We start from the raw sequence: 57671 nt of genomic DNA on the forward strand, positions 1-57671 counted from the left end.
CAACACGAGGCAGCTCCCCGTCACTGGCAGCAGCGCATAGGCGGAGGGGAAGGGGGTGGACGTGTCGAAGACCAGGACCGAGGCGACGATTGCCCCGAGCCCCAGTGCGGCAAGCGGGCCGTTGCCGCGCTGCCCGTTGCGGAGGTGCCAGAGCGCGCAGAGCGTGCCGGCGAGCAGCTCCCAGGCGCGGAACGGCAGGAGGTAGAAGGCGGCGGCGGGGCTGCCGCGCACCATGGCCATGCAGAGCGCAAGGCTGCCGAGCGCGACCAGCGCGATCACCGCCATCCTGCGCCGCATCGGCCAGCGCCAGAGTAGCAGCAGCGCGGGGGGAAGGAGGAGGTAGAACTGCTCCTCGACCCCGAGGCTCCAGCTGTGCAGCAGCGGCTTAAGCTCGGCGGCACTGTCGAAATAGTCTGCCTCGAGCCAGAACAGTAGGTTCGAGACCGAGAGCGCGGCGGCGGCGACGCTTTGCGCGAAATCCTTCATCTCGAGCGGCAGCATCCAGGCCCAGGCGAAGGGAATGCAGCAAAGCATCACCAGCGCGAGGGCCGGGAGTATCCGGCGCGCGCGCCGTTCGTAGAAGCCGATGATCGAAAACCGTCCCTCTTGCAGCTCGCGGATCAGGATGCCACCGATCAGGTAGCCGGAAATGACGAAGAAGACATCGACACCGGTGAAACCACCCGGGAATATCCCGAGACCGGCGTGGAACAAGATCACCGGGAGCACCGCGAAGGCGCGCAACCCGTCGATTTCACGTCTGTAGCCTGTACTCATGACCCAAGACCAATGGAACTGCGGCACCGTCAGGGGGGCGGAGGTGCCCCGGTGCTATCTCCTGCCGGGCGCGCCCGACTCCTATGCGTGCGAAGGCTCTTTCCAATGAGGAGGGCTCCGGCGGTCCCAAGCCCATCCTCTTGTCAAAGAGATAACTGGGTGTTGGTGAATATTCGGTAAACTGCAGAAGGCGCAAAGGTGGCGGTGCCAGGCCGCCATCAGGTGACCCGCCCCGCGGGACCGAGACGCCTCACCGCGACGCGGCGCGAATTGCCGGTGTCCGGGGTCATCGGGGTGGCTGCCGTCTTCGCAGCAGGGCTCACTCCGATAGTCATCGCGATGAAATATTTGGGTGTTTTGGTAGGCCCGGCAGGACTTGAACCCGCAACCAAGGCGTTATGAGCGCCCTGCTCTAACCAATTGAGCTACAGGCCCACCGTGGCGCCTGAGTAGCATTCCCTCCACGCCGGTCAAGTGGCCTTGTGCCCATGCGCGTCATGCCGTCGCGCCGGGTCCGAGCGAGGACATGGCAGAACTTTCTGGAGACCGGCGCCTTTACCTCACGCAATCGTGCCCTAGGTCCACCCCTGTCAGCGGAATGCCGCTGTCTTGAGGGTTGCGCTTGGCGCGGCCCGGCGATGCCGGCGCGGGGGAGCCCCCGCGAGAGGGGTCGCGTTTCTTGGAAACTGCCGGGCCGAGGTCCGAGGCGGCTTCCGAGGCTACAATCTCGCAGGTCCGGAAGATCCGGGCCGCCCAAGACGGAGGGACCCATGTTCACCAGGATCATGGTGCCGGTCGATCTCACGCATGTGGATCGTCTCGCAAAAGCGCTGAACGTGGCCGGAGACCTTGCCGCGCACTACGGGGCGCAGCTCGTCTACGTCGGAGTCACCGCGGCGACGCCATCGGCGATCGCGCATACGCCGGAGGAATACGGCGAGAGGCTTGCCGATTTTGCCAAGGCGCAGGGGCTGGCTGCCGGGGTAACGGCAGGGGCGCATCCGGTCATCACCCATGACCCGGCGGTGGATCTCGATCCAGCGCTGGTCAAGGCCGTCGCCGAGACCGGCGCCGACCTCGTTGTCATGGCAAGCCACATCCCGGGCATCGCCGATCATTTCTGGCCCTCGAACGGCGGCACCATCGCCGCCCGGGCCAAGGTCTCGGTCATGGTGGTGCGCTGAGTGCCTTAAGGCCGGAGCGTGCCGCCAGCGGCAGCCCGTAACAAGTTGAATGAAAATCAAGAATAGGAGGGTCCACGCGTGAGTGACGCAGCAGAGAATGACACTGCGGACCAGGGGATCCCGGCGCCCGAAGGCGCATCGGAGATCATCGAGACCGATTACGAGATCGGTCAGGACAATTTCGAGGCACAGATCGGGCCATTCGGGCTCGACGTGCACAATCCCGTATTCGGGATCTCGGGCGTGGTCGTTGTCGCCTTCGTCTTCTACACGCTGGCATTGCCGGAGCAGGCGGGCAGCATCTTCAGCTGGCTGTTCTCCTTCGCCACGAAGACCTTCGACTGGTTCTTCCTCGGTGCAGCGAACATCTTCGTGATCTTCTGCCTGGTGCTGATCGTCTCGCCGCTCGGCTCGGTCAGGCTCGGTGGCGCCGAGGCCTCGCCCGACTACGGCTACGCGGGCTGGTTCGCCATGCTCTTTGCCGCCGGCATGGGGATTGGCCTGATGTTCTTCGGCGTGCTCGAGCCGGTGTACCACATGGCGGTCAGCGCACCTCTCGGCGTGCCGTCGCCCTTCGACGCCGATGGCAACCTGATCCCCGAAAACGTCGAGGCGGCCAAGGCCATGGGCCTGGCCGCGACGATCTTCCACTGGGGGCTGCACCCCTGGGCGATCTACGCCGTCATGGCTCTGGCTCTGGCGCTGTTTTCCTACAACAAGGGGCTGCCGCTGACCGTGCGCTCGGCCTTCTACCCGCTGCTTGGCGAGCGCGTCTGGGGCTGGTGGGGCCACATCATCGACATCCTCGCAGTCTTTGCCACGCTCTTTGGCCTTGCCACCTCGCTCGGCTTCGGCGCGCAGCAGGTGAACGCCGGTCTCAACCATGTCTTCGGCATGCCGATCAACTCGACCATGCAGGTGGTGATCATCACCTTCATCACCGCGATCGCTCTGGTTTCCGTGGTGCGCGGCCTCGACGGCGGCGTGAAGGTGCTCTCGGAGATCAACATGGTGCTCGCCGCGGCGCTGCTGGTCTTCGTGCTGCTGGTCGGCCCGACGCTGCTGATCTTCCAGGACTTCCTTGGAGGTCTCTGGGCCTACATCGTCGATCTCGTGCCGCTGTCGAACCCGATCGGGCGCGAGGATACCGATTTCGTGCAGGGCTGGACGTCGTTCTACTGGGCCTGGTGGATCAGCTGGTCGCCGTTTGTCGGCATGTTCATCGCCCGCGTCAGCCGCGGCCGCACCGTGCGCGAGTTCATCACCTGCGTGCTGATCATCCCGAGCCTCGTCTGCGTGCTGTGGATGGCGGTCTTCGGCGGCGTCGCCATCGACCAGGTGCTGAGCGATCCGGCGGGCAGCTTGGTGAAGGCCAATGTCATCGACAGCTACAACCCGCCGCTCTCGCTCTTTGCCATGCTCGAGGCGCTGCCGATGTCCTCGATCACCTCGGTGCTCGCGGTGGTTCTTGTGATCGTCTTCTTCGTGACCTCCTCGGACTCGGGCTCGCTGGTCATCGACACGATCACCGCTGGCGGCAAGGTCGATGCCCCGGTACCGCAGCGCGTGTTCTGGGCCTGTTTCGAGGGCGCGGTGGCCATCGTGCTGCTGCTCTCGGCGGGCGGCCTGTCGTCGCTGCAGTCGATGGTGATCTCGACCGGCCTGCCGTTCACGCTGGTGCTGTTGGTGATGTGCGTCGCCATCTGGCGTGGCCTTCAGGCCGAGCGGCGGCTCTGATCTCAAGCGTTGGAAGTACAAAGCGCGGGCCCCTCGGGGCCCGCGTTTCGTTTTGCACGGGCCGCTAGTCCAGCCCGAAGGCGGGATGGAACTCAAGCACGCCCTGAGGCAGCTCGGGGCCGAAGGGCAGCGCGAGGAGCACCTCTGGCGGGATGCCATCGAGCTGCAGCCCCGGCGCCTGACGAAAGCCGAAATGTCCGTAGAAGGCCGGGTTGCCCACCAGCACCACGCCCGGTGCATGCGAAGCCCGCACCTCGGCCAGCGCCGCGCGCATGAGGGCCGTGCCGACACCGCTGCGCTGGCGCTCCGGCGCGACCGAGATCGGCCCCAGCCCCTGCCAGCCGTGATGGCCACCGATTTCCACCGGCGAGACCGCCACATGGCCGATCAGCGCCCCATCCTCTTCGGCGACCAGCGAGACGGTCAGGGCCCCGGCGGCGCGCAATTTCTCGACGATCAGCGCCTCGCTGCCATCCGCATGTTCGGCCGCTTCGAACGCCCGGGTGGTGAGCGCCGAAATCGCCGCGGCCTCCTCCGGTCCCTCGGTTCTGATGTGCATGGCGCTCCTCCTCGTGCGGTTCGGCGCCCTTTCCCGAGGGCGGGTCGGGGGCGAATCTGCGCGCTTCCGATCTTGGCGCTGATCCAGTCTGGCGCAATAGGCGTATTCGCAAAGTGAAGATGACGGCATGCCCGTGCCAAGATCCTTGACGGGAGCGGCGGACGGGCCAGTTTCCCCGCGAGACCGGAGGTCCCAGGAGGTTCCATGAGTGATGTTTCCCCCACGCTAGTCTGGTTCCGGCGTGACCTGCGCCTGTCGGATCATGCCGCGCTGAGCGCGGCGGTGGCGCGCGGCGGGCCGGTGATCCCGGTCTTCCTGCGCGACCACACGGTCGATGCGCTGGGGGCGGCCCCGAAATGGCGGCTAGAGCGGGGGCTCGAGGTCTTTATGGCGGCGCTCGAAGAGGCGGGGTCGCGGCTGATCCTGCGGGCCGGGCCGGCGCGCGAGGTGATCCCCGAGCTGGCACGCGAAACCGGGGCGGGGGCGGTCTACTGGCAGCGCGCCTATGATCCGGCCTCGGTCGAGCGTGACACCGACGTGAAGGCCCGGATCAGGGAGGAGGGGCTCGAGGCAAAAAGCTTCGCCGGGCACCTGCTGTTCGAGCCCTGGACGGTGGAGACCAAGCAGGGCGCCTTCTACAAGGTCTACAGCCCCTATTGGCGCGCGGTGAAGGATCGCGAGGTGCCCGAGCCGGTCTCTGCGCCCTCCGGCATTGCCGCGCCCGGCCGCTGGCCGGAGAGCGCGTCGCTGGCGAATTGGGGGCTTGGCGCGGCGATGAACCGCGGGGCGGCGGTGCTGGCCAAGCATGTCACGGCGGGCGAGCAGGCGGCCCAGGTGCGGCTCGGCACCTTCATGCGCGATGGGGTGGCGGACTATGGCGAGACCCGCGACCGGCTCGACGTGGACGGCACCTCGCGCCTGTCCGAGTATCTCAGCCTCGGCGAGATCAGCCCGGCGCGCTGCTGGCACGCGGGGCTGCGGGCGCAGGCCGAGGGCAAGGCAGGGGCGAGCAAGTTCCTGGCGGAGCTGGCCTGGCGCGACTTTGCCTACCACCTGATGTGGCACACGCCGCATATCCTCGAGGAGAACTGGCGCGAGGAGTGGCGCGCTTTCCCGTGGAAGGAGGACCGCCGCCTGCGCGAGGTGCGGCTCTGGGAGCAGGCGCGCACGGGCATCGAGGTGGTCGATGCGGCGCTGCGCGAGATGTATGTGACCGGCTACATGCACAACCGTGCCCGGATGATCGTCGCCAGCTACCTGACCAAGCACCTCATGGTGCATTGGCGGGTCGGGCAGGCCTGGTTCGATGACTGCCTGATTGACTGGGATCCGGCGTCGAATGCGATGGGCTGGCAATGGGTGGCGGGCTGCGGGCCGGATGCGGCGCCCTACTTCCGCGTCTTCAACCCTGAGACCCAGGCCGAGAAGTTCGACCCCAAGGGCGCGTACCGCCGCAAGTGGATCGCCGAGGGACAGGCGCATCCGCCGCAGAGCGCACTCGCGTATTTCTGCGCGGTGCCGCGAAGCTGGGGGCTGGCGGGCTCGGACGCCTATCCCGAGCCGGTGGTCTCGGCCCGCGAGGGCCGAGAGGCGGCGCTGGCGGCTTATGAAAACCGGGACTTCTGACGCCGCAGGGCATCAGAATTTCATAAAAATGGCGCATTCCGGGTCATTCTACTGTTACAGGATGATGTGGCCTCCCTCCGGAGTGTCGCCATCTTGCGCCCGGGGGACACGCGGCGTTTATTGACCACAAACAATTAATTAGTGTTGGGGGAAAAACAGATGACCACTGCTGCGCGTCTCGTGGCGGCGCTCTGCCTCGCGTTTCTTGCCTTCATCGGGTCACGCTACATCATGACCCGGCTCATGCCAGAGACCACGGCCTTTGGCATTTTCCTCTGGCTCAACGTACTGCTCGGGCTGACCGCGGGCTGGCGTGTGCTGGGCACGCGGGTCGGGCGCGGCATGGCAAATGGCATCTCGGCCGGGATCACTGCCACTGCCATGCTGGTACTCTGGGGGGTCCTGGCGCAGGCGATCTACGAGATGTTCCGGCTCGCCATGCGGCACCGCTACGAAGGCCCGGCCGAGGCCTTCGTCGCGATCTTCAAACTCGGCCTTGATTTCGCGGCCCATCTGCTGGACGGAGGGTTCATCGGGCTGATGGTCCTGGGCGCGGTCCTGTCCGGTGCCCTGGCGGAGTTGGCCTCGCGAAACTGGAGATAAACAGCATGAAGGTCTTCCTGTCCGGCGCGTTGGCGGATCCGGCCCTGCTCGAAATCGTGCTGGACCGTCCGGTGGAGACCTCTGCGGCGCTTTTGCCCGGCCACGCGGTGCTGGAACCGCAGGGCGGCGCCGACCGGCTGACGTTGCTTTGCGTGGCGCCCGGTGGCGAGGCTTCGGGGGTGCTGCTCGAGCTGAACGAGGCCGATCTCGCGCGCCTGTGCTATTTCACCGGCTGGCAGGCTGGCGATTTTGTTGAGGTCACCTCTCCGGGCGAGCCCGGGCCGGTGTTCGCCCGGATCGACGCGGCGGCGGACGGCAGCCCCTGGGACGCGGCGCGTTGGAGCGCGCGGAATGGCACGCTGGGCTGCGAGATCGCGCGTGAGATCATGCTCGGTTACGACAGGCGCCCCGCCGAGGTCGTGCGCCGGATCCGGCCCTATCTTGCGGCCCGCGCCTGGTCGCGGGCGCTGGCGGCGCGCGAGACTCCCTGCACGCTGCGCTCGGACCGCACCCGCGAGGGCGCCGTGCGCATCCTCTCAGACCGGCGCGCCCATGACGGCTTCTTCGGGATGCGCGATTTCACCCTGCAACATGAGCGCTTCGACGGGTCCATGTCCGAGGTGATCCACCGCGAGGGCTTTGTCGCCTATGATGCGGCGTTGGTGCTGCCCTATGACCCGAAGCGCGACCTCGTGCTGCTGATCGAGCAAATGCGCTACGGGCCGCTCCTGCGCGAGGACCGCCACCCCTGGGTGCTCGAGCCGGTCGCGGGGCTGGTCGATGCCGGCGAAAGCCCCGAGGACTGCGCCCGCCGCGAGGCGGTGGAGGAGGCCGGGCTGCACCTCAGCACCCTCGAGCCGATGCTGCGGGTCTATGCCTCGCCGGGCTACACCAGCGAGTTCTTCCATTGCTTCCTCGGGCTGTGCGATCTTGGCGATCATGGCGGCGGGATCAACGGGCTCGACAGCGAGAACGAGGACATCCGCAGCCATGTGCTCCCTTTCGAGGCCGCCATGGATCTCGTCGAGAGCGGCGAGGTCAACGCCGGGCCGTTGGCGATGATGCTCCTGTGGCTGGCACGTGCGCGTGACCGGCTCCGTTCGGCGGCTTGAGTTCACCCGGCGTCCGCCCTACACCTGACCTCCAAAGAACGAACGAAGTGGAGATACCCATGCGCGTGGCACAGGATCTGGCGCAGGCCGTCGGACATACCCCGATGATCCGCCTGAAGAAGGCCAGCGAGATGACGGGCTGCGAGATCCTCGCCAAGGCCGAGTTCATGAACCCCGGCCAGTCGGTAAAGGACCGCGCGGCGCTCTACATCATCAAGGACGCGGTGGAGAAGGGGTTGCTCGAGCCCGGTGGCACCATCGTCGAGGGCACCGCGGGCAACACCGGCATCGGCCTCGCGCTGGTCGGCGCCTCGATGGGCTTCCGCACGGTGATCGTGATTCCCGAGACCCAGTCGCAGGAAAAGAAGGACATGATCCGTCTGGCCGGTGCCGAGCTGGTGCAGGTCCCGGCGGCGCCCTACCGCAATCCCAACAACTACGTGCGCTACTCGGGCCGTCTGGCCGAGCAGCTTGCCAAGACCGAGAAGCACGGCGCGATCTGGGCCAACCAGTTCGACAATGTCGCCAACCGGCTCGCCCACGTGGAGACCACCGGCCCAGAGATCTGGGAACAGACCGGCGGCAAGGTGGACGGATTCATCTGCGCCGTGGGCTCGGGCGGCACGCTGGCGGGGGTTGCGGGTGCGCTGCAGCCCAAGGGCGTGAAGATCGGCCTTGCCGACCCGATGGGCGCGGCGCTCTACAGCTATTACACCAGCGGCGAGCTGAAGTCCGAGGGCGACTCGATCACCGAGGGCATCGGCCAGGGCCGGATCACCGCCAACCTCGAGGGCTTCAACCCCGATTTCGCCTACCAGGTGCCTGATGCCGAGGCGCTGCCGGTGGTCTTTGACCTGCTCTCGGAAGAAGGTCTCTGCGTCGGCGGCTCGTCGGGCATCAACGTGGCCGGCGCGATCCGCATGGCCCGCGAGATGGGCCCGGGGCACACGATTGTCACCGTGCTTTGCGACTATGGCACGCGCTACCAGTCCAAGCTGTTCAACCCGAGCTTCCTGCGCTCGCGCGATCTGCCGGTGCCGGGCTGGCTTGACCGCTCGCCCGCCTCGATCCCCGGCGTCTTCGAGGACGTATGAGTGCGCTGATCCGGCGTCTCCTTGCCGCCGTCGCGGTGACCTTGCTCTGCGCGACCCTCTCTGTCGCGCAGTCGCAGGAGCTCGACTACGGCAACTGGGAGACGCTTGCGCAGCAGGCCGAAGGACTGCTCGACGGCGAGGACGTCACCGTCAAGCAATACGAGGACCTGCGCAGTCAGGTCGCGGGCTGGCGGGACAGCTTCCTGCGCGCCGAGAGCACCAATGCCTCGCGCATCGAGACTCTGCAGCAGCAGCTCGATACGCTCGGCCCGGCGCCAGCCGAGGGAGAGAGCGAGACCGAGGACATTGCCCAGCGGCGGGCCGACCTGAACAAGCAGCTCACGGACGCACAGGCGCCGGTGCGCCGCGCGCAGGAAGCCTATACGCAGGCCAACGGGCTGATCGGTGAGATCGATACCAAGATCCGCGAGATGCAGACCAGCCGCCTGCTGACCCTCGGACCGTCGCCGCTGAACTTCCAGCTCTGGGCTCCGGCGGCAAACGACGTGGTCGCGGCGGGCGCCTCGCTGGTGCAGGAGGTGCGCGACAACATCTCCTCCGAGAGCCAGCGTGCTGCGGCGCGCGAGAACCTTCCGGTGATCATCCTGCTGGTCGGCCTGTCGGGCCTTCTGGTGATCCGCGGCCCGGCCTGGGTACGGCGGATCGAGGAATGGCTGCGCCGCCGCACGCGGCGGGGCACCGGCGTCTGGCGCTTTGTCGCCTCGCTGGGGTCGATCGTGGTGCCGCTCGGCGGGCTGATCCTGCTGGTGGTGGCGGCGATGATCTCGGGGCTTCCGGGCAAGAACCTCACCGTCTTGTTGTACAGCGTGCCGATCTGGGGGCTCGTGCTGCTCTACATCCGCTGGCTGGCGGGCGAGAGCTTCAACAGCGACGACGAGATCGCCACCATGCCGCTGCCCAACTGGCAGCGCACCGAGGCCTGGCTCTACTCGTCGATCCTCGCGCTGCTTTTCGTGCTGCGCGGCATGGGCCAGACGCTGTCCGAGATCTTCGACTTCTCCGACGCGACGAATGCGGTGCTCGACTTCCCGCTGATCGTGCTCACCGCGCTGATGCTGTTCCGGCTCGGGCACATCCTGTCGGGACTGAGCCGGGCGGAGCCCGAGGAGGGCGACGGCACGCTGCTGGAAGGCTCGACCTTCCGCATGCAACTGGCACGTCTGATCGGTCGGCTGTCGATGCTGCTGGCGCTTTTCGGGCCGATCATGGCGGCGGTCGGCTATCACCGGGTCGGGCAGGGCATGGTCTTCCCTGCGGTGCAGTCGCTGTCGCTGCTGGCGCTGGTGCTGGTGCTGCAGCGCTTCGTCAAGGATCTCTACGCGCTGATCACCCGCAAGAACCCGGACGACAGCCTGATCACCGTGCTCGCGGGCGTGGTGCTGATCGTTCTGGCGCTGCCGATGCTGGCGTTGATCTGGGGCGCGCGGGTCGCGGATCTGACCGAACTCTGGGCCCGCTTCCAGGAGGGCTTCCTGCTGGGCGACGCGCGGATCTCTCCGACCAGCTTCCTGACCATGCTCGCGGTCTTCGCCGTCGGCTACGGCATCACCCGACTGCTGCAGAGCGGGCTGCGCAGCTCGATCTTGCCGAAAACCAAGCTCGACATCGGCGGCCAGAACGCGGTGATCTCGGGCCTCGGCTATGCCGGGGTCATGCTGGCGGCGGTCATGGCGATCACCGCAGCCGGGATCAACCTCACCGCGCTCGGCTACGTGATCTCGGCGCTCTCGGTGGGGATCGGTTTCGGCCTGCAGAACATCGTGCAGAACTTCGTCTCGGGGATCATCCTGCTGATCGAGCGTCCCATAAGTCAGGGCGACTGGATCGAGGTCGGCTCGAACATGGGCATCGTCAAGGATATCTCGGTGCGCGCGACGCGGATCGAAACTTTCGACCGCACCGACGTGATCGTGCCGAACTCGGATTTCATCTCGGGCACGGTGACCAACTTCACCCGCGGCAACGTCATCGGGCGGGTCTTCACCACGGTGGGCGTCGCCTATGGCAGCGACACCCGCAAGGTCGAGGACATCCTGCTGCGCATCGTGCGAGAGCACGACATGGTGCTGCTGAACCCCGAGCCTTCGGTGGTCTTTGCCCGTTTCGGGGCGGACTCGCTGGAGTTCGAGATCCGCGCCATCGTGCGCGACGTGAACCAGAAGGTGAGAATCCTCTCGGACTTCAACCACGAGATCAATGCGCGTTTCGTGGCCGAGGGAATCGAGGTGCCCTTTGCGCAGCGTGACATCTGGCTGCGCAACCCCGAGGCGCTGTATCCCTCGCGCGAGAGGCCGCGGCCGGAAGGCGTCGAAGGGGGCGCCGCGGGTGAGCGACAGGGCGAGACGACCGGCGGCGGGGGGGGAGGACCTCCCGGGCACCGGGACGGAAGACAAGTAGGAGAGCGAGTTGACGGAACGACTGTTCCTTGAGGACGCCTACCGCCGCGAGGCGCCGGGCGAGGTGATCGGGCTGACCGAGGAGGGGGGCATCATTCTCGATGCCTCGCTCTTCTACGCGACCAGTGGTGGCCAGCCCGGCGATAGCGGGCGCCTGCGCTGGCCGGGCGGCGAGATCGAGATCGCCACGGCGGTGAAGGGCGAGGGCGAGACCATCGTGCTGGTTCCCGCCGAGCCCAAGCCGCTGCCCTACGTCGGCGCCCGGGTGACCCAGGTGATCGACTGGGAGCGCCGCCACAAGCACATGCGCGTGCACACGGCACTGCACCTGCTGTCGGTTGCCTTGCCGCTGCCGGTCACCGGCGGGCAGATCAGCGCCGGCAAGGGCCGGCTCGACTTTCTCATGCCCGAGCCCCCCCGAGGACCGCGAGGCGCTGGAGGTGATGCTCAACGAGTTCGTCTCGCGCGACCTGCCGGTCTCGGAGAGCTGGATCACCGAGGCCGAGCTCGACGCCAACCCCGAGCTGGTCAAGACCATGAGCGTGCAGCCGCCGCGCGGCGCCGGGCGGATCCGGCTGGTGCGGATCGGCGAGGGCGAAGGTCAGATCGACCTGCAGCCCTGCGGCGGTACCCATGTGGCGCGCACCGGCGAGATCGGCGAGCTGCGGCTCGGCAAGATCGAGAACAAGGGCAAGCAGAACCGGCGGGTGAACCTGCTGGTCGGCTGAACCGGTTCGGTCGGCGGGACTTTCAGGAAAGAGGGGGCTCTGCCCCCTCGGCGCTGCGCGCCTCACCCCCGGGATACTTGGACCTAGAAGAACCCACCGGAGGCACCATTGCCGGGCGCGGGGCGCGGCGGCGGGTGGTCAGGATGTAGAGCGCGAGGCTGGTGACCACCAGCGCGCCGCCGAGCAGCATGCGCGGGCTCGGCGCTTCGCCGAGGAAGGCCCAGACCCAGACCGGGCCGAGCACCGTCTCGAGCAGCATCAGAAGGCTGACATTGGCGGCGGCGGTGTGGCGCGAGGCGGAGCTGAGGCAGAAGAAGGAGACCGGCAGGATCACCGCGCCGGTGGCAAGGATCGGCAGCACATGGCCCGCGGTCAGCGCGCCCGCCGGCACCAGTGCCAGACCGCAGACCCCCGAGATCAGCGCGCCCGAGCCCATGGCGGGCATCAGCGGCAGCGCCGGGGCGTGGCGCAGGGTGACGAAGCTGAGCCCGAGGGTGAGCGCGACGCCGAAGCCGCAGAGCGCCCCCATGAGCGTGCCGGGGCTGGCCGCAAGATCGCCCTTGCCGCTGACCGCAAGGCCGATGCCGAGCAGGACCGCCCCCATGGTGATCCAGGTGGCGCGGCTGGTGGGCTCGCCGTAGAGCAGCCGCGACAGCAGCGCCGCGCAGACCGGCATCGTCGCCACCGCCAGCAGCACCACCGCCACCGGCGCCACCGCGATGCCGAGCGAGAAGAGCGCGGCATTGGCGCTCTGGCAGGCGATCACCGTCAGCCCGGGGCGGGTCAGCAGCAGATGCAGGTTGCGCGGCCCGCGCGAGGTCAGCAGGAAGATCGCCCAGAAGGTGCACCCGAGCGCGATGCCGCGCCAGGTGAGCATCGACAGCCCCTCCATGCCCGAGAGCCGCATCAGCAGCGTGTCGGGCGTCAGCACGAGCGCGCCGAGGGTGGCGAGCCCCAGGCCGTAGAAGGGGTGTCTTTGCATGTGGGCCTTCGGTCTTGAGGGCCGGAGGACCGGCGACTGTGTCAGGCGTAGAGCGGCTGCAGGCCCATCTGCATGTGAAGCGCGTTCACCGCGGTTTCCGGCAGCCCCATCGCCTTGGCGAGACGATCAAGGTATTCGGCCTCGTTCGGTGTGTCCACCGTGATCGCCATCAGCGAGGCGGCATAGACCTGCGTCTTCTGCGCGTCGGGCGTGTCCTTGGCCAGCGCCTCGGGGTCGAGCTTGGCGGCGAGCTGCGCCTTGAGGAAGGCGATGTCCTCGGGCGAGGCATCGGCGCCCAGCGTATCGGTCAGCTTGGCCTTTTCGGCGGCATCGATCTCGCCGTCGGCCTTGGCGGCCTGGATCATCGCGCGCAGCATCAGGCCGGCGGCGCTTTCGGCCTCTGGCGCGGCCTGGGTGGCGCTCATCTTGTCGAGCATGTCGCCGAGGTTCTTGCCGCCCATGTTCGCCGCCTTGGCCGCCGCCGCGAGCATCCCCGCGAGGCCGGTGCTGGCGGCTTGGCCGGCCTGCTCCATCCCTGGCATGGAGCCGAAGCCGCTCTTTTTCAGCTGCTCCATGAGGGCGCCGAGCGGGTTGCCGCTGCCGCCGAGCATCTTGCCCATCTGCGCCTGCAGCGAGGTGCCGGGCTCGGAGCCGGGGATCTGCGCCTTGCCGCCGATCAGCGTGCCGAGGCCCTGGTCTCCCGAGAGACGGTCGACGCCGCGCGCGGCGGCATATCCGATGGCGATCTTCGCCAGGGTTCCCATGAGACTCATCTTTCCGCTCCCTTCTGCGTGCATGCCGAGGCTGAATTCGCCGCCAGCTTGCCGGATGCGGTGACGTTGGGGAAGGGAAATTCCCGGATGGGCGGATTTGCGCGCTTCTACGAAGGAGTTGCCAGCCGTGCCGGCTCTTGGGTCAGGTGCCGCAGAACGTCGCCTGCACGACCTCCGAGGGCAGGGGCGGCCGGCGCAGCTCTTCGGCCTCGGGCTGGTCCTCGTAGGGCCGGGAGAGCACCGCATTGAGGTGGTGGAAGAGACTCTCGTCACCCTCCATCGCCGCGGCGATCATCTGCTCGACGCGGTGGTTGCGCGGGATGAAGGCGGGGTTGGCCGCGCGCATCCGCGCCTCGGGCGCCTCCTCCGAGGCGATGCGCTCCTGCCAGCGGGCATGCCAGAGCTCGTAGGCCGCGCGGTCGGTGATCTCGTCGCGCGCGGAGCCTGTGACCAGTCCGCGGAAGGTGTTGGTGAAGTCCGATCCGCCCGCCTGCATCATCTGCAGGAGGTCGGCGATCAGCCTTGCGTCCTCGGGCTGAGGCGCGGCGAGGCCGAGCTTGGCGCCGAAGCGGGTCAGCCAGGCGCCGCGGATGAGGTTGGGCATGGCGTTGATGATCTCGGTGAACTCGGCCACCGCTGCGTCCTGGTCCTGGACCAGCGGCACCATGGCGGTGGCGAGCTGTGCCATGTTCCACACGATGATGTCGGCCTGCGCCTGGTAGGCATAGCGCCCGTGCTGGTCGATCGAGGAATAGACCGTGTCGGGGTGGTACTGGTCCATGAAGGCGCAGGGCCCATAGTCGATGGTCTCGCCCGAGAGCGTGCAGTTGTCGGTGTTCATCACCCCGTGGATGAAGCCGAGCGACATCCACTGCGCCACCAGCTCGGCCTGCCGTTGGCAGACGGCGGCAAGCATTTCGCCGGGGGTGGTGGTCTCGGGATAGTGGCGCGCGCGGGTGTATTCGTAGAGCTGCTGAAGGTCGGCGTACTGCTGGCGCGAGGCGAAGAGCTGGAAGGTGCCGACGCGGATGTGGCTGGAGGCGACACGGGTGAAGACGGCGCCTGGCAGGATGGTCTCGCGGTAGACGTCGTCACCGGTGCGCACCGCGGCGAGCGCGCGGGTGCTCGGCACGCCAAGCGCGTGCATGGCCTCCGAGAGCACGTATTCACGCAGCACCGGACCCAGCGCCGCGCGCCCGTCGCCGCGGCGGGAGAAGGGGGTGGGCCCCGAGCCCTTGAGCTGGATGTCGCGGCGGATGCCGGCCTTGTCGAGCACCTCGCCGAGCAGCAGCGCCCGCCCGTCGCCAAGCTGCGGGGAGAAGCCGCCGAACTGGTGGCCGGCGTAGATCTGGGCCAGCGGGTCAGCGCCCTCGGGAAGCGTGTTGCCGGCGAAGATCGCGGCGAGGAGCGGGTCCTCGGCGCCGGTGATGCCGAGCTCCCCGGCCAGCTCGGCGTTGAAGGCGATGAGCTTCGGAGCGGCGACGCGGGCGGGCGTAATCCGGGCGTAGAAGGCCTCGGGCAGGCGGGCGTAGCTGTTGTCGAATGGGATCGAGAGGGTCATGACAGTCCAGATAGGCAGAGGAGGCGCTCCGGGAAAGGGGGGCTTCCCGGAGAGAGTGCGGCGGTCTGGGCGCGCCGCTCAGAGCGCGCAGCGCATCAGCGCGGCACCGCGGTCCTGCAGGCGGGCGCGGCGGCAGAAGCGCTGCAGGTGTTCGTCCTCGCGGTCCACTTCCATCTGCAGGGCGGTGATCCCGCCCTGGCGCAGCGCCTGGGTGAGCTGGAACAGCGCCTCGCTGCCCATGCCGCGGCTTCGCACCGCGGGGCGGATGTAGAGCTGGTCGATCGTGCCGGTCATCCCGCCGCTCTCCACCGACCAGCCGAAGCTGACGACCACGTAGCCGACAGGCGCCTTTCGCGGTCCGATCAGCCAGGCGGCGCCCTGCGGCGCGCCTTCGAGCAGCGGCGTCAGCGCGGCGGTGATCCGGGCCTCGTCGGGCTCTGTGCCGCGCTCTGCCTGGAAGCTGGCGACCATGGGCAGCAGCCGTTCGAGATCGTCGGGGCCGGCGAGGTGAAGGGATTTCATAGCTTGGCCAGCCTTTCGGTGAGCAGGGTGAAGAAGGCGTCGGCATCGAGATCGCCGATGAAGGTGGCGTTGGGCGCGCGGCCCGAGACCCCCCACCAGTCGGCCACCGTCATCCCGAGGGTCAGCTCGGAAGTGGTCTCGATCTCGACGTTGATATGCCGGCCCGAGAAGATCTCAGGGGCCAAGAGATAAGCGGTGACGCAGGGATCGTGCAACGGCGCTCCCTCCGAGCCATATTTTTCCAGGTCGAAGCGCTCGAAGAAATCGGTCATCTCGGCCACCGCCTTGCCCACCGGCGTGCCGAGCGCGCGGATCGCCTCGTTGCGCGGCTTGGTCACAAGGGCCTTGTGGGTGACGTCGAGCGGCATGACCACCAGCGGAATGCCCGCCCCGAAGACCTCGGCCGCGGCCTCGGGATCGACGTAGATGTTGAACTCGGCGGCGGGGGTGTAGTTGCCGACCTCGAAATAGGCGCCGCCCATGAGGACGATCTGCTGCACGCGCTCGACGATATCCGGCGCACGGCGGAAGGCGGTGGCGATATTGGTGAGCGGACCGAGCGGGCAGAGCGTGACCGAGCCCGCGGGCTCGGCGCGCAGCGTCTCGATGAGGAAGTCGACGGCGTGGCGCTCCTGCAGCGGCATGACCGGCTCGGGCAACTCGGGGCCGTCAAGGCCGGTCTTGCCGTGCACATGCTCGGCGGTGACCAACTTGCGCGTCATCGGCGCGTCGCAGCCGGCGAAGACGGGGATGTCGGTGCGGCCAGCCAACTCGCAGACGATGCGGGCATTGCGCGAGGTCAGGGGCAGCGGCACGTTGCCGGCGACGGCGGTGATCCCCAGCACCTCTAGCTCGGGAGAGGCGAGGGCCAGAAGGATGGCGACCGCGTCGTCCTGTCCGGGGTCCGTGTCGATAATGATGCGTCGTGCCATGGCCCGCCCCGAATTTCTCCCGCGCACATACCGCGGTCTTGTTGCTGTCATTTTGTTCTGCCCTTGCGTCGCACGGGCGCCCCGGCGGTTCAAGCGGCCTGTCGGCCTTCGGCAAATGGTTACCGGTGCGGTTTATCTTCCACCCGGCATTGCCGCGCTGCCGCAGGATGTTAGACTCGCGCCCGGCAATGCGGTAGGCAGGGCTCAGTTAGCGCTAACTGACGTAATAAGAGAATCGGAGACAGGCCCGAGATGGTTTCCCGCGTTATTCCCGTCGATCCTTTCGACCTGGTCATTTTCGGAGGCACCGGTGATCTTGCGCGCCGCAAGATCCTGCCCGGCCTCTATCGCCGGTACTGCTCGGGACAGATGCCCGGCGGCTCGCGGGTGATCGGCGCCGCGCGCTCCGAGATCACGGTGGACGAATACCGCGACATGGTGCGCGAAGCGATCCTTGAGTTCGGCAAGGCCAAATGCGATGACACGGCGCTGGACGAATTCCTCGACCTTCTTGGCTATGTCGCCGTGGACGCCCGCGGTGAAAGCGGCTGGTCCGAGCTGAAGGAGGCGCTGCGCGACGACGAGGGCATCGTGCGGGCGTTCTACTTCTCGGTGGGGCCGAGCCTCTTCGGCGATCTCGCCGAGCAGCTGCGCAGCCACGGGCTGACCAATCCCGATGCGCGGATCGTCGTCGAGAAGCCCTTTGGGCACAACCTCGAATCCGCCCGCGCGCTCAACGCAGAACTCGCGCGCCACTTCAACGAGACGCAGATCTACCGGATCGACCACTATCTCGGAAAAGAGACGGTGCAGAACCTCATGGCGGTACGCTTCGGCAACATGCTCTTCGAGCCGCTGTGGAACGCGCAATACGTCGATCACATCCAGATCACCGTGGCCGAGACGGTGGGCGTCGGCGGGCGCGGCAGCTACTACGACAAGTCCGGCGCGATGCGTGACATGGTGCAGAACCACCTGATGCAGCTCTTGTGCCTGATTGCCATGGAGCCGCCCGCGCGCTTCGAGCCCGACGCGGTGCGCGACGAGAAGCTCAAGGTGATCCGCGCGCTCGATCCGGTCGATCCCGACAGCATCGTGCGCGGCCAGTACACTTCGGACGGCGAAGTGAACTCCTATCGTGAGGACGTCGAGAACCCGGCCTCGCGGACCGAGAGCTTCGTGGCGATGAAATGCTACATCTCGAACTGGCGGTGGGCGAATACCCCGTTTTATCTGCGCACGGGTAAAAGGCTCTCAGCCCAGGCCTCCGAGATCGCCGTGGTGTTCAAGGACGCACCGCATTCGATCTTCGGCATGGACGCCGGACGGCATCGCAACATGCTGTCCATCCGGCTTCAGCCGAACGAGGGGATGACGCTGGGCGTAACCATCAAGGAGCCGGGGCCGGGCGGGATGCGGCTTGTCGACGTGCCGCTCGACATGTCCTTTGCCGATGCGCTGGGGCCGGATGCCGAAGATGCACCGGATGCCTACGAGCGGCTGATCATGGACGTTATCCGCGGCAACCAGACGCTCTTCATGCGCGGCGACGAGGTCGAGGCCGCCTGGGCCTGGACCGACCCGCTGATCGAGGGCTGGGAGCGCCGCGGCGATCATCCCAAGCCCTATGACGCGGGCAGCACCGGGCCGGATGACGCCGCCTTCCTGATCAACAAGGACGGCCGCCGTTGGCGGGGGATCAAGACATGAGCTACGAGTTCCGCGACTACCCAGACCGGGAAATGCTGGCGATCGACCTTGCCAACATGATCGCCGGAGAGCTGCGCGCGCAGCTCGACCATTCCAAGCGCGTGTCTCTCGCCGTGCCCGGTGGCACCTCGCCCGGGCCGATCTTCGACAGCCTCAGTGCGACCTCGCTCGACTGGGACCGCGTCGACGTGCTGCTCGGCGACGAGCGCTGGGTGCCTGAGACCTCGGAGCGCTCGAACACCCGGCTGCTGCGCGAGCGGCTGCTGACCGGCAAGGCCGCGGCGGCGCGGCTTCTGCCACTCTACGCCGAAGCCGAGACCCCCGAGGAGAAGCTCGAGGAACTGGCCGAGACGATCCGCCCCACGCTGCCGCTCGGTGTGGTGCTGCTGGGCATGGGCGCTGACCTGCACACCGCCTCGATCTTCCCCGGCGCCGACCGGCTGGCCGAGGCGCTTGCGCCGGATGCGCCGATCCTGCTGCCGATGCGCGCGCCCGGTGCGCCCGAGCCGCGGATCACCCTGACCGCACCGGTTCTGGGCGGGGCGCTGAACAAGCATGTGCTTATTTTCGGAGCGGAAAAGCGGGCTGCGCTGGAAAAGGCCAAGGGCCTTCCGCCCGAGGAGGCGCCGATCAACGCGGTGCTCGATCAGGCGGTGGTGCACTGGGCTGAGTGACGCTATCAGTCGGAACGGATCAACAGGGGACGAACCTCAATGTGGGATGACCTGAAACGCCTCGCGGCTGCACGTGAAGGCCGGCGGATCGATGGGCTCTTCACCGAAGACGCCGGGCGGGCGCAGACCTTCTCGGTCGAGGCCGAGGGGATGCTCTTCGACTACTCCAAGACACAGATTGACACCGAGGTGCTCGACGCGCTGCTCGACGTGGCGCGGGGTGCTGATGTCGAGGCACGGCGCGAGGCGATGTTCGGCGGCGCCAAGATCAACGAGACCGAGGGCAGGGCGGTGCTGCACACCGCGCTGCGCAACCTTGCCGGAACGCCCGTCGAGGTCAATGGCGCCGACGTGATGCCCGAGGTGCTGGACACCCTCTCGCGCATGGAAGCACTGGCTTCCGAGGTCCGCGCTTCCAAGGTCACTGACGTGGTGAACATCGGCATCGGCGGCTCGGACCTCGGGCCGAAGATGGGCACGATCGCGCTGGCACCCTACCACGATGGGCCGCGCTGCCATTTCGTGTCGAACGTCGACGGCGCGGATATCGCCGATGCACTGAAGCTCTGTGACCCCGAGACGACGCTCTTCATCATCGCGTCGAAGACCTTCACCACCATTGAGACCATGACCAACGCCCGCACCGCATGGGACTGGCTTGAGGCGAAAGGCGTTTCGACGGAAGGCAAGTTCGTCGCTCTCTCGTCCAATGCCGAGAAAGCGGGCGAATGGGGCATCCCGGCATCCCGCGTCTTCGGCTTCGAGGACTGGGTCGGCGGGCGCTATTCCATGTGGGGGCCGATCGGCCTGTCCATGATGATCGCCGTGGGGCCGGAAAACTTCCGTGCCTTTCTTGAGGGCGGGCAGGCGATGGACCAGCATTTCCGCTCGGCGCCGCTCGCAGAGAACATGCCGGTGCTGCTCGCCCTCGTAGGCATGTGGCACAACCAGGTGCTCGGCCACGCCACCCGTGCCGTGCTGCCCTACGAAAACCGCCTCTCCCGGCTGCCGGCCTATCTCCAGCAGCTCGAGATGGAGAGCAACGGCAAGTCGGTGGCCATGGATGGCGAGACACTGGTGTTTGACAGCGGCCCGGTGGTCTGGGGCGAGCCCGGCACCAATGGCCAGCACGCCTTCTACCAGCTCATCCACCAGGGCACGCGGGTGATCCCCTGCGAGTTCATGGTCGGTGCCCGCAGCCACGAGCCGAACCTGCGCCACCATCACAACCTGCTGCTGGCCAATTGCTTCGCCCAGTCCGAGGCGCTGATGCGCGGCCGCGATCTGGATGAGGCCCGCGGCAAGGTTGCGGGCAAGTTCCAGGGCGCCGAGTTGGAGCGCCAGGCCAAGCATCGGGTCTTCCCGGGCAACCGCCCCTCGACCACGCTGGTCTACCCGCTGCTCGATCCGCGTACGCTGGGGCTGATCGTGGCGCTCTACGAACACCGGGTCTTCGTCGAGGGGGTGATCCTCGACATCAACTCCTACGACCAGTGGGGCGTGGAGCTCGGCAAGGAGCTTGCGACGGCGCTTGGGCCGATCGTGTCGGGCCGGCAAAGCGCCGAGGGCAAGGACGGCTCGACCCGCCAACTTGTCGCATTCGCACAGCGCAATACGTAAAAAAAGTTCCACGTTATCAATGTAATTAAAATCGGGGCGCGGTCGGAACACGACCGCGCCCCGCGTGTTGAGAGGGCAGACAAGACGACGACTTCCCAAGGAGGAGCCACCATGAAACGTCTCACCACCACTGCCGCCATCATCGCCCTGACCGCCGGTACCGCCGTGTACGCTCAGGAGACCAACATGGACGCGGCAAAGGAAAATGCCGACGCCGCCGTGCAGAACGCCGAGCAGGCAATGGAGAACACCGGCGACGCCATCGAGAAGAAGACCGACGAGGCCGTGGCCGAAGGCGAGCAGGCGCTGGATGCCGCCGGCGACAAGATGGCCGAGGCCGGCGCCGAGATGAAGCAGGAAGCCGGCGAGATGGCTGCTTCGGCTGACAACATGTTCAACGGCGCGTCCGATGGCCTGATCCGCACCCGCGACATCACCGGCGGTGCTGTCTACGCGATCGACGCCGATGGCGACATGACCGACTGGGAAGATGGCATGGCCTACGACACGGTCTCGGAAGACTGGGATAACGTTGGCGAAATCGAGGACATCGTGCTGAACGCTGACGGCTCGTTCCGCGGCATCGTGGCCGAGGTCGGCGGTTTCCTCGACATCGGTGACAAGCACGTGCTGCTTGAGATCGACAACGCCAAGTTCGTTCCGATCGACGACGGCGAGTACTCGGTCGTGACCAACATGACCAAGGACCAGCTGATGGAGCTGGAAGACATCGACGAAGGCCCGATGAACTAAGGTATCTTCGTCGCAGCGAACCGGCCGGGGCCCATGCCCCGGCCGTTTTGCGTTCAGGCGATGTCGAACCCCGGAGAGGCCAGCTCGAAGCCCTCGAAGCGAAAACCGGGCGAGACGGTGCAGCCGACCAGCGTCCAGTCGCCGAGGCTGCGCGCCGCCTGCCAATGACCCTCCGGCACGATGCGCTGCGGCCGAGCCCCTGTACCGAGCTCCGGACCCAGCAGGTGGTCCATTTTCGGGCCAGCTTCCGTCTCGGCGATCGACAGCTCCAGCGGCGCCCCGGCATAGAAATGCCAGATCTCTACCGCGTCGACCCTGTGCCAATGGCTGCGCTCGTCACCCTTGAGCAGGAAATAGATACAGGTACCCGCCGGGCGCGCTCCAGCGTCCGCCCCGGCGATCCAGGTCTGCCGGTAGTGCCCGCCCTCGGGATGGGGCGCGAGCCCGAGCAGCCCGATGATCTCTTCCGCCGACATGTTGTCCTGCATCACACCCTCCGAACGCCGCGATGAAACTCCGTTTACGCCTTGTGGCAGACCATGGGGCCTCGGGGAACCCAGCGGTGACACAGGAGGCCGAAGATGACCGAAACCCCAGAGCTGCGGCGCATGGCGCAGGAGATCGTCGCGCGCGAGGGCGGCTATGTCGATGATCCGGACGATCCGGGCGGGGCAACCAACCACGGCGTCACCCTCGGCACCCTGCGGCGGCTCGGGCGGGATCTCGACGGCGATGGCGACGTCGACCGGGCGGACCTGCGGCGCCTTGGCGAAAGCGACGCGGCCGAGATTTTCCTGCGCGACTATTTTCACGCCCCGCGCCTCGGCGAACTGCCGCAGCTGCTGCAGCCCTCGGTCTTCGACATGTACGTCAACGCCGGTGCGGGCGCCGTGAGGCTGCTGCAGCGCCTGCTGAACGACATGGGCGAGTCGCTGGCAGAAGACGGGGTGATCGGCCCGCAGACCGTGGCCGCGGCACGCCGTGCCGCCGCGGCCGCGCCGGACCATATCGCCGACGCCTACGGCATCGCGCGCCGGAACCACTATTTCGCTCTGGCCGACCGCCGCCCCGCCAGCCGCAAGTTCGCCCGCAGCCGATCAGGCGGAAAGGGGGGCTGGATCCGCCGTGCCGAGAGTTTCATCTCGCCGCGGTTCCGGCTGACCGACGCGCAGTTCCGCGCCCGGGTGGCGGCATGGGCATGATAGACCGCATTCTCGCCGCGCTGGCCGGCCCCGGCAGCAGCGTGATCCGCGAGACCGCCGAAGTCTTCCGCGAGAACGCCGAGGCAGCCTCGGCGCGGGACACGGCGCTGCGCGCCGCCGCGCTTGACCAGTTTGCCCGCGAATTCGGCCGCACCGGGATCTCCCGCTTCGACCGGCTGGTCGACGCGCTCAATCGGTTGCCGCGCCCGGCCATGGCCTTCGGCACGCTGGGGCTTCTCGGCAGCGCCATGACCAGCCCCGAGTGGTTCGCCGCGCGGATGGCGGGGCTGGCGCTGGTGCCCGAACCGCTGTGGTGGCTGCTCGGCGCGGTGGTCAGCTTCTACTTCGGCGCCCGCCACCAGACGAAGGGGCAGGCGTTCCAGCGCGAGATCGCGGCCAGCCTCGCGCGCGCCGCGCACCAGGTGCCCGAGCCGGCGGACCCGGCAATCCCAGAGGGGAACGCCGCCCTCGCCGAATGGCGCGCCCTCCGCTCCGGCGCCGCGTGAGACCATTCACCTAGGTGAAAATATCCCGAGGGGCAGCCGCCGGCGGCGGCGGGGGCGGAGCCCCTCTGCACCCCCAAAAAAAGACAAAGGGCGCCCCGCGGGCGCCCCTGTCACACAAAAGAACCGAAAGGCCAGGTCAGCTGCCCCAGCTGCGCACCGGACCGCAATCCATATGCACGAAGTTCGAGCTGCTGTAGCGTCCGACGCCGCCCGCGTTGCACGATGCCGCGGCGCGCGCCATCTGGTTCACCGAGCGAGAGTTGAGCCGCAGGTCGGCTGCTTCGCCCTTGAGGTGACGCGAGTTCTTGGCAACCCCCGAGGACCGGGCCCGGAGCATCGCGTTGGTTTTCGGGCAGCGGTAGCCCGAGATCAGCATGTAGGGCTCGCTCACGTCCATGAGGTTGTGGGCTGCCGTCATGATGTCGATGGTGCGCGCGTCGATGTTTTTCACATCATTGGTGCGCCAGTCGCGCATGAAGTAGGAAATCTCCTTCAGCGCATCCGGGATGTATTCCCCTTCGATCCAGTAGATCATGTTGAGCGTCTCGCCGGTGCGGGCGGAATACATCCGCAGGCGGCGCACGTCGCCCGCGCCGCGCAGGAAACCTGCCGCGCTTGCGTAAGTGGGTGCTGCCGTGACGAGAGTTGCCGCGAACGCGCCAAGAAGGCCACGCCGCGAGATGCCGCTAGCTGTTTTGTCTGTCATGTGAAGCGCCTGTCCCGTTTAGTCGCTGTGCCTGTTTGTTCCGCCTCGTTGGGCGGACCTACCATCTTTCCCCCAGATGTGCGGCTTTTATGGCACAGGAAAATTTATCGATGAAGGATATTCTCCTACCCCTAGTGGGTTCCCCGGCGAAATCGGCGAAATTTTGCGCACTGGCCGAGAAGCAGCGTTGCAGCCAGCGGGAACCTCAGTGCCGCCTGTGCATTGGCGTATCAGCTGCGGAAAACTCGCCGATCACGCGAGATTGTGTGTGGACAAGCCCCACCGCCGCACCGGAAAATCGCCGATAGGCAAGAATGCAGAATATTACGGGTCGACATGGGTAAAATGCGGAATCTCCGGCGTGGAAGTGGTCTTGTGGGGCTTGTTCTGGCAGGGGCGCTGATCGCGCTTCCGGCAGGGCGTGTCGGCGCCCAGGAGCTGTCGCAAGGGCTCTCCCAGGAGGTGAACCAGGCGCAGGAGGTCATCCAGGGTCTTTCCATGACCGCCTACCGCCAGGCGGTGGCCGAGAATCTCTCGGGCAACGAGGGGCTCGCCGCCTTTTACCGGATGCGCGATTTTGCCCCGATATGGACCGGCCCGGACGAGACCGCGGCGTTGCGCCGGGCGGCGCTGATCGAGGCGCTCGGGACGGCCTCGGTGCACGGGTTGCCGACGCAGCGCTACGATCTCGACGGGCTGATCCGCAAGATGCGCCACGTCGAGGGGGAGCGCGCCCGCGGCGAACTCGAAGTCGAGATCAGCCGCACCTTCCTGCAATACGCCCGCGATCTGCAGAGCGGCATCCTCACCCCGCATGACGCCGACGCCGGCATCAAGCGCGAGGCGCCCCGGCGCGACCCGAAGATCCTGCTCGAGGTTCTGGCGGCGAGCGACCCGCACCAGGTTCTTCAGCACCTTGCGCCCGCGTCGGATGAATACGCCCGCCTGCTGCGCGCCAAACTGAAGCTTGAAAGAATTGTCGCCCGCGGCGGATGGGGACCGACCGTACGCGCTGCCAAGCTCGAGCGGGGCCAGCGTGGCGGCGACGTGATTGCGCTGCGCGACCGGCTGATCGCCATGGGCTATCTCGCACCGACGCTCTCGGCCGAGTATGACGACACGCTGCGCAGCGCGGTGATGCGTTTCCAGGAGAGCCACGGTCTGGCGGTGGACGGCGTTGCCGGATCCGGCACGCTCAGCCAGCTCAACATTTCCGCCGAGGACCGGCTGAAGTCGGTTCTGGTCGCGATGGAGCGCGAGCGCTGGCTGAACCTGCCCGAGGGGCTCGGGAAGCGGCACATCATGGTCAACCTCACCGATTTCCACGCCGAGATCGTCGACGATGGCAAGGTCACCTTCGAGACCCGCTCGGTCGTCGGCTCGCCCGAGGATGACCGGCGCACGCCGGAATTCTCGGACCAGATGGAATTCATGGTGATCAACCCGACCTGGTACGTGCCGCGCTCGATCGTGGTGAACGAGTACCTGCCGCTCCTGCGCAGCAATCCGGGCGCCGCCGGCCATCTCGAGATCACCGACCGACAGGGACGGGTGGTGAACCGCGCCAACGGCTTTGCGCAATATACCGCGTCGAGCTTCCCCTTTGCCATGCGCCAGCCGCCGGGGCCGCGCAATGCGCTGGGGACGGTAAAATTCATGTTCCCGAACAAGTACAATATCTATCTGCACGACACGCCGTCGAAATCGCTCTTCGACCGCACCCAGCGCACCTTCTCGCACGGCTGCGTTCGCCTGAGCGACCCGCATGACTTTGCCTATGCGCTGCTGGCGCGGCAGAGCTCAGACCCGGTGGGGCTCTTCCAGTCCAAGCTCAACACCGGGCGCGAGACGCGGGTGAACCTCGACCAGCCGGTGCCTGTGCACCTGATCTACCGGACCGCCTTCACCACGGTGAAGGGCGAGATGGAGTATCGCGCCGATGTCTACGGCCGGGATGCGCGAATCTGGGACGCGCTGAGTGCCGCAGGGGTGGTGCTGGCGGGCGGGCCGAGTTAAATCCTCGGGGGAGAGCATCCCGGAGGATCCCATGTCCCTAGACAGCACCGTACACACCCACAGCATTGCCCAGATCGCCGCCGCGCTTGGTCTGCAGGCCGAGGGCGACGTCGAGATCCGCATCGCCTCGGTTGCCGAACCGGCGCAGGCCGGCGAGGATCAGTTGGCGCTGGCAATGAAACCCGAGTTCGCCGCGCAGATCGGCGAGGGCAGGGCCCGCGCCGCCATGCTCTGGGAGGGCGCCGACTGGCAAGCCATGGGGCTGCAGGCCGCGATCCTCGCACCGCGCCCGCGCCACGCGCTCTCGGGCCTGTCGGCCATGCTCGACCGCGGCAACGGCTACGGTGAGGGCATCCACCCCACGGCCCTCGTGGATCCCAGCGCGGAGCTGGGCGAGGGTGTCTCGGTCGGCCCCTACGCGGTGATCGGCGCGCGGGTGAAGATCGGCGCGCGCTCGGTGATAGGGCCGCAGGTCTTCATCGGTGAAGATTCGACCCTCGGTGACGATGCGGTGATCCACTCCGGCGTGCGCATCGGCGCCCGGTGCACCATCGGCAAGCGCTTCTTTGGGCAGTTCAACTGCGCCATCGGCGGCGACGGCTTCAGCTACGTGACCCCCGAGGTCTCGGGCGTCGAGAAGGCCCGCGCCAGCCTCGGCGAGGAGGGCACCCAGAATGCGCAGCAATGGGCCCGCATCCACTCGCTCGGAGCGGTCACAATCGGCGATGACTGCGAGGTCGGCGCCAATGCCACCATCGACCGCGGCTCGGTGCGCGACACCCGGATCGGCAATGGCACCAAGATCGACAACCTCGTGATGATCGGCCACAACGTCGTGGTCGGGGACAACACGCTGATCTGCGGCTGCTGCGGCATCGCCGGCTCGACGAAGATCGGCAGCAACGTGGTTCTCGCCGGCCAGACGGGCGTGTCTGACAATATCTTCATCGGCGACAACGTGATCACCGGCGGCGGCACCAAGGTGCTCTCGAACGTCCCCGCGGGCCGCGTCATGCTCGGTTACCCGGCGATGAAAATGGAAAGCCACGTCGAGACTTACAAGGGCTTGCGCAGATTGCCACGGCTCTTCAAAGAAGTCGCCGAGCTCAAGAAATCTGTTTCCAAGCTCATGGGGAATGAGTAAGCCGACGCTGACACTGACGCTGCGACGACAAGGGGAGCGCCGCACATGACTGTGAAAGACAAGGTCATCGAGATCATCGCCGAACAGGCCGTTCTCGAACCCTCGGACGTGACGATGGACAGCACGCTCGAGGACCTGGGGATCGACAGCCTTGGCCTCGTCGAGAGCATCTTCGCCATCGAGGAAGCCTTCGATATCTCAGTTCCGTTCAATGCCAACGAGCCGGAACAGAGCGATTTCGACATCTCCTCGGTGTCGACCATCGTCGCCGGGATCGAGAAGCTGGTGGCCGAGCAGACCGCGTGAAACGGGTCGTCATTACGGGCGCAGGCACGATCAACGCGCTGGGGCGCGGCGTGCCTGCGACATTCGAGGCCATGCGCGAAGGGCGCTGTGGCATCGGGGAACTGGAATTCCGGGACGTCGAGCGCCTGGCCATCCGCATCGGCGGGCAGGTCAAGGGCTACGAGCCGGAAGAGACCTTCAACCGCCAGCAACTCGCGCTCTACGACCGCTTCACGCAATTCGCGTTGATCGCGGCACGCGAGGCCATCGCGCAGGCCGGGCTGGAGTTCCACGGCGATCTGGCCGACCGCTCCGGCGTGGTCCTGGGGACCTCGGGCGGCGGGCTCACCACGCAGGACGAGAATTACCGCTCGGTCTACGAAGAGGGCAAGAACCGCGTTCACCCCTTCGTCGTGCCGAAGCTGATGAACAATGCCGCCGCCAGCCATGTCAGCATGGAGTTCAACCTGCGGGGCCCGACCTTCACCGTCGCCACCGCCTGCGCCAGTTCCAACCACGCCATGGGGCTCGCCTTCCAGATGGTCCGCTCGGGCGCCTGCCCGGCGATGATCACCGGCGGTTCGGAATCGATGCTCTGCTTCGGCGGTGTGAAGGCCTGGGAAGGGCTGCGGGTCATGTCCAAGGACGCCTGCCGGCCGTTCTCGGCCAACCGCAACGGCATGGTGCAGGGCGAGGGCGCGGGGGTCTACGTCTTCGAGGAGTATGAGCACGCCCGGGCACGCGGCGCCGACATCCTTGCCGAGGTGGTTGGTTTTGCCATGACCTCGGATGCCGCTGATATCGTCATGCCCAGCAAGCAGGGCGCGGCGCGGGCGATTTCGGGCGCGCTGCGCGACGGGGGCATCGACCGCGACGAGGTGGGCTACATCAACGCCCATGGCACCGGCACCGCCGCCAACGACAAGACCGAATGCGCCGCCGTGGCCGATGCCATGGGGCCGCAGGCCGACCGGCTGATGATCTCCTCGACCAAGTCCATGCACGGCCATTGCATCGGCGGTACCGGCGCGGTCGAGCTTCTGGCCTGCATCATGGCGCTCCGCGACGGGGTGATCGCCCCGACCATCAACCACGAGGAATTCGACGCGGAATGCGCGCTCGACGTGGTGCCCAACGAGGCGCGCGAGGCGGATGTGTCGGTGGTGCTGTCGAATGCCTTCGCCTTCGGCGGGCTGAACGCGGTGCTGGCGCTGCGCAAGGTATAGCGGCGCTGTGCGAAGCCACGGATGGACATGCAAAAAGGGCGGCCGAATCGGCCGCCCTTCGCTATTTCGGCTGACCCCGAAAGATCAGTGCCTCGGGATCAGTGCAGGGTGCGCCCCAGGACCGCGGCGACATCCGCCATGCGGGCCGAGAAGCCCCACTCGTTGTCGTACCAGGCCAGCACGCGCACGGTGCGGCCGATGACCTTGGTCTGGTCCGGCGCGAAGATCGAGCTGTGCGTGGTGTGGTTGAAATCGATCGAGACCTTGGGCTCGGGATCATAGGCCAGAACCGAGCCCATGCGGCCGGCAGCGGCCTCGCGGATGATCTCGTTGACGTCGGCGACGGTCACGTCCTTGCCGGCCTGGAAGGTCAGGTCCACGGCGGAAACGTTCGGCGTCGGCACGCGGATCGACGAGCCGTCGAGCTTGCCCTTGAGGTTCGGCAGCACCTCGCCGAGCGCCTTGGCGGCGCCGGTGGAGGTGGGGATCATCGCCATGGCGGCGGCGCGGGCGCGGTAGAGGTCCTTGTGGCGGCGGTCCAGCGTCGGCTGGTCGCCGGTGTAGGAGTGGATCGTGGTCATGATCCCGCTCTCGATGCCGATCGCCTCGTCGAGCACCTTGGCCAGCGGCGCGAGCGCATTGGTGGTGCACGAGCCATTGGAGATCATCGTGTGACCCTTCTCCAGGTCGCGGTGGTTCACGCCGTAGACGACGGTCTTCTGCACGTTCTTGGCCGGGGCCGAGATCAGCACCGACTTCGCACCCTGGTGGATGTGCTGCACGGCCTTCTCGCCGTCGTTGAAGTTGCCGGTGCACTCCAGCACGACGTCGCAGCCGGTCCAGTCCAGTTCCTTCATGTCGTAGGTCGACATGACCTCCATCGGGCCGCGGCCGATGTCCATGGTGGTGCCATTGACCCGCACCTCGCCGCCGAAGCGGCCGTGCACGCTGTCGTAGCGCAGCAGGTGGGCGGCGGTGTCGAGCGGGCCGGTGGCGTTGATCTTCACCACCTGCACGTCGTTGCGCGCGCTCTCGGCGATATGGGCGAGGGTGCAGCGGCCAATGCGGCCGAATCCATTGATGCCGACGGTCACGGTCATGGAGCGGTCTCCTGGTCAGGATAGGGGAGGAAGAAGGATAACTTTCTTACTCGTATACAGAGGTGTGCCGCCGCAGCAACGCGAAAAGTGAAGGAATTGCAGTATGTTAGCGATAAACCGCGCTGCGGGCGCTAACATGGCGTGCTGATAGCGCATAAGCTTGGGCAGTGCCGTGACGGCAGGTTCGCGCCTTGCACAATGGCCGCGCCGAATTACCTTGGGTCGCAAACAGCACGGAGCAGAACATGAGCGGACTTCTCGCGCTTCTCGACGACGTGGCGGGAATCGCCAAGATCGCGGCCGCCTCGGTCGATGACATCTCGGCCAGCGCCGCCAAGGCCGGCTCCAAGGCCGCGGGCGTGGTGATCGACGACGCGGCGGTGACGCCGAAATACGTGGACGGCTTCGAGGCCAAGCGCGAGCTGCCGATCATCTGGCGCATCGCCCGTGGCTCGGTGTTCAACAAGATCGTCATCCTTCTGCCTCTGGCCATGCTGCTGTCGAGCTTCGCGCCGTGGATGATCCCGCCGCTGCTGATCGCCGGCGGCTCGTTCCTCTGCTTCGAGGGCGCGGAAAAGGTGCTGCACGTTCTGCGTCCCGGCGCGCATGGCGAGGCGAAGAAGACCGCCGAAGGCGCCAATGCCGCGCATCTCGAGGAGCAGAAGGTCAAAGGCGCCATCAAGACCGACTTCATCCTCTCCGCCGAGATCATGACCATCGCGCTCTCGGCCATCGACGCACCGGAGCTCTGGGTGCGCGCCGCCGCGCTCGGCATCGTCGCCCTGGCCATCACCGCGGGCATCTACGGCACGGTGGCGCTCATCGTGAAGATGGATGACATCGGCCTCTGGATGGCCCGCGTCGGGCGCTTCGGGGTGACCCGGTCGATCGGCCGCGGCATCGTCAAGGGGATGCCCTGGGTGATGAAGATCCTCGGCACCGTCGGCACCGTGGCGATGCTCTGGGTGGGCGGGTCGATCATCGTGCATTCGCTGGCGCAAATGGGATGGCACCTGCCCGAGGAGACCATCCACCACTGGGCCGAAGCCGCCACCCACGGGCTCTCCGAGGAGCTGCGCCCCGCCGGACTCTGGACCGTGACCGCGGTGATCGACGGCGTGCTCGGGGTGCTCTGGGGCATGATCCTCGTGCCCATCGTCACGAAAATCTTCTTCCCGCTCTTCGGCATCCAGCGCAAGGAAGCGCACTGACCCGATCAGTTGCATAACCGGCCGACCATGTGAAAAGGGCGCCCCGCAAGAGGCGCCCTTCGTCATTCTTCTCTTTCCAATTATGCCGGGGGTGAGCCCGAAGGGCGAGGGGGCAGCGCCCCCTTGCCGGCGCTCGGGTCAGAGCAGCCCCTTGGCCTTGGCAACCACGTTCTCCGCGGTGATGCCAAACTTCTCGTAGAGCACTTCCGCCGGGGCCGAGGCACCAAAGCTGTCCATGCCGACGAAGGCCTGCTTCGCCTCACGGCCGCGCTCGCCGAGCAGCCAGCGGTCCCAGCCGCCGAGACGGGTCGCCGCCTCGATGCCGACGCGCACGGGACCGGCCGGCAGCACGCGCTTGCGATAGGCCTCGTCCTGCTGCGCGAAGAGCTCCATGCAGGGCATGGAGACGACGCGGGTGCCGATGCCCTCGGCCTGCAGCGCGTCGCGCGCGGCCAGGGCGATCTCGACCTCGGAGCCGGTGGCGATCAGGATCACCTGCCGCTTGCCCTCGGCCTCGGCGAGCACATAGGCGCCCTTGGAGGTGAGGTTGCCCGTCTTGTGCTCGCGGCGCACGGTCGGCAGGTTCTGGCGGGTCAGCGACAGCACCGAGGGCGTGCCCTTCTGCGTCAGCGCCACTTCCCAGGCTTCCGCAGTCTCGATGGTGTCGGCCGGGCGGAACACCAGGGTGTTCGGCGTCGCGCGGCTGATCGCCAGGTGCTCGACCGGCTGGTGCGTCGGGCCGTCCTCGCCGAGGCCGATGGAGTCGTGGGTCATCACGAAGACCGTCGGGATCTGCATCAGCGCAGCGAGGCGCATCGAGGGGCGGGCGTAATCGGTGAAGGCCATGAAAGTGCCGCCGTAGGGGCGCAGGCCCCCGTGCAGCGCCATGCCGTTCATCGCCGCCGCCATGCCGTGCTCGCGGATGCCCCAGTAGACGTAGCGGCCCTTGCGGCTATCCACGTCGAAGACACCGAGGTCACCGGTCTTGGTGTTGTTCGAGCCGGTAAGGTCGGCCGAGCCGCCCACGGTCTCGGGCATGATCGGGTTGACCACCTCGAGCACCATTTCCGAGCTCTTGCGGGTTGCGACCTTCGGGCCTTCTTCAGAGATCTGCTTCTTCAGCGCGCGGATCACCGCCGAGAGCTTCTTCGGGGTGTCGCCGTCCTGCTGGCGGGTGAATTCCTTCTGGCGGCTGTCCGAAAGGGCGGCAAAGCGCTCTTCCCACTCGGCGCGGTCAGCGGCGCCACGGCTGCCGACTTCTTCCCACCAGTTCTTCACCTCGGCGGGAACCTCGAACGGGCCGTAGGCCCAGCCCCAGTTCTCTTTCGCCGCGGCATTCTGCTCGGCGTTGGTCAGCGCGCCGTGACCCTTCGAGGTGTCCTGCGCGGCGTGGCCGAGGGCAATGTGCGTCTTGCAGGCGATCATTGTCGGCTGCGCGCTCTTCTTGGCTGCCGTGATGGCCGCGTCGATCTCTTCGGGGTCATGGCCGTCGATCTCGATGACCTCCCAGCCCGCGGACCGGAAGCGGCTCACCTGGTCGGTCTTGTCCGACAGTTCCACCTTGCCGTCGATGGTGATGCCGTTGTTGTCCCAGAACACGACGAGCTTGCCGAGGCCGTAGCGGCCCGCGAGGGTGATCGCCTCCTGGCTCACGCCCTCCATCAGGCAGCCGTCGCCGGCGATGACATAGGTGTGGTGATCCACGACCTTCTTGCCGAAGCGCGCGCGCAGTATCTCTTCCCCCATGGCGAAGCCGACGGCGGTGGCGATACCCTGGCCGAGCGGACCGGTGGTGGTCTCGATGGCGTCGGCGTGGAAGTTCTCCGGGTGGCCGGCGGTGCGGGCGCCCCACTGGCGGAAGTTCTTCACCTCGTCGAGGGTGATCTGCTCGTCACCCGCAAGGTAGAGCAGCGAGTAGAGCAGCATCGATCCATGGCCGGCCGAGAGGATGAACCGGTCGCGGTCCGCCCACTTCGGGTTCTTGGCGTCAAATTTCAGGTGCTTGCAGTACAGCACGGTGGCCACGTCGGCCATGCCGATGGGCATGCCGGAGTGGCCGGAATTTGCGGCCGTGACCGCGTCCAGCGTCAGCGCACGGATGGCGCAGGCGCGGGTCCAGTGGTCGGGGTTCTTGGCTTTGAGTGCAGAAATGTCCACGGGGCTTTGTCCTCTTGCCGGAAGCCTGTCAGCGGGCTCAATAGCAGTGCTACGGATAAGTTCAAGCGCAGTGGCAGGAACTTGTCATGCGCAGGATGAAGCACGCGCCCTAAGGCCTTGGAACATATGGCGCGCATTTTCCCGGCCCTCTTGTTATCCTTTTTCGCGACGCGGGCGCATTGATTCGCCTTCCCGGACTCTTTGGTATAGGTCGGCGGGACCCGGATGCGGGCCGCCACGGGCCCTGCTGCAAGGACCCTCCGAAGGACAAGCGGAAAAGATGATGCTCGGAAAGAGGCAAGGAACAAGGGACGCAGGATGAGCCAGATCGACGAGTTGCACTCCAGGATCACGCGCGCGCTCGACCGCATCTCGACAGGAGTCGAGGCGCTGGGGCCGGCACAGCCGGGCGCGCAGGGCGTCGCGGAGAGCGAGATCGCCACGGCGCTGGAAGAGGAGCGCATGGCCAATGCCCAGCTCGAGGAGCGGGTGCGGCAATTGCACGCGCAGCTGGAAAACGCGCCGGAAAGCGCTGCCGCGCCCGAGGCGCTTGCCGCGCAGCTGGCCGAGCAGCAGGAGGCCCTCGCGGCGCTTGACGGCGAGCTCCAGCGGCTGCGCCAGGCCAATGACATGCTGATGCGCTCGCAGGCCGAGATGCGCGCCGCGCTCGAGGCCGGGATCGGCGAGCCGCATCTGGTCAACCAGGCCATGCTGGCCGAACTCGACTCGTTGCGCGCCGCGCGCGGCGTCGAGGAAGCCGAGGCACGGGCGCTGCTGGCGGGGCTGACCCCGGTGCTGGCCGCCGCGACCAACCCGGAGGAGCTGTGATGTCCCAGATCGAAGTCGAGATCCCGATCGGCGGCCGCCTCTTCGAGGTCGCCTGCCAGGAGGGCGAAGAACAATATCTCCAGGCCGCCGCCCGCATGTTGGACACCGAGGCGCAGGTGCTGGTCGGACAGATCGGCCGCATGCCCGAGGCGCGCATGCTGCTGATGGCAGGGCTGATGCTGGCGGACAAGACCGCCGGGCTCGAGGATCGCCTGCGCGAGACCGAGGACCGGCTGCGCGAGTCCGAGGAGCGCATGGCCGCCATGGCTGCCGAGGTGCGCGCCCTGCGCGACGCGCCGCCGCCCGAAGCCGAGCGCGTCGAGGTGCCGGTGATCCCGCGCAGCCTGACCGAGGCGATGGCCGAGCTTGCCGCCCGCGCCGAGGCGCTGGCCGAGGCGGTCGAGGAGAAAAGCGCCTCCTGAGCCTTTCTTCTAGGTCCAAATATCCCGGGGGAGTCCGCGCAGCGGACGGGGGCAGAGCCCCCTCGGAGCCTTCCGCATGTGGCGCCGCCGGGAGAGAGCGTATTTGGAAAGAGAAGAAGCGCCGGGCGGCGGCGGCACTGAAAAGGGCGGGGAAATTCCCCGCCCTTCGTCTTCCAGGATCGTCGCGGATCAGCGCTTGAGGATCGAGCGTCCGGCGTATTCCGCGGCTTCGCCGAGCATCTCCTCGATGCGGATGAGCTGGTTGTACTTGGCAAGCCGGTCCGAGCGGGCCAGCGAGCCGGTCTTGATCTGGCCGCAGTTGGTGGCGACGGCGAGGTCGGCGATGGTGGCGTCCTCGGTCTCGCCCGAGCGGTGCGACATCACGTTGGTGTAGCGCGCGCGATGCGCCATATCGACGGCCTTCAGCGTCTCGGACAGGGTGCCGATCTGGTTGACCTTGACCAGCATGGAGTTGGCCACGCCCTGCTCGATGCCCATGGCGAGGCGCTCGGGGTTGGTGACGAAAAGATCGTCGCCGACCAGCTGGACCGATGCGCCGAGCTTGTCGGTGAGCAGTTTCCAGCCTTCCCAGTCATCCTCGGCGCAGCCGTCCTCGATCGAGATGATCGGGTAGTCTTCGCAGAGCTTGGCAAGGTACTCGACGTTCTCGGCGGAGGTGAGCGAGAGGCCTTCGCCCTTCATCTCGTATTTGCCGTCCTTGAAGTATTCGGTCGAGGCGCAATCGAGCGCGAGGTAGATGTCCTCGCCGGGGGTGTAGCCGGCCTTCTCGATCGATTTCAGGATGAAGTCGAGCGCGTCCTTGGTCGAGGCGAGCTCGGGGGCAAAGCCGCCCTCGTCGCCGAGGCCGGTGGACATGCCCGCCGCCGAGAGTTCCTTCTTCAGCGTGTGGAACACCTCGGAGCCCATGCGCACGGCTTCGCCTATGCTGGTTGCCGAGACCGGCATGATCATGAATTCCTGGATGTCGATCGGGTTGTCGGCGTGCTCGCCGCCGTTGATGATGTTCATCATCGGCACCGGCAGGACCCGCGCCGAGGTGCCGCCGACGTAGCGGTAGAGCGGCTGGCCGGTGAAATCGGCCGCGGCCTTGGCGACCGCCAGAGAGACACCGAGGATTGCGTTGGCGCCAAGCCGGCCCTTGTTGTCGGTGCCGTCGAGTTCGATCATCGCCATGTCGATGGCCAGCTGCTCTGTGGCATCGAAGCCGACGATGGTCTCGGCGATCTCGCCGTTCACCGCGGCCACGGCCTCGAGCACGCCCTTGCCCATGTAGCGCGTCTTGTCGCCGTCGCGCTTCTCGACAGCCTCGTGCACGCCGGTCGAGGCGCCCGAGGGCACCGCCGCGCGGCCCATGGTTCCGTCTTCCAGCGTGACGTCGACTTCGACGGTGGGGTTGCCGCGGCTGTCGAGGATTTCGCGGGCGTGAATGTCGATGATGATGCTCATGGGTCCCTCGCAAAGGAATGGGTTCGCGACGAGCTATAGCAGGGGTTCGGCAGATGTAAATAATCACGGTAACGCTAACATGGCCTGTTCCCATGGGGTTGCGCTAACAACCCCATGGGCTTGCATGATTGTTTTTTGCCCTGCCGGAAATGGCCTCTAGGTTTTTGCTGCAGACGCACAGTCAATGTTCAGCAGGAAAGGCCGCGCGAGGGGTGCCGAGGGGAGGACGGCGCCGCGCGGAGATGGCGCATGGAAGACGAACTCAGCCAGATCGGCCAGCAGGTGGCCGACATCTCCGAGCTCGACCAGCTCGAGCAGCAAGTGGCGGATTTTTCGGAAACGGTCGAGGCGATCATCCCGGTTCTGCCAGGCTGGGTGATGCCCGCGGTGGTGCTGGGCCTGGCCTTCCTGATCGGGGTGCTGGCCTTCCGGCTGGTCTTCGGCCTGCTGACAAGGGCCGTGGCCAAGCGCGATCTCTTCTGGCGCAGCCTCGTGTCGCGCACCCGCCGCCCGCTGCGCATGGGGCTGGTGGTGTTCTTCCTGGCCATCGGCGTGGCGGTGGCTCCGCTCGATGCCGCCTGGCGAGAGCTGGCGCAGCATGCGCTGCTGATCGCCTTCATCATTCTTGTCGCCTGGGTGGTGTACACCGCGCTGAACATCTGGACCACGGTGCGGCTGCGAAAGTTCTCGCTAGATGCCGAGGACAATTTCCTCGCCCGCAAGCACGTCACGCAAAGCCGCATCCTGGTGCGGCTGACCGGCTGGCTGCTCCTTATCGTCACCATTTCGGCGATCCTGATGACCTTTCCGGGGGTGCGGCAATGGGGCGTGTCGCTGCTGGCCTCGGCGGGGGCGGCGGGCATCGTGGTGGGCTTTGCCTTCCAGCCGGTGCTGAAGAACCTGATCGCCGGCATCCAGCTCGCCATCACCCAGCCGATCCGCATCGACGACGCGGTGATCGTCGAGGGCGAATGGGGCTGGATCGAGGAAATCACCGGCACCTATGTCGTCATCAAGATCTGGGATTGGCGGCGGCTGATCGTGCCGCTGAGCTACTTCATCGAGCAGCCCTTCCAGAACTGGACTCGCGACGGCTCGTCGCTGATCGGCGGGGTGCTGCTGTATCTAGATCACTGCGCCGACATCGGCAGGATCCGCGACAAGATGAACGAGATCTGCCGCGAGAGCGAACTCTGGGACGGCAACGTCTGTCACCTGCAGGTGAACGACTTCCGCGAGCGGGTGATGGAGATCCGCATCCTCGCCTCGGCCCGCAACGCCCCGCGCACCTATGACCTGCGCTGCGAGATCCGCGAGAAGCTGATCACCTGGATCCAGCGCGAGATGCCCGAGGCGCTGCCGCGCACCCGCGAGACGGTCTCGGTGGATGCCGCGAACAGCGTGACGGCGCCGGGAATCGAGGTCGTGGGCGGGTGAGGCGACGTCCGGCGGCTCTCAGAGCCCCCGGCTCACGTCCCGTTGCTGCTGTGCCCGCACGAGCCGGTGCTCACGCACGAAGGTGTAGAGCCCGGCACCGAGGATCAGCGCGGCCCCCGCGAGGGTCCAGCCATCGGGGCGCTCGCCGAAGACCAGCATCCCGAGGCTCGCGGTGAAGATCAGCCGGGTGTAGCGGAAGGGCGAGACCGCCGCGACCTCGGCCATGCGCATGGCGTTGGTCACCGCGAGGTAGCCGCCCGCGGTCACCGCGATGGCGGCCAGCATCGGCGCCAGGGCCGGCAGGGTGAAGACCGGCGCCCGGCCCGAGATGAGCAGCAGCACGAGGCCCACCGGCGCGATGGAAATCATGCCCCAGGCCGAGACCACCACCGAGGGGATCGCGGCAGGCAGGGTGCGGGTCACCAGGTCGCGTGCGGCAAGACCGATGACCCCGACGACGGCGAAAATCTCCCAGCCGGTGAATTCCGCGCCGAAGGGGCGGATCACCATCAGCATGCCGACAAGACCGACGCCGATCGCCGACCAGCGGCGCCAGCCGACCGTCTCGCCAAGGAAAAGCGCCGCGCCCAAAGTCACCGCCAGCGGCGCGGTCTGCATGATCGCCGCCATGACCGAGAGCGGGATATAGGTCAGGCCGATGATCATGCCGAGCCCGCCGACCATCTCGAAGAGGTTGCGCAGCAGCACACGCGGGTGCAGCGCGTCGGCGCGGCGCAGCGGCAGCCCCTTGAGCCGGGCGAGGATCAGGAAGACGCTGCAGCCGCCGAGCCCGATGGCCATCATGACCTGACCGGAGGGCGCCTGCAGCGTCGACAGCTTGATGAAGGCGTCGCTGAGAGCCAGCAACGCCATGCCAAGCACCATCAGGGCGATGGCGCGGAGGGTATCCATGGTCTTGTCTTCCGATCAGGTGATGACGTCGGGTTTGGTGCGGCCGGTGCGGGTCTTGATGCCCGCGATGGCCTCGGCGGCGGCAATGACCGGAGCCAGTGCGACCTGCGGATCCAGGGCGAACTTTGCGGGGTCGGTCTCGACCTTCTCGAGGTAGACGCGGAGCGTCGCGCCCTCGGTGCCGGTGCCCGAGAGGCGCAGCACGAGACGCGCGCCGCCCTCGAAGCCGATCTGCAGGCCCTGCTTCTCGGCGCGCGAGCCGTCGACCGGATCGTCGTAGGCGAACTCCTCGGCCGAGGTGACCTTCATCCCCGCGACCTCGTTGCCCGGCAGCACGCCGAGCTGTTCGCGCACGTGGTCCATCAGCCCATTGGCCGCCTCGCTGTCGACGCCTTCGAAATCATGGCGCGAGTAGTAGTTGCGACCGTACTCCTGCCAGTGTGCGTCCATCAGCTCGGCGACCGAGCATTGCTTCGTGGCCAGCACGTTGAGCCAGAAGAGCACGGCCCAGAGCCCGTCCTTCTCGCGCACGTGGTCCGAGCCGGTGCCGGCGCTTTCCTCGCCGCAGAGCGTGGCGCGGCCGGCGTCGAGCAGGTTGCCGAAGAACTTCCAGCCGGTGGGCGTGGCGTAGCAATCGATGCCGAGCCCCTCGGCGACGCGGTCCACCGCGCCCGATGTCGGCATGGAGCGGGCGACACCCTTGAGCCCATCGGCATAGGCCGGGACGAGCGTGGCATTGGCGGCCAGCACGGCGAGGCTGTCCGAGGGGGTGACGTAGCAGTGCCTGCCGACGATCATGTTGCGGTCGCCGTCGCCGTCCGAGGCAGCGCCAAAGTCGGGCGCGTGAGCGCCCATCATCTCGTCCATCAGCGTCTTGGCCCAGATCGGGTTGGGATCCGGGTGGCCGTTGCCGAAGTCGGGCAGCGGGATGGCGTTGATCACAGTACCCGGGCCCGCGCCGAGCTCTTCCTCGAGGATCATCCGCGCGTAGGGGCCGGTCACCGCGTGCATCGCATCAAAGCGCATGGTGAAGCCCGAGCGGAACAGCGCATGGATCGCGTCGAAGTCGAAGATTTCCCTCATCAGCTCGGCATAGTCGGCGACCGGGTCGACGATCTCGATCTCCATGTCACCCAGCATGACCATACCGGTGCCGGCAAGGCCGACATCCTGGCTGTCGAGGATGTGGAACTCGGTGATGGTCTTGGTCGCCTCGAAGATCTTGTCGGTGATGCTCTCGGGCGCGGGGCCGCCGTTGGCGGCGTTGTACTTCACGCCGAAGTCGCCCTCGGGACCGCCGGGATTGTGGCTGGCCGACAGGATGATGCCACCGTCGGCGCCGCGCTTGCGGATCAGGTTCGAGGCCGCGGGGGTCGAGAGCAGCGCGCGCTCGCCGACGATCACCTTCTTGGCGCCGCTGGCGGCGGCCATGCGCAGCACCACCTGCGCGGCCTGCGAGTTGAAGTGCCGCCCGTCACCGCCCAGGACGAGGGTCTTGCCCTCGACCCCGCCGATGCCGTTCCAGATGCTCTGAATGAAATTTTCGAGGTAGTGGTGGCTCTGGAAGACGGGTGTCTTCTTGCGCAGGCCGGACGTGCCCGGCTTCTGCCCCTCGATCGGCTCGGTGGGTACGGTACGGATGTGCGTCATGAATGTCTCCTTCGCCCGGATGCTTCCATGATCCGGGCGGCATTGGCAAGAACGGGTGTATTTGCAATCTCTTGCGGACCGAGAGGCAGGCGCTGGCGCCAGTTGGGATATTCCGTGACGGTGCCCGGAAGATTGGGCTGCACGTCGCTGTCCAGCAGGTCCTCGACCTGCACGGCGACCAGCCGGGAACGTGTGGCGGCGAGCACGTGGAACATTGCCTCGGGCGCCTCGGGCGCGAGATCGCCGCGGAACTGACCGCTGAGCCAGTCGAAACCCGCGATCTCGCGGCCGCGCCAGCCGCGCATGCCCTGCGCGTGCTCGGGCGGGGTGAGGCCGATGCGCTCTCGGATGTCGATCTCGTGGCCGGCGCGCCAGCCTTTCCAGGTGGGCAGATCGTGGGTGGTGAAACTGGCGATCACCGCCTCGTCGTAATGCTCGGGGCGCTTGAACTCGGGCGGATCGCCGCGATGCTCGAAGCAGGCGAGGCGGCAGCCCAGCAGGCCGCTCTCGTCCATCGCCTGATGAAGCCCGTCGGGGATCACCCCCAGATCCTCGCCGATGATCACCCCTCCGCAGCGCGCCGCCTCGATCCGGGCGACGGCGAACATCGCCTCGCGCGGCATCTGCACGTAGGCGCCGGGCAGCCCGTCCGCGTCGGGTACCCAGTAAGCGCGCTCGAAGCCGATGATGTGATCGATCCGCAGCATGCCGCAAAAGCGCAGCTGCTGGCGCAGGGTGAGCGCGAGCGCTTCGAAACCGGTCTCCTCAAGCACCACCGGATTGAACGGCGCGAGGCGCCAATTCTGCCCCTGCGGCGCAAAGGCGTCGGGCGGCGCGCCGAGGCTGGCGCCGGTGGCGAAACTGGCGCGGTCGGTCCATGTCTCGGCGCCATGCGGGTGGGTGCCGACGGCGAGGTCGAGATAGAGCCCGTGGGCCATGCCCGCGGCTTGCGCGCGGCGCTGCGTGGCGGTCACGGCACCTTCGGCGGCATATTGCAGCCAGGCATGGAAGCGAACGCGCTCCGAGAGCTCGCGGGCGGCTTGGGCAACCTGCGGGCTGGTCGGGTTCTGGTAAGGCGCCTCCCACCTGTCCCAATAAGCGCCGAGCTTTTCCGACAGCGCCTGGTGCAGGGCAAAGCGGTGGAGCTCGTCGCCCTCGTGCCGCAGCCAGGCGTCGAAGCCGGGGCCGGGCGGGGCGTTGTGGAACTCCGCCTCGAGCGCGGCGAGGCGGGCCGGGGTCTCAGTGCCGAAATCGACCAGCGGGCCGGGCATGGCGGCGGTGCCGGTGGGCAGGTAGAGCGGCGAGAGGCGGCGGCGGTGCGACGGCGTATAGGGGCTGAAGCCGCCGGGATCGGCGACATGGAAGCCTGCGTGTATGGGGTTGATGCCGAGGAACCCCGCGCCCTGCGCGCCCGCACCTTCGGCCACCACCGCGAGATCGTCGAAGCTGCCGATGCCGCCCTGCGCGGCAGGGCGCAGGCAGGCCAGCGGCACCATCAGCCCCCAGTCGCGCTCGGGCAGCGGCAGCCGCGGCGGCGCGCTGAGGAGCCAGCAGGTCTCACCGCCGGAAACGAGCCTGTGCCGCCCCAGAGGCAGGGCGGGCAGGCGCCCTTCGCCTTCGATCCCGCGGCCGTCTTCGAGAGTGATCTGCCACGCCCCCGGCACCCCCAGCGAGGGCGGCTCACCGTGGCTGCAGACGTGCCACTTGGGCAGGTCGCGCACGGTGAGCGGCGCGTCGCCGTCCAGCCCCATGGCGGAAAGCAGCGCCGCTTGAGTCTCGGGCGGGGTGCTGTGCCATTCGCCGTAGAGGTCGCGGTATTCGCCAAGGATCCCGGCCTGTTCCGCTCTGGCGTCGAGTTCGCTCATCATGCCTCCTCTGCCAGCAAGAGCACCGAGTTCGCCGCCAGCGTTACGGTGCCGCCGAGGCGCTGCGGGGCGGCCTCGGGGTCGGTGGTGTCGATATGGCGCACCCAGGAGTAACCCTCGCCGGGGTCGGGCAGGGTCAGCTCCACTGCCTCGCCTGCGTTGAGCGCGATGTAGATCGCCTCTTCGCGCTGCTTGTAGAGCGGCGTGCCCGAGGCCATGCGGAACTCGGCGCAGAGCACCTTGAGATGGCCGTTGGTCCAGTCGGCGCGGGTCATTTCCTGTCCGTCGGGGCGCCACCAGAAGAGATCGGGCACCCCGTCGACCCGTCGCGGGCGCGAGTGCAGGTAGCGGCGCTGGCGCAGGATCGGGTGCGCCTTTCGAAAGGCGATGAGCTTGCGGGTGAAGGCATGGAAGGCATCGTCGCGGCTGTCCCAGTCGATCCAGCCGGTCTCGTTGTCCTGCGCGTAGGCGTTGTTGTTGCCGCCTTGCGAGTTGCCGATCTCGTCGCCGGCAAGGATCATCGGCGTGCCCTGGCTGAGCAGCAGCGTCGCCATCAGGTTGCGGCGGCGTTGGGCGCGGGCCTCGAGGATCGCCTCGTCTTCGCTCGGGCCCTCGACGCCCATGTTGTCCGAGTGGTTCTCGCCGTGGCCGTCGCGGTTGTTCTCGCCGTTGGCCTCGTTGTGGCGGCGGGTGTAGGAGACCACGTCCATCAGGGTGAAGCCGTCATGGGCGGTAATCAGGTTCACCGAGGCGGTGGCATTGCGGCCCGAATGGTCGAAGAGCCCCGCCGAGCCGGTGATCCGGTCGGCCATCACCGGCACATGCCCCAGGTCACCGCGCCAGAAGCGGCGGACGCCGTCGCGGTATTGGTCGTTCCACTCGCTGAACGGGGGCGGGTAGCCGCCGAGCTGGTAGCCGCCGGGCCCGATGTCCCAGGGCTCGGCGATGAGCTTCTTTGCTGCGAGGACCGGGTCCTGCCGCAGCGCCTTGAAGAAAGCGGAGTTGCGGTCGAAGCCCTGCGGCGTGCGGCCCAGCGTCGAGCAAAGGTCGAAGCGGAAACCGTCGACGCCCATGGTGGTGGCCCAGTAGCGCAGGCTGTCCATCACCATGCGCAACACCATCGGGTGGTCGATGTTGAGCGTGTTGCCGGTGCCGGTGTCATTGATGTAGCTCCGCTTGTCCTCGGGGAGCCGGTAGTAGCTGGCGTTGTCGAGCCCGCGGAAGCTGAGCGTCGGCCCGTGCTCGTCGCCCTCGCAGCTGTGGTTGTAGACGACGTCGAGGATCACTTCGATCCCGGCGGCATGCAGCCGGGCGACCATGTGCTGGAACTCCCAGAGCGCGTCCTGGGTGAGATAGCGCGGATCGGGGGCGAAGAAGCCGAGGGTCTGGTAGCCCCAGTAGTTCCTGAGCCCCTTGTCGACGAGGAACTTGTCGTTGAGGAAGCTTTGCACCGGCAGCAGTTCGATCGCGGTGATCCCGAGGTCGGTCAGGTAGTTGAGCACCGGGTCGGACGCGATGCCGAGAAAGCTTCCCGGATGCTCGGCACCCGGAAAGCGCTGGGTGAGACCCTTTACGTGGGCCTCGTAGATGATGCTCTTGGCTAGCCGGGTTTCGGGAGGCTTGGTCTCGCCCCAGTCAAAGCTCGTGTCCACCACCACGCCCTTGGGCATGAAGGGCGCACTGTCGGTGGTGTTGCGGCTCTCGAGCCCACCGAAGAGCGCGTCGTTCCACACCGGGTGGCCGGTGATGCGCCGGGCATAGGGATCGAGCAGCAGCTTGTGGGGGTTGAAGCGGTGCCCCTGCCGCGGCTGGAACGGTCCCTCGACGCGGAAGCCGTAGTGCTGGCCGGGGGTGAGCCCGGGTACCCGCCCGTGCCAGACGTCGCCGTCGCGCTCGGGCAGGGGGAGCCGGCGGGTTTCGGTGCCATCCTCGTCGAAGAGACAGAGCGTGACGGCCTCGGCATGGGCGGAGAAGACCGCGAAATTCACCCCATCGCCGTCAAAAGTCGCGCCGAGCGGGCTGGCGGATCCCGCGAGGATGACCGGCTCGCTCATCTATGCCTCATGGAGTCTTGGCCTTGACCATATCTTCGTAGAGCGCCGCATACTTTGCCGCCGAATGGGTCCAGCTCACCGGCGAGGCCATCGCGTTGGTCATCATGCGCGTCCAGGTTTCCTTGTCCTGGTACAGAGTTATAAGCCGCATCATCGCCTGGGCCAGAGCCTGGGCGGTCACCGGGTGGAATTGCAGGCCGGTTGCACAGCCTGCTGCCAATCCGGCAGGCGATGCGTTGATCACCGTGTCCGCCAGACCGCCCGTGAGCGCCACAAGAGGCAGGGTTCCGTAGCGCAGCCCGTAGAGCTGGGTCAGCCCGCAGGGCTCGAAGCGCGAGGGCACGAGAATCGCATCGCCCCCGGCCATCAGCCGATGCGCGAATTCCTCGTCGTAGCCGATGCGCACCGCGACGCCCGGGTGCTTCTGCGCCTTCCGCTGGAAGGCCTCTTCCAGCCCCGGGTTGCCCGAGCCCAGCAGCGCCAGCTGGCCGCCGCGGTCGAGCAGGGCGGGCAGGGCCTGCAGCAGGATGTCGAGCCCTTTCTGTTCGGTCATCCGCGAGATCACCACGCAGAGCGGGCCGGGCCAGTCGGTCGGCAGGCCGAGCTCCTTGCGCAGCGCGGCCTTGTGCTCGGCCTTCTCGGCGATGGTCTTGTAGGGGGGGCGTCCAGAGCGCCTCGTCGATGCCGTTGAGGATGCCGACCATGTCCTCCTGCCGCTCGCGCAGCACCCCGTCGAGCCCCATGCCGAAGTCCTTGGTCATCAGCTCGGTGGCGTAAGTGGGCGAGACGGTCGAGAGCTTGTCGGCATAAACCAGCCCTGCCTTCAGCGCCGAGACGCTGTCCCAGAACTCGTAGCCGCGCTGGTGGAAGCCGGTGCGCGGCAGGCCGAGCGTACCGATGCGCGCCGCCGAGGCCATGCCCTGGAAGGCGATGTTGTGGATGGTCATCAGCGTCGAGACCCGGCCCGCGGCACCGAGTTCGCGCAGGTAGAGCGGCGCGAAGCCCGCCTGCCAGTCGTGGCAGTGCAGGATCTGCGGGCGCCACTCCTCGATCCCGTCGGCGCCGATCATCGCGGCGACCGACGAGAGCGCGGCAAAGCGCTCGGGATTGTCGCGCCAGTCGTTGCCGTTCTTGTCCATGTAGGGACCGCCGTCGCGGTCAAAGAGATGCGGCGCCTCGAGCACGTAGAGCACCTGATCCCCCAGCGGCGCCTTCAGCACCCGCGCGGGGCCGCCGAAGAGATCGCCATATTCCGCCGCCACCGCCTGCGTCGGCAGCTTGGCGATGACCTGCCGGTAGCCCGGCAGCAGCACCCGCATGTCGACCCCGTGCACCGCCAGCGCGCCGGGCAGGGCGCCGACGACATCGGCCAGCCCTCCGGTCTTGATCAGCGGCACACATTCCGAGGCGACAGACAGGACTCTTGTCATTTGGCGGCTTCCCTCCGGTCGAGCATTCCTTGCGTGATCAGCGTCACGCCGCCAGGCGTGACACGGAACCACTTTGCGTCTTCCTCCGGATCCTCGCCGACCACAAGCCCTTCGGGAATATGCACCCCGCGATTGACCACGGTGTTTGTCAGCCGGACATGGCGCGAGACGTAAACGTTGGGCAAAAGTACCACGCGTTCAAGCGAAGCATATGAATTCGTGTGCACCTTGGTGAACAGCAGCGACTCGCGAATCTCGGTGCCCGAGACGATGCAGCCGCCGGCGATCAGCGAGCTCACGGCAGAGCCGCGACGGTCTTCCTCGTCGTGGATGAACTTGGCTGGGGGCACCACCTCGGCATAGGTCCAGATCGGCCAGTCGGTGTCCCAGAGGTCGAGCTCGGGGTCGAAGTTGGTCAGGTCGATGTTGGCGCGCCAGAAGGCATCCACCGTGCCGACGTCGCGCCAGTAGGCGGGTTTGCCGGCCTCGCGCACGCAGCTGTCCTCGAAACGGTGCGCCTGCGCGCCACCCGCGGCGACGATCTCGGGGATCATGTCATTGCCGAAGTCGTGGCTCGAGCTTTCCGAGCCCAGATCTTCCACCAGCTTGCCGCGCAGGTACTTCCAGTCGAAGACGTAGATGCCCATGCTGACCAGCGTCTTGTCGTGATCGTCGGGCAGGCCCGGCGGATCCTTGGGCTTTTCGAGGAAAGAGGTGATCCGGTCGCTTTCGTTGACCGCCATGCAGCCGAAGGCGCTGGCCTCGGACCGGTCCACGGTCAGGCAGCCCACGGTCACCTGAGCGCCGCTCTCGACGTGCTGCTCGAGCATCTCCTCGTAGTCCATCTTGTAGATGTGGTCGCCCGCGAGGATGACGATGTAGTCGATGTCATAGCTGTCGATGATGTCGATGTTCTGCGCCACCGCGTCGACGGTGCCGCGGTACCATGTCTGCTCGTTGTAGCGCTGCGAGGCGGGAAGGATGTCGAGGAATTCATTCCGCTCGGCGCGGAAGAAGTTCCAGCCGCGCTGGCAGTGGCGGATCAGGCTGTGCGCCTTGTACTGCGTGGCGAGGGCGATCTTGCGGATGCCGGAGTTGAGCGCGTTGGAGAGTGCGAAGTCGATGATCCGAGCCTTTCCGCCAAAATAGACGGCCGGCTTGACGCGAAAATTCGTCAACTCGTGCAGGCGCGAGCCACGGCCCCCCCGCAAGCACGAAGGCCATGCTGCGGCTCGCGAGCCTCTGGGAACGTCGGGGCATTCGTCTCCTCCTTTACTTAAATTCGATGTGTCGGGCAAAGCCGTGACACGGGTATGAATGGATCAGCTGTCCTCGCGAACGAGGAAGATCGCCGAAAGCGGCGGCAGGAAGAGCTCGGCCGAGGCGGGATAGCCGTGGCTGGGCTCGTCGTCGGCGATGACGCGGCCGAAATTCCCGCGATTGCCACCGCCGTAAATGCCTGCATCGGTGTTCAGCGCCTCGCGCCAGACGCCGGTGTCGGGCAGGCCGATGCGGTAGCGCGGCTGCTCGGCAGGCGTGAAATTGCAGATCACCGCCACTTCGGGCTCGTCCGAGCGGCCACGGCGGATCCACGAGAAGACCGAGTTGCCGGTGTCGCCGCCGGCGATCCAGGCAAAGCCCTCTTCCTCGCAGTCCTTTGCGTGCAGCGCGGGGGTCTCGCAATAGAGATCGTTGAGATCGCGGATCAGCCGCTGGATCCCGGCGTGCTGCGGATCGTCGAGGCAGGCCCAGTCGATCTCGGCGTCGTGGTTCCACTCATGTGCCTGCGCGAACTCCTGCCCCATGAACAGCAGTTTCTTGCCCGGATGGCCCCACATGAAACCGTAGTAAGCCCGCAGGTTGGCGAATTTCTCCCACTGGTTGCCGGGCATCTTGCCCAGCATCGAGCCCTTGCCGTGCACCACCTCGTCGTGGCTGATCGGCAGGATGAAATTCTCGGAAAAGGCGTAGACCAGTCCGAAGGTCATCTGGTGGTGGTGGTAGCTCCGGTAGATGGGATCCTTGCGGATGTATTCGAGCGTGTCGTTCATCCAGCCCATGTTCCACTTGAAGCCGAAGCCGAGCCCGCCCTGATCTACCGGCGAGGAGACACCCGGATAGGACGTGCTCTCCTCGGCCACGTTCATGATGCCGGGGTGCTGGCCGTAGCACTCGGTGTTCATCCGGCGCAGCATGGAGATCGCCTCGTAGTTCTCGCGCCCGCCGTCCTTGTTCGGCACCCATTCACCCTCGGGACGGGAGTAATCGCGGTAGAGCATCGAAGCCACCGCATCCACCCGCAGCCCGTCGGCGTGGTATTCCTCGAGCCAGTAGAGCGCGTTTGAGGTCAGGTAGTTGGCCACCTCGGCACGGCCGTAATTGTAGATCAGCGTATTCCAGTCGTGGTGGAAACCTTCCTTGGGGTCGGCATGCTCGTAGAGCGCGGTGCCGTCAAAGCGCCCGAGCCCATGCGCGTCGGTGGGGAAATGGCCGGGCACCCAGTCGAGGATCACCCCGATCCCGGCGCGGTGCGCGGCGTTCACCAGGTCGCGGAACTCATGCGGCAGACCGTGGCGGATGGTCGGTGCGAACATGCCGATGGGCTGGTAACCCCAGGAGCCGTCGAAAGGGTATTCGCAGATCGGCAGCAGCTCGATATGGGTGAAGCCCATCTCGGCGACGTAATCGACCAGTTCCTCCGCCGCCTCGATGTAGGAGATCGGTCGGCCCCAGTCCTTGCGTCGCCACGAGGGCAGGTGGACTTCGTAGATCGAGATCGGCGCCGAGCGGCTCTGTGCCTCGGCGCGGGTCTCGAACCAGTCGTCGTCGGTCCAGCCGTAACCGGAGATGTCGCGCACGATCGAGGCATTGGCAGGCGGGTGCTCCGAGCCGAAGCCGATGGGGTCGGCTTTGCGCGGCTGCACCGTGCCGTCCGGGCCGACGATCTCGTAGCGGTAGAAGGCGCCGTCGCCGACATGCGGCAGGAAGATTTCCCACACGCCGGTGGCGCCCCGGCGGCGCATGGGGTTGCGCAGACCGTCCCACCAGTTGAAATCGCCCACCACCGAGACGCGCTTGGCATTCGGCGCCCAGACCGCGAAGTGGGTACCCGGCACGCCCTCGTGGGTCATCACATGGGCGCCGAGCACCTCCCAGAGGCGCTGGTGGCTGCCTTCGCCCAGCAGGTATTCGTCGATCTCTCCGAGCACAGTGCCGAAACGGTAGGGATCCTCGCGCTCGAAGACATGCGGCTCCCCGTCTTCGCCATGGTCCTCACCAAAGAGCGTGTAGGCCATGTCGCCCGGCACCGGGCCGCGGAAGAAGCCCGGCACGTTGGTCGGCTCGAGCGGATGGCGCACGCCCCGGACCACGGCCCACATCCGGTCGGCACCGGGGTCGTAGGTGGTGACATAGCGTGCGCCGTCCTGCTCATGCGGCCCGAGCACGGCAAAGGGATCGTCATGATGGCCCCGCAGAAGCCGCAGCAGGGCAGAGTCGAGGGGTGTGGACGCTGTACTCATGACGTGACTGTAGTCGGTTCCGTGCGTCTGGCAATGATCTGAGGCGGTCAGGCCCAGTAAGATTTTGTTTGCTCAGAGAAGACTTTCGGCACCCCAGATGTCGTTCATGTACCCGCGTATAGTTCTGTCGGACGAGAACCAGCCCGAGCGCGCGGTGTTGAGCGCCGCCATCTTCGCCCAGGCCCGGGTGTCCTTGAAAGCCGCATCGACCTCGCGCTGCGCGCGCCAGTAGTCGGTGAAGTCCGAGCAGACGAGGAAATAGTCCGCGCCCTCGAGATTGGCGGTGATGCCATGGTAGCGGTCCGGCTCGCCGGGCCAGAAGCGCCCATCGCGGATCAGCTCGAGCGCGCGCATGAGGCGGGGGTCGGCCTGCACGGCCTTCCAGGCGTGGCCCTCGACCTTGCGGCGCTCCATCACCTCCTCGGCGGTCATGCCGAAGAGGAAGAAGTTCTCGGCCCCCACGTGCGCGCGGATCTCGACGTTGGCTCCGTCGAGCGTGCCGACGGTCGGCGCGCCGTTCAGCGCGAACTTCATGTTGCCGGTGCCCGAGGCTTCCTTGCCTGCGGTCGAGATCTGCTCCGAGAGATCCGCGGCGGGGATCATCCGCTCGGCGAGGCTGACGTTGTAGTTCGGCAGGAAGGCGATCTTGAGGTAGGGCGCAGTCACCGGATCGGCATTGATCACCGCGGCGGCGTCATTGATCAGCCGGATGATGTCCTTGGCGAAGAAGTAGCCCGGCGCGGCCTTGCCGCCGAAGAGTTTGAGCCGCGGCGTCCAGTCGGCATTCGGGTTGTCGCGGATCTCGGCCCAATGGGCGATGGTCTCGAGAATGTTGAGGTGCTGGCGCTTGTATTCGTGCAGGCGCTTGATCTGCACGTCAAAGAGCATCTCGGGATCGACGTGCAGGCCTTGCGCCTCGGCCATCCAGTTCGACAGCTCGGCCTTGTTATCGCGCTTGACCTGCGCGTAGCGGTCGAGCCAGCCGGTGTCGTCGATGAAGGGCTCGAGCTTCTTGAGCTGCTCGAGATCATCCACCCAATCCTCGCCGATCGACTCGGTGATCAGACCGGCAAGGCGCGGGTTGCAGGCCAGCAGCCAGCGGCGCGGGGTGACGCCGTTGGTCTCGTTGACGATGCGGTTCGGGTGGAGGTTGTGCAGTTCCTGGAAGACGGTGGTCTTCATCAGCTCGGTATGCAGCGCCGAGACGCCGTTGACGTGATGCGCCATGACAAAGCTGAGCTGGCCCATCTTCACCTGATGATCGGCCCGCATGGAGTTCAGCCGCGACGGGTTCTGCTTGGCGTGGGTGCTGTCGATCTGATCGATCAGCTCGATATGGCGCGGCAGCAGACGGCCGAAGAGCGCCTCGTCCCAGGTCTCCAGCGCCTCGGGCAGAAGCGTGTGGTTGGTGTAGCTCAGGCAGCCGCGGGCGATCTCCATCGACTCCTCGAAGGACAGGCCGCGCTCGTCGTGCAGCACGCGCACCAGCTCGGGGCCCGCGATCGCCGGGTGGGTGTCGTTGAGCTGGATCGCCACTTTGGCAGGGAGCTTGCGCAGGTCGCCAAACTGGTTGTTGAAGCGGCGCAGGATGTCGCGCAGGGCGGCGGCGGTGAGGAAATATTCCTGCTTGAGTCGCAGTTCCTTGCCCTGTTCGGTGGTGTCGTCGGGGTAGAGTACGCGAGAGATGGTGCGCGCGAGCGCCTCGGGCTGGGCCGCCCCGGCAAAATCGCCGTGGTTGAAACGGTCGAGGTCGAAGGGGTGGATGGCGCGACCCGACCAGAGCCGCAGCGTGTTGGCCCAGCGGCCCTTCCAGCCGACGACGGGCGTGTCGAAGGCCTCGGCCTCGACCACCTCGCCGGGGTACCAGCGCACGGTCTCGCCGCGCTTGTCGACATGGCCGCCGAAGCCGATCCGGTAGCGCACCTCGGGGCGTTCGAATTCCCAGGCGTGGCGTTGCTCGAGCCAGAGCTCGGGCTGCTCGACCTGCCGTCCGTCGACGAAGCTCTGCCGGAAGAGGCCGTGCTCGTAACGGATGCCATAGCCATGCGCCGGGCAGCCGAGGGTCGAGAGGCTTTCGAGGAAACAGGCGGCGAGCCGCCCGAGGCCACCGTTGCCGAGCGCGGCATCGGGTTCGTCGGCCAACACCGTGCCGTAATCCTTGCCGAACTCCTCGAGCACCGCCTTTGCCTCGTCGACCAGCTCGAGGTTGACAATGCCGTCCTCGAGCAGCCGCCCGATGAGGAATTCCATCGACAGGTAGTAGACCCGTTTCGCCCCGGAATCGTAGGTCTTGCCGGTGGCGGCGATCCACGCATCGGTGATCCGGTCGCGCACGGCATAGCTCAGCGCCATGCGCCAGTCCTCGAGGATCGCGTGCTCGGGATCCTTGCCGAAGGAATAGCGAAGATGCTTGAGGATGGACTCGCGCAGGGAGGCGGTTGGGGTCATGGGTAAGGCACTCGCTTTTGGAAAAGACGAAGGGTTGCGCCGGTCGACCTAGGGCGTCTGCACGATTGATGAACAGTTTTTGTTACGTAATGGCAACCGCCTTGCGCATTGCGCCGAGATTTACGGCAATTCGCTCAAGTGGCAGGCACAACCGGTCAGCGCCGCATAATCGTCGGTCACAAGGCTCACCGGGAACTGCGTCATGAACTCGGAGAAGCGACCACGGTCATTGAAGGCCTCTTCGAAGGCGCCGGTGGTCAGGTAGGGGCCGAAATGCCGGGCGACGCCGCCGATCAGGTAGATCCCGCCGAAGGGCAGGGTGGTGAGCGCGAGGTTGCCGCACACCCGGCCCATCATCCGCACGAAGACCTCGATGGCGCGCAGCGCACGCTCGTCCGTGCCGGCTTCGACGGCCTCCATGATTTGCTGCGCGCTGAGCGGGGTGCCTGCGCCATCCTCGTCGCAGAGCCAGGCATAGACGCGCTCGAAGCCGCGGCCCGAGAGGATGTCCTCGACGCCGGGCGCCGGGTGCTTGCGTTCGATGTAGCGCAGCAGCCGCATCTCCTCGTCGGTCTGCACGGGGATCGCGACATGGCCCGACTCCGAGGGCGGCACCAGCGTGCGCTCGCCCAGCCGGTAGACCGGGGCGGCGTTCATCCCGGTGCCGATGCCGACCACCAGCCGCGCGGACTGCGGGCTGGCGGGCTGGCCGGGCAGGATGCGGGTCAGGCAGTCGTCGGCGATGTGACCAAGCGCGTGGCCCTGCGCCTGCAGGTCGTTGAGCACCGAGATGGTCTCGGCGCCGGTGGCCTCGGCCAGGGTCGGGCGGTCGATTGCCCAGTCGATGTTGGTCAGCCGGCCCGCGCCGTCGCGCACCGGGCCAGCCACCGCGACGCAGGCGGCGTCGACCTTTGTACCTTTCTCGGCCAGGTAATGCTTCAGGACAGCGCCGATCCCGTCGTTCTCGGCATTGCGGTAGCGCATCACCGATCCCTCGATCAGCCTGCCGTCTTCGCACAGCGCCACCCGGGTGTTGGTGCCGCCGATATCCGCCAGAACTGCCGTGCCGCCGCTGCTCATGATGCCTTACTCCGTTAGCGCTCTCACCAACGCGTGGTAAGAGGCTTTGGGCGTGCGTTCAAGGGTTTCGAAGTCCACGTGGACCAGCCCGAAGCGTTTTTCGTAGCCGAGGCTCCATTCGTAGTTGTCGAGCAGCGACCAGGCGAAATAGCCCTTCACCGGCGCGCCGCCCGCGATCGCCTTGCGGACCTCGGCGAGATGGGCATCGAGATAGGCGATGCGGTCCTGGTCGTCGACGCCGCCATTTACCAGCGGGTCGGGGGCGGCCATGCCGTTCTCGGTCACATATAAAGGGATATCGCCGGTGTACTCGTTCGCGAGCCTCGTGAGGAACTGCGACAGGCCCTGCGGGTAGATCTCCCAGTCCATGAAGGTCTTGGGCAGCGGCCCCTCGACTTCTTCCAGCGAGGGCCAGGCGCCCTGGTTGGGTTTGATCACCTTTCGCGTGTAGTAGTTCAGCCCGCACCAGTCGAGCTTCTGCGTGATCAGCCCGAAATCATCCTGCCAGTTCGCCGGCATATGCGGCTCGAGCCCGTCGAGCACGATCTGCGGATATGCGCCCTTGAAGACGCCGCCGGTGAACCAGCGGTTGTAGATGCCGTCGTAAAGCTCGGCCGCGTGGCGGGCGTCGGGGGGTGTCATTGGCGGCGGTCGACCACTCCATGTTGAAGACGCCGCCAAGGTTCTGCATTCCGAGCCCGCGCATCACCTGGATGGCGCGGCCATGGGCGAGCAGCACATGGTGCATGGCGCGGGCGGTGGCGCGGATGTCGCGTAGGCCGGGCGCGTGGAAGCCCATGAAATGCGAGAGCCAGGCGACGCACCAGGGCTCGTTGATCGGCGCCACGGAATACATCCGGTCGCCGATGCGCTTCATCAGAACCTCGGTGAAATCGCCGAACCAGCCTGCCACGTCGCGGTTGCGCCAGCCGCCGAGGTCGGCGAGCGGCGAGGGCAGTTCCCAGTGATAGAGCGTGGCGCAGGGCTTGATGCCGCGCTCGAGCATGGCGTCGGTCAGCCGGTCGTAGAAGTCGAGACCGGCCTCGTTCACCTGTCCCCGCCCCTCGGGAAGCACCCGTGCCCAGCTCGTCGAGAAGCGGTAGGCATCGAGCCCGGCGGCCTTCACCAGGTCGAGATCCTCCTCGTAGCGGTGGTAGTGGTCGCAGGCGCGGTCGCCGTTCTCGGCGCGCACGACATTGCCCGGTGTGGCGGCAAAATCATCCCAATGGGTGCGGCCTGCACCGCCGAAGGCATGGCCCTCGATCTGGTAGCTGGAGGTGGCGACGCCGAAGAGGAAATCCTCGGGAAAATCCTTGCGGGTGAACTTCATGGCGTATCCTTGTCGATGCGTGCGGTGAGCGCGGGAGCCTCGCTGGCCCCGCGGTCCTTAGCGGGTGTCTTGCGGTACTGGCCCGGTGGAGCCGCCGATGATCAGCTGAGCCTCGAGCAGGCGCGACTGTGCGGGGAGATCCGGATCGGCGATATGCGCCAGCAACATCGTGGCGGCGATCCGCCCGGCCTCGTAGACCGAGGAGCGCGTGGCGGTGAAGATCGGCACGTCCGGGCCGTTGCGCAGGAAGCTCAGATCGTCGTCATGGGTGATCACCGAGATGTCGCGGCCCATCTCCAGCCCGGCGGCATGGATGGCGCGGCGGATGCCGATGGCGGCGATCACCGAGGAGGTGATCATCGCCGTCGGCCGGTCGGGCAGGGCGAGCATGCGCGCGGCACTCTCGAAGCCGTAGCTCTCGGTCATCTCTCCGGCGCTCATGTAGCGCGGATCCGGCCCGGTGCCGCGCGCGGTCAGCGCCTGCTCGAAGCCGACTCTGCGACGGTAGGCGAAATCCATGAACTCGAGTCCGTTGATCAGCGCGATGCGGCGGTGGCCGAGGTCGAGCAGGAAGTCGGTGGCGCGCTGGAAGGCGTGGGTGTTGTTCATGTCGACCCAGCTGTAGGGCAGGTCGAGCTCGGTGGCACGCCCATGCACCACGAAAGACAGTCCGAGCTGGCGCAGGAAGGGGATCCGCCCGTCCCGCATCGAGGGGCCATGCACGATGATCCCGTCGACATTGCCCTTGGCCTTGAGCCGGCGGTAATTCTCTTCCTCGTCACGGTCCCCGGTCATCGACAGCGTCATGTCGTACCCGGCCTTGACGTATTCGTCGGATGCGCCAGCTATGAAATCACCGAACACCGGGTTCATCATCTGGTGCTGGTGCGAAAAGGGGATGACGTGGCCGATGGTCATGGCGCGCCCCGTCGCCAGCCCTTTTGCCCGCGCGTTCGGGGCATAGTTGAGCGCCTGCGCCGCCTCCATCACGCGCTTGCGGGTCTGCTCGTTGACCTCCGGGTAGCCGTTGAGCGCGCGACTCACGGTGGTTTGCGAGAGATTGAGATGCGCGGCCAGTTGCTTGAGGTTCATCGGGGGAGCTTCCAAAGCGCTTCGATATCTTTCGACAGTAACTGCAAAATGGGGCGGTCGTGAAGACCCTTTGCAAAACGCCCGAAATAGCTGCAGTGCGGCATGAAATTTCCCACTGCTTAGGCCATTGCGTGATTGACAACTGGGGGGCAAACGCGTGAGGCTGCTCGTGGCTCAAAGCGCTTTGGGGTGAGGAGTGTCCCCTGCGCGTCCGAAATGACCACATCTCTCGCGGCCCTGAGAGCCGTGACAACTCGGGAGGACTTTGACGACATGACCAAGCGAAACACACCCGTCCGCGGCACGCGCGCCGTTCTCGGCTCGGTGGCGGCGCTGGCGCTCTGCGCAGGCGCGGCCCAGGCCGAGATGGTGTTCACCCCCGGCGAGGGCGATTTCAACTGGGACAGCCTCGACGCATTCGCGGCCGGGCATGACCTGTCGGGCCAGTCGCTCAGCATCTTCGGCCCCTGGCGCGGCGACGACCAGGCGCTGGTCGAAACGGTGCTGGCCTATTTCGAACAGGCCACCGGCGCCGATGTGAGCTACGCCTCGTCCGAGACCTACGAGCAGCAGATCGTCATCGACACCGAGGCGGGCAGCCCGCCCAACATCGCGATCCTGCCGCAGCCCGGCCTGATCGCCGACCTGGTGAAGAAGGGCTACGTCACCCCGCTCGGCGAGGAGACCGCCGACTGGCTGCGCGAGAATTACGCCGCTGGCGAAAGCTGGGTGAGCCTCGGCTCTTTCGAGGGCAAGGACGGCAAGCAGCTCTATGCCTTCCCCTACAAGATCGACGTGAAATCGCTGGTCTTCTACGTTCCCGAGAACTTCGAGGATGCGGGCTACGAGGTCCCCGAGACCATGGAGGACCTCAAGGCGCTGACCGAGCAGATCGCCGCGGAAGGCGAGACGCCCTGGTGCATCGGCCTCGGCTCCGGCGGCGCGACCGGCTGGCCGGCGACCGACTGGGTCGAGGACATGATGCTGCGCGTCCAGCCGCCCGAGGTCTATGACCAATGGGTGACCAATGAGGTCAAGTTCGACGACCCCAAGGTGATCGAAGCGATCGAGGAATTCGGCTGGTTCGCCAAGAACGACGCCTTCGTCAATGGCGGTGCCGGGGCGGTGGCCACCACCGACTTCCGTGAAAGCCCGGCGGGTCTCTTCGCCTCGCCGCCGCAGTGCTACATGCACCACCAGGCCAGCTTCATCCCGACCTTCTTCCCCGAAGGCACCGAGATGGGCGTGGACGCAGATTTCTTCTACATGCCCGCCTATGCCGAGAAGGACCTTGGCCAGCCGGTGCTCGGCGCGGGCACGCTCGCCTTCATCACCAAGGACAGCGAGGCGTCGCGCGCCTTCATCGAGTTCCTCCAGACGCCGATCGCGCATGAGATCTGGATGGCGCAATCGGGCTTCCTGACCCCCTACAAAGAGGCCAACGCCGAGCTCTATGGCAGCCCGCCGCTGAAGAAGATGGGCGAGATCCTGCTCGACGCCACCACCTTCCGCTTCGACGCCTCGGACCTGATGCCCGGCGCGGTGGGCGCGGGCAGCTTCTGGACCGGCATGGTGGATTACGTCGGCGGCAAGTCGGCTGAGGATGTTGCGAACGCGATCCAGAAAAGCTGGGACGCGAACAAGTAACTCTGCGTAAACTCGACGTGGGGCACCGCAAATCGCTTCAAAGAGATTTGCGGTGTCCCGGACGACTGCAAGGGAGGGGAGGACGTCATGCATCCGGCACTTCAGGCCGTACTGACCATCGTGATCGGGCTCGGCGGCTGCATCGGCTATTTCTGGTTTTCGAACCAGCTGCTCGACAAGGTTCTCTTCCCGCCCCGCGGCCCCAACATCGGCCGCAACATCCGCCGCGCCGAGATGATCCGTCCCTGGCTCTTCCTCTTTCCCGCGATCTTCGCGCTTGGGCTGTACCTTGCCTACCCGGTGGTTGCGACCTTCTGGTTGTCGCTGACCGACCGCAACCAGGGCGGCGCCTTCGTGGGGCTGGCGAACTATCAGCAGATGCTGCGCGAGGCCAAGTTCTGGGAAGCGATCCGCAACAACATGCTCTGGCTGATCGTCGTGCCCGCCGCCTCGACCGGCTTCGGCCTACTGGCGGCGCAGCTGACGGACCGCATCCGCTGGGGCAATCTCGCCAAGTCGCTGATCTTCATGCCGATGGCGATCTCCTTCGTCGGCGCCTCGGTGATCTGGAAGCTGGTCTATGATTTCCGCCCCATCGGGCAGGAGCAGATCGGCATCCTCAACGCCTTCTGGGTCTGGCTCGGCGGCGCGCCGCAGACCTGGCTTACGATCACGCCGTGGAACAACTTCCTGCTGATGATGGTGCTGATCTGGATCCAGACGGGCTTTGCGATGGTGATCCTCGGTGCGGCGCTGCGCGGCATTCCCGAGGAGACGGTCGAGGCCGCCATCGTCGACGGGGCGAACCCCTTCCAGATCTTCTTCAAGATCAAGGTTCCGCAGATCCGATCGACCATTGTCGTGGTCTGGACGACCATCACACTCGTGGTGCTCAAGGTCTTCGACATCGTGCTCGCCATGACCAACGGCCAGTGGCAGACGCAGGTGCTGGCCAACTACATGTACGACAAGCTCTTCCGCGCCTTCGACTGGGGTGTCGGCTCGGCGGCGGCCATGGTGATCATGCTGCTGGTCTCGCCGATCCTGGTGTGGAACGTGATCAACGCGCGCCGCGAGATGCGCTGAGGGAGGGCCGGACATGGAAGGCATGGCAGGACAGAAGTCGACCCTTACCTGGGCAGTGCATATTTCGGTGGCGCTGCTGGTGGCGCTCTGGCTTTTCCCGACGGTGGGCCTCTTGGTGTCGTCCTTCCGGACCGCCGAGCAGATCAGCAATTCGGGCTGGTGGTCGGCCTTCTCGGCGCAGAAGGGCCAGCTCCCGGCGATCCGCATCTCCGGCGAGGAGCATGAGGACGGCGGGCTCTACGTGATCGACGGCAACCTCTTCGGCAGCGCCGAGACCACGCTCTCGGCCTGGGGCACCTCGTCGCGCGAACCCGAGGCCTACGAGCCGGACACCGAGGTCGAGCTGAAAGACGGCTGGACCATCAGCGTCGCGAAGTCGGGCGATTTCCGCCTCACAGCGCCGCAGAGCTTCGAGGGCGAGCGGCTGCCGCGGGTCTTCGCCACGGCCACGACACCACCGGAGTTCACCCTGCAGAACTACAAGA

At 66.7% G+C, this 57671-nt stretch carries 44 protein-coding genes, 1 tRNA gene and 4 pseudogenes (2 of these 49 cut by a window edge); 25 read left to right on the plus strand and 24 right to left on the minus strand.

Annotation, left to right across the window (positions count from 1 at the left end):
- Positions 1–777 carry the start of an acyltransferase family protein gene (locus CLG85_RS02620; RefSeq protein WP_141244527.1) on the minus strand. Its footprint begins 1161 nt before the window's first position, so only the first 777 of its 1938 coding nucleotides appear in the window; the start codon lies at positions 775–777; its stop codon lies beyond the left edge, outside the window.
- Positions 778–1135: 358 nt separating this feature from the next.
- Positions 1136–1212: transfer RNA gene (locus tag CLG85_RS02625), tRNA-Ile, on the minus strand.
- 335 nt (positions 1213–1547) lie between these two features.
- Here CLG85_RS02625 and CLG85_RS02630 point away from each other — a divergent pair.
- Positions 1548–1961, plus strand: a complete 414-nt coding sequence (locus CLG85_RS02630; protein ID WP_095882010.1) for a universal stress protein — start codon at positions 1548–1550, stop codon at positions 1959–1961.
- 78 nt (positions 1962–2039) lie between these two features.
- Positions 2040–3698, plus strand: coding sequence for a BCCT family transporter (locus CLG85_RS02635; protein ID WP_095882009.1), 1659 nt, complete (start codon positions 2040–2042; stop codon positions 3696–3698).
- A gap of 64 nt (positions 3699–3762) precedes the next feature.
- On the opposite strand, the gene CLG85_RS02640 is transcribed toward CLG85_RS02635, so the two are convergent.
- Positions 3763–4257, minus strand: a complete 495-nt coding sequence (locus tag CLG85_RS02640; RefSeq protein ID WP_095882008.1) for a GNAT family N-acetyltransferase — start codon at positions 4255–4257, stop codon at positions 3763–3765.
- A gap of 204 nt (positions 4258–4461) precedes the next feature.
- Between CLG85_RS02640 and CLG85_RS02645 the strand changes: the two genes are divergently transcribed.
- The 6 genes and pseudogenes from CLG85_RS02645 to CLG85_RS02670 all read left to right on the plus strand — a co-directional run bounded on the left by CLG85_RS02645 (position 4462) and on the right by CLG85_RS02670 (position 11837).
- Positions 4462–5883 (plus strand): cryptochrome/photolyase family protein, encoded by a 1422-nt coding sequence (locus CLG85_RS02645; RefSeq protein WP_095882007.1) that lies wholly within the window; start codon positions 4462–4464, stop codon positions 5881–5883.
- A gap of 159 nt (positions 5884–6042) precedes the next feature.
- The gene (locus CLG85_RS02650) at positions 6043–6486 is read left to right on the plus strand and encodes a TrgA family protein (RefSeq protein ID WP_095882006.1); all 444 of its coding nucleotides are present in this window, start codon (positions 6043–6045) and stop codon (positions 6484–6486) included.
- Between the two features lie 5 nt (positions 6487–6491).
- Positions 6492–7598, plus strand: a complete 1107-nt coding sequence (locus CLG85_RS02655; protein WP_260348398.1) for an NUDIX domain-containing protein — start codon at positions 6492–6494, stop codon at positions 7596–7598.
- A 59-nt stretch (positions 7599–7657) separates the two neighbouring features.
- Positions 7658–8692 carry a cysteine synthase A gene (locus tag CLG85_RS02660; protein WP_095882574.1) on the plus strand — a complete coding sequence of 345 codons (1035 nt, stop codon included), beginning with the start codon at positions 7658–7660 and terminating at the stop codon, positions 8690–8692.
- The gene (locus CLG85_RS02665; RefSeq protein WP_260348399.1) at positions 8689–11142 is read left to right on the plus strand and encodes a DUF3772 domain-containing protein; all 2454 of its coding nucleotides are present in this window, start codon (positions 8689–8691) and stop codon (positions 11140–11142) included. Before CLG85_RS02660 ends, CLG85_RS02665 begins: the two co-directional genes overlap by 4 nt.
- Positions 11120–11837: pseudogene (locus CLG85_RS02670) on the plus strand (alanyl-tRNA editing protein). Before CLG85_RS02665 ends, CLG85_RS02670 begins: the two are co-directional and overlap by 23 nt.
- A 22-nt stretch (positions 11838–11859) precedes the next feature.
- Here the strand turns inward: CLG85_RS02670 and CLG85_RS02675 are convergent.
- The 5 genes from CLG85_RS02675 to CLG85_RS02695 form a co-directional block, all read right to left on the minus strand.
- Complete coding sequence (locus CLG85_RS02675) at positions 11860–12819, minus strand: DMT family transporter (RefSeq protein WP_141244571.1); 960 nt, start codon at positions 12817–12819, stop codon at positions 11860–11862.
- 41 nt (positions 12820–12860) lie between these two features.
- Complete coding sequence (locus CLG85_RS02680) at positions 12861–13592, minus strand: DUF533 domain-containing protein (RefSeq protein ID WP_095882577.1); 732 nt, start codon at positions 13590–13592, stop codon at positions 12861–12863.
- A 142-nt stretch (positions 13593–13734) separates the two neighbouring features.
- Positions 13735–15153 (minus strand): protein adenylyltransferase SelO, encoded by a 1419-nt coding sequence (locus CLG85_RS02685; RefSeq protein ID WP_260348400.1) that lies wholly within the window; start codon positions 15151–15153, stop codon positions 13735–13737.
- A gap of 78 nt (positions 15154–15231) precedes the next feature.
- Entirely contained in the window at positions 15232–15675 is a 444-nt protein-coding gene (locus CLG85_RS02690; RefSeq protein WP_095881938.1) for a GNAT family N-acetyltransferase, read from the minus strand.
- A complete protein-coding gene (locus CLG85_RS02695; protein WP_095881939.1) occupies positions 15672–16607 on the minus strand; it encodes a nucleoside hydrolase in 936 nt (311 codons plus the stop codon). The genes CLG85_RS02690 and CLG85_RS02695 overlap by 4 nt, the downstream gene beginning before the upstream one ends.
- Before the next feature lie 252 nt (positions 16608–16859).
- On the opposite strand from CLG85_RS02695, the gene zwf reads away from it, so the two are divergent.
- The 4 genes from zwf to CLG85_RS02715 all read left to right on the plus strand — a co-directional run bounded on the left by zwf (position 16860) and on the right by CLG85_RS02715 (position 21364).
- Positions 16860–18317 (plus strand): glucose-6-phosphate dehydrogenase, encoded by a 1458-nt coding sequence (gene zwf / locus CLG85_RS02700; protein WP_095881940.1) that lies wholly within the window; start codon positions 16860–16862, stop codon positions 18315–18317.
- A complete protein-coding gene (gene pgl, locus CLG85_RS02705) occupies positions 18314–18991 on the plus strand; it encodes a 6-phosphogluconolactonase (protein WP_095881941.1) in 678 nt (225 codons plus the stop codon). Before zwf ends, pgl begins: the two co-directional genes overlap by 4 nt.
- A gap of 18 nt (positions 18992–19009) precedes the next feature.
- Complete coding sequence (gene pgi / locus CLG85_RS02710; RefSeq protein WP_260348418.1) at positions 19010–20611, plus strand: glucose-6-phosphate isomerase; 1602 nt, start codon at positions 19010–19012, stop codon at positions 20609–20611.
- Positions 20612–20722: 111 nt separating this feature from the next.
- Positions 20723–21364: a PRC-barrel domain-containing protein gene (locus tag CLG85_RS02715; RefSeq protein ID WP_095881943.1), complete on the plus strand. Its 642-nt coding sequence runs from the start codon at positions 20723–20725 to the stop codon at positions 21362–21364.
- Positions 21365–21417: 53 nt separating this feature from the next.
- On the opposite strand, the gene CLG85_RS02720 is transcribed toward CLG85_RS02715, so the two are convergent.
- Positions 21418–21852 (minus strand): cupin domain-containing protein, encoded by a 435-nt coding sequence (locus CLG85_RS02720; protein ID WP_235865372.1) that lies wholly within the window; start codon positions 21850–21852, stop codon positions 21418–21420.
- 93 nt (positions 21853–21945) lie between these two features.
- Between CLG85_RS02720 and CLG85_RS02725 the strand changes: the two genes are divergently transcribed.
- Positions 21946–22566: a holin-associated N-acetylmuramidase gene (locus tag CLG85_RS02725; protein WP_224846678.1), complete on the plus strand. Its 621-nt coding sequence runs from the start codon at positions 21946–21948 to the stop codon at positions 22564–22566.
- Complete coding sequence (locus CLG85_RS02730) at positions 22557–23072, plus strand: holin family protein (RefSeq protein ID WP_260348401.1); 516 nt, start codon at positions 22557–22559, stop codon at positions 23070–23072. Before CLG85_RS02725 ends, CLG85_RS02730 begins: the two co-directional genes overlap by 10 nt.
- A 136-nt stretch (positions 23073–23208) precedes the next feature.
- Here the strand turns inward: CLG85_RS02730 and mepK are convergent, their stop codons facing one another.
- On the minus strand, positions 23209–23778 hold the full coding sequence (mepK, locus tag CLG85_RS02735) for a peptidoglycan L,D-endopeptidase MepK (RefSeq protein ID WP_095883008.1): 570 nt from the start codon (positions 23776–23778) through the stop codon (positions 23209–23211).
- A gap of 345 nt (positions 23779–24123) precedes the next feature.
- On the opposite strand from mepK, the gene CLG85_RS02740 reads away from it, so the two are divergent.
- Genes CLG85_RS02740 through CLG85_RS02755 form a run of 4 tightly spaced genes read left to right on the plus strand, consistent with a single transcriptional unit; the run spans position 24124 to position 28449 of the window.
- Entirely contained in the window at positions 24124–25794 is a 1671-nt protein-coding gene (locus tag CLG85_RS02740; protein WP_095883007.1) for a L,D-transpeptidase family protein, read from the plus strand.
- Positions 25795–25825: 31 nt separating this feature from the next.
- Positions 25826–26938, plus strand: a complete 1113-nt coding sequence (lpxD, locus tag CLG85_RS02745) for a UDP-3-O-(3-hydroxymyristoyl)glucosamine N-acyltransferase (protein WP_095883006.1) — start codon at positions 25826–25828, stop codon at positions 26936–26938.
- Positions 26939–26983: 45 nt separating this feature from the next.
- A complete protein-coding gene (locus CLG85_RS02750; RefSeq protein ID WP_095883005.1) occupies positions 26984–27244 on the plus strand; it encodes an acyl carrier protein in 261 nt (86 codons plus the stop codon).
- Positions 27241–28449 carry a beta-ketoacyl-[acyl-carrier-protein] synthase family protein gene (locus CLG85_RS02755; RefSeq protein ID WP_095883004.1) on the plus strand — a complete coding sequence of 403 codons (1209 nt, stop codon included), beginning with the start codon at positions 27241–27243 and terminating at the stop codon, positions 28447–28449. Before CLG85_RS02750 ends, CLG85_RS02755 begins: the two co-directional genes overlap by 4 nt.
- Positions 28450–28547: 98 nt before the next feature.
- On the opposite strand, the gene gap is transcribed toward CLG85_RS02755, so the two are convergent.
- A complete protein-coding gene (gene gap / locus CLG85_RS02760; protein WP_095883003.1) occupies positions 28548–29549 on the minus strand; it encodes a type I glyceraldehyde-3-phosphate dehydrogenase in 1002 nt (333 codons plus the stop codon).
- Positions 29550–29794: 245 nt separating this feature from the next.
- Between gap and CLG85_RS02765 the strand changes: the two genes are divergently transcribed.
- Positions 29795–30760 (plus strand): DUF808 domain-containing protein, encoded by a 966-nt coding sequence (locus CLG85_RS02765; protein ID WP_095883002.1) that lies wholly within the window; start codon positions 29795–29797, stop codon positions 30758–30760.
- A gap of 138 nt (positions 30761–30898) precedes the next feature.
- On the opposite strand, the gene tkt is transcribed toward CLG85_RS02765, so the two are convergent.
- Positions 30899–32917 carry a transketolase gene (gene tkt, locus CLG85_RS02770; RefSeq protein WP_095883001.1) on the minus strand — a complete coding sequence of 673 codons (2019 nt, stop codon included), beginning with the start codon at positions 32915–32917 and terminating at the stop codon, positions 30899–30901.
- 318 nt (positions 32918–33235) lie between these two features.
- Between tkt and CLG85_RS02775 the strand changes: the two genes are divergently transcribed.
- The gene (locus tag CLG85_RS02775) at positions 33236–33745 is read left to right on the plus strand and encodes a hypothetical protein (protein WP_224846688.1); all 510 of its coding nucleotides are present in this window, start codon (positions 33236–33238) and stop codon (positions 33743–33745) included.
- Complete coding sequence (locus CLG85_RS02780) at positions 33745–34167, plus strand: cell division protein ZapA (protein WP_260348402.1); 423 nt, start codon at positions 33745–33747, stop codon at positions 34165–34167. The genes CLG85_RS02775 and CLG85_RS02780 overlap by 1 nt, the downstream gene beginning before the upstream one ends.
- Before the next feature lie 189 nt (positions 34168–34356).
- On the opposite strand, the gene eno is transcribed toward CLG85_RS02780, so the two are convergent.
- The gene (gene eno / locus CLG85_RS02785) at positions 34357–35634 is read right to left on the minus strand and encodes a phosphopyruvate hydratase (protein ID WP_095883934.1); all 1278 of its coding nucleotides are present in this window, start codon (positions 35632–35634) and stop codon (positions 34357–34359) included.
- A 249-nt stretch (positions 35635–35883) separates the two neighbouring features.
- On the opposite strand from eno, the gene CLG85_RS02790 reads away from it, so the two are divergent.
- Complete coding sequence (locus CLG85_RS02790; RefSeq protein WP_176476702.1) at positions 35884–37071, plus strand: mechanosensitive ion channel family protein; 1188 nt, start codon at positions 35884–35886, stop codon at positions 37069–37071.
- A gap of 18 nt (positions 37072–37089) precedes the next feature.
- On the opposite strand, the gene CLG85_RS02795 is transcribed toward CLG85_RS02790, so the two are convergent.
- The 11 genes and pseudogenes from CLG85_RS02795 to CLG85_RS02845 form a co-directional block, all read right to left on the minus strand.
- On the minus strand, positions 37090–37983 hold the full coding sequence (locus CLG85_RS02795; RefSeq protein WP_260348403.1) for a DMT family transporter: 894 nt from the start codon (positions 37981–37983) through the stop codon (positions 37090–37092).
- Positions 37984–37998: 15 nt separating this feature from the next.
- A complete protein-coding gene (locus CLG85_RS02800) occupies positions 37999–39633 on the minus strand; it encodes an alpha-D-glucose phosphate-specific phosphoglucomutase (protein WP_095883935.1) in 1635 nt (544 codons plus the stop codon).
- On the minus strand, positions 39630–41498 hold the full coding sequence (gene malQ, locus CLG85_RS02805; protein WP_260348404.1) for a 4-alpha-glucanotransferase: 1869 nt from the start codon (positions 41496–41498) through the stop codon (positions 39630–39632). Before malQ ends, CLG85_RS02800 begins: the two co-directional genes overlap by 4 nt.
- A complete protein-coding gene (gene glgX, locus CLG85_RS02810; RefSeq protein ID WP_095881595.1) occupies positions 41498–43552 on the minus strand; it encodes a glycogen debranching protein GlgX in 2055 nt (684 codons plus the stop codon). Before glgX ends, malQ begins: the two co-directional genes overlap by 1 nt.
- A gap of 7 nt (positions 43553–43559) precedes the next feature.
- Positions 43560–44982, minus strand: a pseudogene (gene glgA / locus CLG85_RS02815) (glycogen synthase GlgA).
- Positions 44979–46242, minus strand: a pseudogene (glgC, locus tag CLG85_RS02820) (glucose-1-phosphate adenylyltransferase). The pseudogenes glgA and glgC overlap by 4 nt, the downstream one beginning before the upstream one ends.
- A 62-nt stretch (positions 46243–46304) precedes the next feature.
- A complete protein-coding gene (glgB, locus tag CLG85_RS02825) occupies positions 46305–48503 on the minus strand; it encodes a 1,4-alpha-glucan branching protein GlgB (RefSeq protein WP_095881592.1) in 2199 nt (732 codons plus the stop codon).
- A gap of 72 nt (positions 48504–48575) precedes the next feature.
- A complete protein-coding gene (locus CLG85_RS02830; RefSeq protein ID WP_095881591.1) occupies positions 48576–50951 on the minus strand; it encodes a glycogen/starch/alpha-glucan phosphorylase in 2376 nt (791 codons plus the stop codon).
- 120 nt (positions 50952–51071) lie between these two features.
- Complete coding sequence (locus CLG85_RS02835; RefSeq protein WP_095881590.1) at positions 51072–52031, minus strand: glucokinase; 960 nt, start codon at positions 52029–52031, stop codon at positions 51072–51074.
- A gap of 6 nt (positions 52032–52037) precedes the next feature.
- Positions 52038–53361: pseudogene (locus tag CLG85_RS02840) on the minus strand (GH1 family beta-glucosidase).
- Positions 53362–53418: 57 nt separating this feature from the next.
- A complete protein-coding gene (locus CLG85_RS02845) occupies positions 53419–54453 on the minus strand; it encodes a LacI family DNA-binding transcriptional regulator (protein ID WP_095881588.1) in 1035 nt (344 codons plus the stop codon).
- Between the two features lie 273 nt (positions 54454–54726).
- On the opposite strand from CLG85_RS02845, the gene CLG85_RS02850 reads away from it, so the two are divergent.
- The 3 genes from CLG85_RS02850 to CLG85_RS02860 form a co-directional block, all read left to right on the plus strand.
- On the plus strand, positions 54727–56100 hold the full coding sequence (locus CLG85_RS02850; protein ID WP_095881587.1) for an ABC transporter substrate-binding protein: 1374 nt from the start codon (positions 54727–54729) through the stop codon (positions 56098–56100).
- 87 nt (positions 56101–56187) lie between these two features.
- Entirely contained in the window at positions 56188–57186 is a 999-nt protein-coding gene (locus tag CLG85_RS02855; RefSeq protein ID WP_095881586.1) for a carbohydrate ABC transporter permease, read from the plus strand.
- Between the two features lie 13 nt (positions 57187–57199).
- Positions 57200–57671, plus strand: the 5' end (the start) of a protein-coding gene (locus CLG85_RS02860; protein ID WP_095881585.1) for a carbohydrate ABC transporter permease. Its footprint extends 668 nt past the window's final position; 472 of the gene's 1140 nt are visible here — the first part of the coding sequence; its start codon is at positions 57200–57202; its stop codon lies off the right edge, out of view.

Origin of the sequence: Alloyangia mangrovi, from assembly GCF_002300555.2 — a bacterium.
GTDB lineage: Bacteria > Pseudomonadota > Alphaproteobacteria > Rhodobacterales > Rhodobacteraceae > Salipiger > Salipiger mangrovi.

Excerpts from the sequence above, each read along its gene's own strand:
- CLG85_RS02630 (WP_095882010.1), top strand. The coding sequence starts at position 1,548 with ATGTTCACCAGGATCATGGTGCCGGTCGATCTCACGCATGTGGATCGT.
- CLG85_RS02640 (WP_095882008.1), bottom strand. The coding sequence starts at position 4,257 with ATGCACATCAGAACCGAGGGACCGGAGGAGGCCGCGGCGATTTCGGCG.
- CLG85_RS02645 (WP_095882007.1), top strand. The coding sequence starts at position 4,462 with ATGAGTGATGTTTCCCCCACGCTAGTCTGGTTCCGGCGTGACCTGCGC.
- CLG85_RS02650 (WP_095882006.1), top strand. The coding sequence starts at position 6,043 with ATGACCACTGCTGCGCGTCTCGTGGCGGCGCTCTGCCTCGCGTTTCTT.
- CLG85_RS02655 (WP_260348398.1), top strand. The coding sequence starts at position 6,492 with ATGAAGGTCTTCCTGTCCGGCGCGTTGGCGGATCCGGCCCTGCTCGAA.
- CLG85_RS02660 (WP_095882574.1), top strand. The coding sequence starts at position 7,658 with ATGCGCGTGGCACAGGATCTGGCGCAGGCCGTCGGACATACCCCGATG.
- CLG85_RS02665 (WP_260348399.1), top strand. The coding sequence starts at position 8,689 with ATGAGTGCGCTGATCCGGCGTCTCCTTGCCGCCGTCGCGGTGACCTTG.
- CLG85_RS02675 (WP_141244571.1), bottom strand. The coding sequence starts at position 12,819 with ATGCAAAGACACCCCTTCTACGGCCTGGGGCTCGCCACCCTCGGCGCG.
- CLG85_RS02680 (WP_095882577.1), bottom strand. The coding sequence starts at position 13,592 with ATGAGTCTCATGGGAACCCTGGCGAAGATCGCCATCGGATATGCCGCC.
- CLG85_RS02685 (WP_260348400.1), bottom strand. The coding sequence starts at position 15,153 with ATGACCCTCTCGATCCCATTCGACAACAGCTACGCCCGCCTGCCCGAG.
- CLG85_RS02690 (WP_095881938.1), bottom strand. The coding sequence starts at position 15,675 with ATGAAATCCCTTCACCTCGCCGGCCCCGACGATCTCGAACGGCTGCTG.
- CLG85_RS02695 (WP_095881939.1), bottom strand. The coding sequence starts at position 16,607 with ATGGCACGACGCATCATTATCGACACGGACCCCGGACAGGACGACGCG.
- zwf (WP_095881940.1), top strand. The coding sequence starts at position 16,860 with ATGGTTTCCCGCGTTATTCCCGTCGATCCTTTCGACCTGGTCATTTTC.
- pgl (WP_095881941.1), top strand. The coding sequence starts at position 18,314 with ATGAGCTACGAGTTCCGCGACTACCCAGACCGGGAAATGCTGGCGATC.
- CLG85_RS02715 (WP_095881943.1), top strand. The coding sequence starts at position 20,723 with ATGAAACGTCTCACCACCACTGCCGCCATCATCGCCCTGACCGCCGGT.
- CLG85_RS02720 (WP_235865372.1), bottom strand. The coding sequence starts at position 21,852 with ATGCAGGACAACATGTCGGCGGAAGAGATCATCGGGCTGCTCGGGCTC.
- CLG85_RS02725 (WP_224846678.1), top strand. The coding sequence starts at position 21,946 with ATGACCGAAACCCCAGAGCTGCGGCGCATGGCGCAGGAGATCGTCGCG.
- CLG85_RS02730 (WP_260348401.1), top strand. The coding sequence starts at position 22,557 with ATGGGCATGATAGACCGCATTCTCGCCGCGCTGGCCGGCCCCGGCAGC.
- mepK (WP_095883008.1), bottom strand. The coding sequence starts at position 23,778 with ATGACAGACAAAACAGCTAGCGGCATCTCGCGGCGTGGCCTTCTTGGC.
- CLG85_RS02740 (WP_095883007.1), top strand. The coding sequence starts at position 24,124 with ATGCGGAATCTCCGGCGTGGAAGTGGTCTTGTGGGGCTTGTTCTGGCA.
- lpxD (WP_095883006.1), top strand. The coding sequence starts at position 25,826 with ATGTCCCTAGACAGCACCGTACACACCCACAGCATTGCCCAGATCGCC.
- CLG85_RS02750 (WP_095883005.1), top strand. The coding sequence starts at position 26,984 with ATGACTGTGAAAGACAAGGTCATCGAGATCATCGCCGAACAGGCCGTT.
- gap (WP_095883003.1), bottom strand. The coding sequence starts at position 29,549 with ATGACCGTGACCGTCGGCATCAATGGATTCGGCCGCATTGGCCGCTGC.
- CLG85_RS02765 (WP_095883002.1), top strand. The coding sequence starts at position 29,795 with ATGAGCGGACTTCTCGCGCTTCTCGACGACGTGGCGGGAATCGCCAAG.
- CLG85_RS02775 (WP_224846688.1), top strand. The coding sequence starts at position 33,236 with ATGAGCCAGATCGACGAGTTGCACTCCAGGATCACGCGCGCGCTCGAC.
- CLG85_RS02780 (WP_260348402.1), top strand. The coding sequence starts at position 33,745 with ATGTCCCAGATCGAAGTCGAGATCCCGATCGGCGGCCGCCTCTTCGAG.
- eno (WP_095883934.1), bottom strand. The coding sequence starts at position 35,634 with ATGAGCATCATCATCGACATTCACGCCCGCGAAATCCTCGACAGCCGC.
- CLG85_RS02790 (WP_176476702.1), top strand. The coding sequence starts at position 35,884 with ATGGAAGACGAACTCAGCCAGATCGGCCAGCAGGTGGCCGACATCTCC.
- CLG85_RS02795 (WP_260348403.1), bottom strand. The coding sequence starts at position 37,983 with ATGGATACCCTCCGCGCCATCGCCCTGATGGTGCTTGGCATGGCGTTG.
- CLG85_RS02800 (WP_095883935.1), bottom strand. The coding sequence starts at position 39,633 with ATGACGCACATCCGTACCGTACCCACCGAGCCGATCGAGGGGCAGAAG.
- malQ (WP_260348404.1), bottom strand. The coding sequence starts at position 41,498 with ATGAGCGAACTCGACGCCAGAGCGGAACAGGCCGGGATCCTTGGCGAA.
- glgX (WP_095881595.1), bottom strand. The coding sequence starts at position 43,552 with ATGAGCGAGCCGGTCATCCTCGCGGGATCCGCCAGCCCGCTCGGCGCG.
- glgB (WP_095881592.1), bottom strand. The coding sequence starts at position 48,503 with ATGAGTACAGCGTCCACACCCCTCGACTCTGCCCTGCTGCGGCTTCTG.
- CLG85_RS02830 (WP_095881591.1), bottom strand. The coding sequence starts at position 50,951 with ATGACCCCAACCGCCTCCCTGCGCGAGTCCATCCTCAAGCATCTTCGC.
- CLG85_RS02835 (WP_095881590.1), bottom strand. The coding sequence starts at position 52,031 with ATGAGCAGCGGCGGCACGGCAGTTCTGGCGGATATCGGCGGCACCAAC.
- CLG85_RS02845 (WP_095881588.1), bottom strand. The coding sequence starts at position 54,453 with ATGAACCTCAAGCAACTGGCCGCGCATCTCAATCTCTCGCAAACCACC.
- CLG85_RS02850 (WP_095881587.1), top strand. The coding sequence starts at position 54,727 with ATGACCAAGCGAAACACACCCGTCCGCGGCACGCGCGCCGTTCTCGGC.
- CLG85_RS02855 (WP_095881586.1), top strand. The coding sequence starts at position 56,188 with ATGCATCCGGCACTTCAGGCCGTACTGACCATCGTGATCGGGCTCGGC.